Origin of the sequence: Nocardia sp. NPDC051900 (genome assembly GCF_044452545.1) — a bacterium.
GTDB classification, from domain to species: domain Bacteria; phylum Actinomycetota; class Actinomycetes; order Mycobacteriales; family Mycobacteriaceae; genus Nocardia; species Nocardia sichangensis.
Genome location: NZ_JBITBU010000016.1, coordinates 45,506 through 101,544 on the forward strand (window position 1 = coordinate 45,506; position 56,039 = coordinate 101,544).

The following is a 56,039-nucleotide window of genomic DNA, read 5'->3' on the forward strand; positions in this document are numbered from 1 at the left end:
GCCCCCCCCCCGCCGGGGGGGGGGGGGTTTTTTCCGGGGCGGGCCGCGGCGGGTGGCGCCTTGCCGGTGGGGCCCCCCCCCCCCGGGGGGGGGCCCCCCCCCCACGGGCGCGGGAATCATTCAGCGGGAGGGTACTGCTGGGCGCCGAGCACCCGGGCCAGGTGCGCGGCGTTCCTGGCCAGCGCCGCGGTCGCCGAAGCCACCGCCTTCGGCACCGAGTCGAGGTCCTGATAGTCGGTGCCGCCCATGGCCTGATCGTTCCAGTACGTGCACCCCTGTGCCGGGATGGTGAATCCGATGTCGTTGAGCCCTTGATACAGGTCGGCGACGATCTTGTGCGCGCCGTCCTCGTTGCCGACGACCGCGACCGTGGCCACTTTGCCGACCATGGCGGGACGACCTGCGTCGTCGGTTTCGGACAGTTCGGCGTCCAATCGCTCCAGCATCCGCTGCGCCACCGACGACATGTGCCCGACCCAGGTGGGGGTGGCCACCAGCAGGATGTCGGCCGCCGCGATCCGTTCGCGGATGGACGGCCACTGGTCGCCGGGGCCTTCGTCGGCGGTCACTCCGGGTAGCACGTCGTAGTCCACCAGCCGCAGCACCGTGCCCTGCACGTCGTGTTCGGTCAGCTCGTCGAGGACCTGCCGGGCGATGACATCACTGCTGGATTCGGCGGGGGACTTCTTCAGCGTGCACACCAGGGCGAGCGCGGTCGGTCCGGCCATGAAAGAAACCTCCTACGTTTCGGTTCGATCGCGGGCGACGACGCGGATCGTGCGCAGCCGGGAGTCGGCCGCGTCGGGGACGTTCATGCCCGCGTCGAGCCCGGTGCGCAGGTAGTCGACGACGGCGGCGTCGATGCGCTCGCCGGGTATGACCACCGGAATGCCCGGCGGATAGGGCGTGATCTGTTCGCCGGCGATCCGGCCGACGGCGTCGCGCGCGTCCACTGTCTCCACCGGGCCGAAGAACGCGTCGCGCGGCAGCATCACCGATTCCAGTTGCAGGTCGTCGGGCGAGGGCAACTGGATGCGTGGCGGCCGCGGATCGCTCAGTTGGTCGCGCCACGCGGCGATGCCGTCGACCAGGACATCGATGGTGTCCTTGTCGTCGGCGAGCGACAGCGTGGCGAGCAACCGGCGGTGATCGGTCAATCCCATGTCGATGCGGCGGTGCTCGCGCAGCCAGTCAGCGGCCTGATAACCGCTGGCCCCGGTGCCGGACACGTCCATGAGGACCTGCAACCGGTCGAGGTCGTGGGAGGCTTCGACACCGAGCAGTTCGTCTTCCAGCACCGTGATGCCGGGGATCTCGGCGAGTCGGCGCCTGGCCTGTTCGGCTACGCGCAGCGCGGAACCGAGCAGTTCCTGCCCCCGCTCGACCATCTGCCTGCGCCAGCCGTCGAGCGCGGCGTAGACCAGCACGTTCGGGCTGGTGGTCATCAGCAGGTCGGCGCATTCGCTGAGCCTGATCGTGTCGACCAGATCGCCTTGGACGTGGAAGACCGAGCCCTGCTCGAAACCGGCGCCCATCTTGTGCACGCTGACCACACACAGGTCCGCCCCTGCGTCCATCGCCCAGGTCGGCAGGTCGTCGTGGAACGGCAGATGCGCGCCCCACGCCTCGTCGACGATGAGCGGCTTGCCGCGCTCGTGACAGACCTCGGCGATGCGGGCGATGTCCGCGCAGGTGCCGTAGGGACTCGGGCTCACGATCAACGCGCCCGCGGCGTCGGGGTGTTCCTCCCACGCCTCGGACACCTGCCGCGGCGAGGGCGGGTGGGCGAAATGCTGCTCGGCGTCCCAGCGCGGGGAGATCCAGTGCGGTTGGACACCGGAGAAGATCAGCCCGGCGACCACGGACTTGTGGCTGTCGCGCGCCACCAGCAGGCCGCCCTCGTGGCCGCCCGCCACCGTCATCATGGCAGCCTTCACCGACAGCGAACTGCCGCAGGTGGAGAAGAACGCCGATTCCGCGCGCACCGCGTCGGCCATGAGCGCTTCGGCGCGCGACAGGTAGCCACCGCGCGAGAGCCGGTCGTCGAGTCCGGCGACGGCCAGGACATCGGAGCCGAAGGCGTCGCGGCCGATCACGTCCAGGACTCGTTCGTCGGTTCCGCGTCCTTGCCGATGCCCAGGGGGTGTGAAGCCGTACCGGCCCAGCCGGTGATAGTCGGCAAGGGCTTCCAGCAGGGGAGCTCGTGAATGGTCCACGGCTACCGCCTACCCCGAATCCGCGGCGGCACACATCCGGCGTACCCACCGCGCACCGAGCCCGTGGCCTGCGGTGTTGCCCACGGCAAACCCCGGCGCGGTCGTTTCGGGCACAGGTGTCCGGGTAGGACGGGGACAAGTACCGACCCCGACCGAGGAGCCGCGCGGATGAAAGCAGTGACCTGGCAAGGGCGACACAAAATCGCCGTGGAGACCGTGCCCGATCCTCGGATCGAGGCCCCGACGGACGCGATCATCGAGGTCAGCTCCACCGGCATCTGTGGATCCGACCTACACCTGTACGAGGTGCTCGGCGCCTACATGAGCAACGGCGACGTCCTCGGCCACGAACCCATGGGACGTGTGGTGGAGACCGGTTCGGCCGTCACCGGGCTGGAACGCGGTGACCGCGTGGTCATCCCGTTCCAGATCAGCTGCGGCGCCTGTTACATGTGCCGGACCGGGCTGCCCACCCAGTGCGAGACGACGCAGGTCCGCCGATACGGCTGCGGCGCCGCCCTGTTCGGCTATTCGAAGCTCTACGGGCAGGTGCCCGGCGGCCAAGCCGAGTATCTGCGGGTGCCGCACGCGGACGCCACCCACATCACCGTGCCCGACGGACCGGCCGACGACCGCTTCCTGTACCTGTCGGACGTGCTGCCCACCGCGTGGCAGGCCGTGGAATACGCCGGGGTGCCCGACGGCGGATCGGTGACCGTGCTGGGTCTGGGCCCGATCGGGGACATGGCCTGCCGGGTGGCCGCGCACCGCGGCTATCGCGTCATCGGTGTCGACCGGGTACCCGAGCGGCTGGCGCGGGTGGCCGAGCGCGGCATGGAAGTGATCGACCTCGACGCCGTCGACGAGCCGGTCGGCGACATCATCCGCGGCTGGACCGACGGCCGGGGCACCGACTCGGTGATCGACGCGGTGGGGATGGAAGCCCACGGGTCGCCGATCGCGTCGATGGCCCAGCGCTCGGCGGCGTTCCTGCCCGATTTCGTGGCCCAGAAGGTGATGGACACCGCGGGCGTCGACCGGCTCGCGGCACTGCACTCCGCCATCGACATCGTCCGTCGCGGCGGCACGATCTCGGTGATCGGCGTCTACGGCGGCATGCTCGACCCACTGCCGATGCGGGTGTTGTTCGACAAGCAGATCCAGCTGCGGATGGGCCAGGCGAACGTCAAACGGTGGGTCGACGACATCATGGCGCTGCTGCGCGACGGCGACCCGCTGGGCGTGGACACCTTCGCCACCCACCGCCTCCCACTGACCGATGCGGCGCAGGCCTACGCCACCTTCCAGCAGAAGACCGACGGCGCGGTGAAGATCGTGCTCGACCCGACCGCGAACTGACCGGCGGAGCGGGTCCGCACCGGACCCGGCCGCGGTGCCCGCACCGCGGCCGCGGACGGTTTGCTCTGTGCATGCCTGGGTAGCTGCCGTGTATGAGCTTCTTACTACGCGGAGTCGTCTCACCGTGGTGGCTCGAGGCGCCGACCTCCGTTGCGGCGGAGATGGCCCGTGCGAGCGTGGAGAAGGCCGTCGATGTGGGAATGAAGGCGGCGCAGGCGCCGGTGCAGGCGGTGGCAGCGGGTGCGCGGGCAGGCGTGTCGCTGCTGAATCTGGGCAGTAACGAGGAGTTGCGCGACGAGTTGGCCGCGCTGATCGACCCGCACGCGCTGCGCTCCCGGCGCCGGGTTGCGCTCAACGAGGACCGGGCCACCGTGGAGGTGCGCGGCCTGGACTCCGGCAGGAGCGGAGACATCACCGAGGCGCTGCACCGGACGCTGGACCGCCGCCGCGATGTGCGTTGGTGGCGGGTGAACGCGGTGACCGGCCGCGTCGTGGCCGCTCTCGAGCACGGTGCGGCCGACCTGCCCGCCCTGGTGTCGGCCATCGAATCCGTCGAGACCGATACCGCGGTCGGCGATCTGGACTGGAGTCGCGGCTGCGAGCACCCGGGGGACCGGGAACCGCTGCTGGCGGCCGGGATCCAGGTCGCGGGCGACGTGTGCGCGATCGGGTTGTCCGTTATGAGCGCCGTGCTGCCGTTGCGCGGACCCGCCCGGGTGTTGCGCGCCGCCGCCGCCTTCGTCGACACCCAGCCCCGCCTCCGCAAACGGCTCGAGGATCAGCTCGGCCGTCCACGGACCGACTTGGTGCTGACCACGGCGAACGCGATCGGCAACGCCCTGGGCAACAGTGCGGCGGCGGGCACGGCGAATCTGGTGATCGATGCGGTGCACCGCGGTTTCACGCTGACCGAATCGCTCACCCGCTACGTGCAATGGCAGGGCTGGGAGGCCGAGATCGACCGCCGCCCAGCGGAAGTGTGCGACCCGCTGACCCCGCCCGACCGTGTGGTCGAGATGCCGCAGGGCCCGATCGAACGGGTCGCCGACGAAACGGCCGCGGGTGCGCTGGCGGGCGCGGTCACCTCCGTCCTCGGCGGACGTGGCCTGTTCGGCGCGGCCGACGCGCTGGAACTCGGAGCGCCCAAGGCGGCGCGGGCCAGCCGCGAGGCCTACGGCGCGCTGGTCTCCACGATGCTGGGCCGCGCGGGTGTGCTGACGCTGCACCCGCGGGTGTGGCGGCGGCTGGACCGACTGTCGGCGCTGGTCATCGATGGAGAATCGCTGCTGACCACACGGCGTCTGGTCCTCGAGGCCGAAGCGAGCGACCCGAGATGGTCGGTCGCCGAGGTATGGAGCGCGAGCCAGCGACTGCTGTGGGAGCACGAGACCGGCGAAAGCCGCGACGACGCGCAGCCCGACCACACCGGCCGCTACCTGTCGGCCGGCGGCCACCGCAGACTGGTGCATCCCGCGACCGGAAAACCCGACGACGGTGTGACGCGCCGCCCAGTGTGGCGCGAACTCCACGACAACGGAACATCGGTCGGGCGGGTTCTGGTCGGCCGGGAACTCGACCGGCGGGCATACGCGCTGCTGGGCCGGGCGCGCAGCGCGGGCCTGCGCGTGACGCTCGCCGCGAGCGCCGACGCCGCCGAGTTGCGGTCCATGGCCGACGAATTCGTCTCCCCGTCCACGTCGATGAGCGGGCTGGTGCGCGCTCTGCAGCAGGACGGTCACGTCGTCGCCGTGTTGAGTCCCCGCGCGCACAAGGCGCTGGCCCACGCCGACGTCGCGATCGGTCTGGCCGTGCGGGAAGACAACGCGCTGCAGATGCCGTGGACCGCCGACGCGGTCTGCCGCGACCTCGCACAGGCCGACCGCGTCCTCGCCGCCGTCGCTCCGGCCCGTCAGGTGAGCGAACGCGGTCGCTCACTGGCCCTGTCCGGCGCGGCGCTGGGCGGTCTGCTGCTCGCGGTCGCCCCCGACAGCGTGGGCCGCTCGTCGCCCATGACCGCTGCCCACTACACCGGTCTGCTCACCGGCGCCTACACCGGATGGCGTTCGGCGCGCACCGCCCCACCGGCCACGCTCGCACCGTTGCTGCCCTGGCACGCCCTCGAACCCCAAGAGGTGCTGAGCCGGTTGCCGCGGCCGCTCGCGGTGCCCGAGCGCGCCCGGCCCGGCGCGGTCGCCCGCATCCCCGGCGTGAGCGTCATCGCGGCGGCGGCGTCGTTCGCCGGTCAGTTGCGCCGGGAACTCGCCGATCCGCTCACCCCGATCCTCGGCGTCGGCGCGGTCGCCACCGCGGTACTCGGCGCGCCGTCGGACGCGGTGCTGCTGTCGTCGGTGCTCGGCGTCAACGCGCTGGTCTCCGCCTGGCAGCGCCAGCGCGCGGAGAACGCGCTGTTCCGCCTGTTCGAAGGCGAGCAGCTCAGCGCCCGCGTGATCGACCGCGCCGACCTCGACACCGCCGAACCGTACGAGCACCTGGTGCCCGCCGACGTCCTCGCACTCGGCGACGTGATCGTGCTGCGGGCCGGGGAAGTGGTCCCCGCCGATGCCCGGCTGCTGCGCGCGGACGATCTGGAAGTGGACGAATCCGGCCTCACCGGCGAATCGATCACCGTCGAGAAACAGGTCGCGGCGACCCCGGGCCGGGCGCTGGCCGAGCGCGCCTGCATGGTCTTCGAAGGCAGCACCGTGGTCAACGGCACCGGGCGAGCGATCGTCGTGGCCGTCGGTCACGACACCCAGGCGGGCCGCGCCGCCGCTGGTGCCATCCCGCCGGAAAAGGCTGGTGTGCAGGCGCAATTGCGCCGCCTGACCGACCGAGCCCTGCCGTTGACGCTCAGCGGCGGCGGCATCGTCACCGGACTGGGCATGCTGCGCGGCAGGCCGCTGCGCACCGCTATCGCCGACGGCGTGGCGGTCGCGGTCGCCGCGGTCCCCGAAGGACTGCCGCTGGTGGCCACGGTCGCTCAGCTCGCCGCCGCCCGCAGGCTGTCGCGACACGGCGTGCTGGTGCGCGCCAGCCGCACCGTCGAGGCACTGGGTCGGGTGGACACCCTGTGCTTCGACAAGACCGGCACCCTCACCGAGGGGCGCCTGCGCCTGACCACACTCGCCGATCTCGACGAGCAGTGGCCCCCCGACGCCGACTGCGAGCACGCGCACCGCCTGCTGCGGGCCGCGACCCGCGCCTGTCCCGATCCCGTCGAGGGCCCGATCGTGCACGCCACCGACCGCGCGGTGGTCGAGGCCGCGGCCGAGGCGCTCGGCGACGACCCCCGCCGCTGGGACGCGATCGAGGAGATCCCGTTCGAATCCAACCGCGGCTACGCCGCCACCCTCGGTCACACCTCCCGCAAACTGCGGCTGATCGTGAAGGGCGCTCCCGAAGTGGTGCTCTCGCGCTGCACCGGCGTGCGGATCGACGAGACCGACCATCCCTTCGACGAACGCCTGCGTCAACGCGCCGAACAGGTGGTTCGCGATCTGGCCGAGCAGGGCTTGCGGGTGCTGGTGGTGGCCCGGCGCGACCTGCCGACCGAACCCGACGACGTCGAGGCGGCGGTCGCCGAACTGAGTCTGCTCGGCTTCATCGGTCTCGCCGACGCCCCGCGCCCGCAGACGGTGCCGCTGGTCACCGCGTTGCAGCGCAACGGAATCAGCGTCCGCATGATCACCGGCGACCACCCGGTGACCGCGGCGGCGGTGGCCCGCCAGCTCGGCATCGAGGCGGGGGAGGTGGTGACCGGCGCGGATCTCGATCGTCTGGACGAGACCGCGCGTGCGGAACTGATCGAACAGAGCACGGTTTTCGCTCGCGTCAGCCCGGAACACAAGGTGCGCATCGTGGCGGCGCTGCGCCGCGCGGGACACGTGGTCGGCATGACCGGCGACGGCAGCAACGACGCCGCCGCGATCCGCACCGCCGACGTCGGAATCGGTTTGGCCGCACAGGGTTCGGTCGCCGCCCGCAACGCCGCCGACATGGTGCTCACCCATCCCGACCCCCTGGTGCTGTTGCACGCCCTCGTCGAAGGCCGCGGCATGTGGCAGCGGGTCACCGACGCCGTCGGCGTGCTGGTCGGCGGCAACGCAGGCGAGGTCGCCTTCACGCTGTACGGCACCGCCGTCAGCGGCCAGGCGCCGCTGGGCACCCGGCAGTTCCTGCTGGTGAATATGCTCACCGACATGTTCCCCGCCATGGCGCTGGCGCTGTCGCGGGAACGGGACGCGGTCGATCCCGACGACACCGACGACCCGCAGGCCCAAGCGCAGCGCGCGGCGGAGCGGCTGGCCGAACTGCCGCCCGCGCGCCTGGGCCCCGACCTGCTGCACACGCTCGGGGTGCGCGGCGTCGCCACGGCCACCAGCGCCTCGGTCGCCTGGACCCTCGGCCGGATGACCGGCACGCAGCGCCGCGCCGCCACCATCGGCCTGGTCGCGCTCATCGGCACACAGTTGGGTCAGACGCTGGTCTCCGGTTACCGCAGCCCGTTGGTGTGGCTCACCACGGCCGCCAGCGGTGCGGTGCTCGGCGCGGTGGTGATGACACCGGGACTGTGCGGCTACTTCGGTTGCCGCCCGCTGGATCCGGTCGGCTGGGGGATCGCGACCACCTGCGCGACCACCGCCACCGTCGCCGCGGTGCTGGTTCCGCGGCTGCTGCCCCCACCGGAATCGGAGTAGCGGCGGCGCGCTGATTGGCGTCCGTCCGCCCGGGTACCCGCCGGGCGACGGACCTCGCCACGGGCACACGATCCCCGGTCCGCGCGGCGACCCCGGTCGCTCAGGGCGCGAAAACCTGAGCCCACGAACGCATTCCACAGCGACAGAAACGAGTGTTGCGATGACCGATCAGGATGTCGTCGACCTGCTCACCGCCCAGCACGAGGAGATCCGCACGCTGCTGGCGCGACTGAAGTCGGGTAACGACGGGAAACAGGACTTGTTCACCGAGTTGGTGCGGTTGCTGGCCGTGCACGAGAGCGCCGAGGAGGAGGTCGTGCATCCGGTCGCCGGACGGGCCCGGTTCGGCGCCGACGCCGACATCGTGCAACCGCGGCTGGAGGAGGAGAACGCGGCCAAACGCGCGCTGGCCGACCTCTACGACCTCGGGGTGGACCATCCCGAGTTCGATGCCCGGCTCGCCGAATTCGCCGACGCGGTGGACGAGCACGCCGCGCACGAGGAGGCCGAGGAATTCGCCCTGCTGCGCGCGCAGTTCTCCAGCAGCCAGCTCAAGCGGATGGCCGGGTCGCTGCGGGCCGCCGAGGCCGTGGCGCCCACCCGGCCGCACCCGCACGCGGGGGAGTCCGCGCTCGCCAATCTGGCGGCGGGCCCGCCGCTGGCGCTGTTCGACCGGGCCCGCGACGCGGTGCGCGACTGGCGCCGCCAGCACGACAGCTGAACCACCCACAGCCCCGAAACGCCAGAAGGAGGACCGACATGGGGTTTCCCGAGCAGCAGCAGAAAGTCCCCGGTATCCAGGCCAAGATGACTCCGGTGCCGGATTGCGGTGAGGACAGCTACCGCGGTTCCGGCAAACTGACCGGCAAGGCCGCCGTCGTCACCGGCGCAGACAGCGGCATCGGGCGGGCGGTGGCGATCGCCTACGCGCGTGAAGGCGCGGACGTACTGATCTCCTACCTCGACGAGGACGAGGACGCGAAGGAAGTCGCCGATCTGGTGACGCAGGCCGGACGCAAAGTCGTGCTCGTGCCCGGCGACCTGTCCGAAGCCGCCCACTGCCGCGCCGTCATCGACCGGGCAGTGCGGGAATTCGGCAAGATCGACGTCCTGGTGAGCAACGCGGCGTTCCAGATGACCCACGAGACCCTGGAAGAGATCAGCGACGAGGAGTTCGAGCACACCGTCAAGCTGAACATCAACGCCTACTTCTACCTGGTGAAGGCGGCGCTGCCGCACATGCCGCCGGGGTCGTCGATCATCGGCAGCTCTTCGGTGAATTCCGACATGCCCTCGCCCACCCTGGCTCCGTACGCGGCGACCAAAGCCGCCATCGCGAACTTCTCCGCCAGCCTCGCGCAGCTACTGGGTGAGCGCGGGATCCGGGTCAACAGCGTTGCGCCGGGACCGATCTGGACTCCGTTGATCCCGTCCACCATGCCGGTGGAGAAGGTCACCCACTTCGGGGACGACACCCCGCTGGGCCGCGCCGGTCAACCGGCCGAACTGGCGCCCACCTACGTCATGCTGGCCTCCGACGACGGCAGCTATGTCTCGGGCGCTCGGATCGCCGTCACCGGCGGCAGGCCCATCCTGTGACCCTCGGCGCACGATAGCCCCACGGTCGGCCGATCTCCCGGATCGGCCGACCGCCGGTGGCGGCGGGGTCACAGCATCGTCACCACGAGCCCGACCGCGACGGCGACGAACAGCAGGATCACCAGCGCCCCGATGAGCATCGCCAGCACGCCGGTGACCGGGAAGTGGTGTCGGGTGCTCGGCTCCGGCGCGGACAGACCGGACGTCTGCGGGGTGTCCGGCGGTGTGGCGCCGGGCGACACCCCGCCGCCGGGTTCCAGGTCGGGAGTTTTCGCGGGGTCGGGGTCCATCGCGTTCATAGCCGCTCCCTATTCGCCGTCGTTTCCGGGTGCCTCGGGTGCGTCGGGCCGTTTGCCGGACCTCTTGCGATACAGGATCACCGCGCCGACCAGCACTGCGAGTCCGAGAATCACCAACAGTTCCATGGCAGGGGCCTACCCGGTATCGGCGTGCCCAATCGAGAGGGGCTGCCGGTCACCTGCCGATGATCACGTAGTGACCGGCGGTCTCCTGGAACTCGACGGCGTCGGCGATCACCGCGTCGTCGAGCGCGGGGCTACCGTCCGCGACGACGAGCAGCTTGTCGTCATCGTCGTAGAACCGGTGGATGATCCCCACACAGCGTCCGCGGGCGAAGACCAGAGGTTCGGACGGTCCGAGGAAGTACCCGTCGAGTTCTTGTCCGTCGGGGGCGCGGGTGAGCGGAACGTATCCGTAGTTGACGAGATAGCGGAATCCGCATCGCGGATGGTGGCTGCCGTACGGGCGGTCGATGACCAGATCCACTGTGCGGCCGAGGAATAGACGCGCCAACCGCAGCGATTCGGAGTCCTCGAGTTTCACCGGATCGGTCACCCGCCCCAGGCTACGGCAGATCGATCATGCCGTGGCGCGCGAGCCACGACGGAGCATCACACCGGGCGGCGGCAGGCCGGTCGATCGGGCGCTCCGCTTCGCCCTTCCCGCCCGGCCGCGACACCTGTACGCTATGACCGACCGGTCGGTCATAGCGTGTTCAGTGAAGGAGTAGCAGGTGCGAACCTTGCTTCGATTTGCCGCATCGACGGCCACCGCCGCGGTGTGCCTCCTGGGAGCCGCGCCCGTCGCCGGGGCGCAGGAGCCCGCGAACGTTCCCTACAGCTATCTGGCGGGGTTGGCCGCGCAGCTGGCGGCGCCGGGGGCGCCCCCGCAGGGAGCCGACGATTGGACCTGCCACCCGGGCGCCGCACATCCGAATCCCGTGGTGTTGCTGCACGGCCTGGGCAACGAGACGGTGAGCTGGCAGACCCTGTCGCCGTTGCTGGCGGCCGCCGGTTACTGCGTGTACACCACCACCTACGGCACCGGTGCGTTCGGTCCGGCGCTGGGCGCGGTGGCGCCGGTCCCCGAGAGCGCCCGCCAGATCGGAGCGTTCATCGACCGCGTCCTGGCCGCCACCGGCGCGGCGAAGGTCGATGTCGTAGGGCATTCGATGGGCGGTGCGGTGCCGTTCTACTACTTCCACCACCTCGGCGGCGCCGGAAAGGTCGCACGCCACATCGGGCTGGGCGCTCCCTATCACGGGTCGACGCTCAGCGGCGCCGACACCGCGGCGAAGCCCCTGCGGGATCTGCCGGGCACCGCGGACGCCATCGCCGACTGCGGCCCCTGCCAGATGTCGCCGGACTCGCCGTTTCTGCGGGAGTTGAAAGCGGACGCCCGGCTGGTGCCCGATGTGCGGTTCGTCAGCATCGTCAGCCGCTACGACGAGATCGCCACGCCCTACACCACCGGCATGCTCGACGGGCCGAACGCCCGCAACATCGTGCTGCAGGACGTGTGCGCCACCGACTACTCCGAACACTACGGGCTCACCTCCGATCCGGTCGCGGTGCGCGAAGTGCTCAACGCGCTGGATCCCGAGCACGCCCGGCCGGTGGAATGCCCGGTGGTCGCGCCGATCGTCGGACCGCTCACCTCGGCGGCCGGGTCGTGAGGTCGGCCGAGCCCGGCCGCAAGGCACTGCTGCACGCGGGCCACACCCTGCTGGGGGAGGCGGATCTGGCCAAACTGTCGGTGAACGCGATCGTCGCGCAGGCGAACATGGCCAAAGGCAGCTTCTATCAGCACTGGTCCAGCCGCGGCGACTACATCCGAGCGCTGCACCACGCTTTCCACGAGGATTTGTTCGCCCAGGTGCTGGACACCGTCTCCGGCACGCCGCCGGGTATCGAGCGGCTGACCGCGGGTATGCACGCCTACCTCGACGGCTGCCTGGCCCAGCCGGCGACGAAGGCGCTGCTGATCCAGGCGCGCTCCGAGGCGGGCCTCGGTGAGCAGGTCGCGGCGCGCAATCGGCAAGCCGCGCTGGTCATCACGGACGATCTCGCCGCCGCCGGGTGGGCGGACCCGGAACCGGTCGCGCTGCTGATCGTGGCCGCGATCGCCGATATCGCGCTCGCGGAGCTGACCGCCTCGCGGACCCGCCCGGACCTGCGTGCGGCCTTGGTACGCCTGGCCACCGGACACCGCGGCAATGAGGTAGCCGAACGGTAGCCGAGGCATTGCGTGTGGGCGTGGGCTGGAGGAAGGTGAGTATGTCCGGTGGCGCCACCGGGGCGCCGCCATGAGCAGTCGGGAGGTGGCCCGTGTACGCACGTTCCAGCACAATCGCGGCCCAGCCGTCATCGATGGACGACGGGATCGCATACCTCCGCGATGAAGTGATGTCGAATCTGCCGGAGCTGCAGGGGTGGGTCGGCATGTCGTTGCTGGTGAACCGGTCGACGGGACGTTGCATCGCTACGACCTCGTGGGAATCGCAGGAGGCATTGCATGCCAGCAGAGGACGGGCCCAGCAACTGCGCGACGGCCTGGCCCGCCGACTCGGCGGCGAGGTGGAGCGCGTCGAGGAATGGGACATCGCGGCGATGCACCGCGACCATCCCGCCGGCGACGCCGCCTGCGCCAGGTGCAGTTGGGTGCAGGTCGACCCGGGGCAGGTCGAGCGCCTGATCGACACATTCCGGATGGAAGTGCTGCCGCAGATCGAGACGCTCGACGGATTCTGCAGCGCCAGCCTGTTCGTCGACCGGGACAGCGGTCGAGGGGTGGGCGCGATGGTGTGGGCGACTCGCGAGGCGATGGACGCCACCCGCGAGCACAGCACTCGGATCAGGAGCGCGGCGACTCAGCGGGTCGGCGCCAACGTGCTCGAGGTGGGGGAGTTCGAGCTGGCGTTCGCGCATCTGCGCGTCCCCGAAATGGCCTGACAGCGCCCGAGTTCCGGCCGGAGCACACGCTTCCGGCCGGACATTCGTGTTCCCGCGCGGGCACGGCGACCGGAACGGCCAGGACGCCGCGGGTATCGGCGGCCCTTACCCGAGAGGTAATGGCCGCGACGGCCGGCCGTTCGTAGGATCGGGGCGTGACTACCCCAACGGCAGGTGACCTGCTGCGACATTGGCGCCTGGAACGCAGGCTCAGCCAGCTGGAGCTGGCCGGACGGGCCGACACCTCGGCGCGGCACCTGAGCTTCATCGAAACCGGGCGCGCCACCCCGAGCCGCACCATGATCGTGCACCTGTCGGAGCATCTGGAGATCCCGTTGCGCGAACGCAACCGCGTCCTGCTGGCCGCGGGCTACGCGCCCGCCTACGCGCAGCCCGGTCTGGACACTCCGGCCATGAACGCCGTCCGCGGCGCCATGCGCCAGATCCTCGCGGGCCACGAGCCCTACCCCGCGCTGGCCATCGACCAGAACTGGACGATGATCGACGCCAACAGCGGCGTGGCCGTGCTCATCGCGGACATCGATCCGGCACTGACGAAACCGCCGGTGAACGCGCTGCGGCTGAGCCTGCACCCCGACGGCATGGCCGGCCGCATCCGCAACCTCGCCGAATGGCGTGGCCACATCCTCGCCCGTCTGACGCGCCAAGTAGAGGTCACCGGCGCCAGGGACCTGGCCGACCTGCTCGAGGAGCTGCGGTCCTACCCCGGTGGCGAAGTGGAGCTCACCGTGCCCGAACCCGACCAGGCGGTGGTGCCGCTGCGGATCGAGCACGACGGCAACGAGTTGTCGTTCCTCAGCGTCACGACGGTGTTCGGCACCCCGATGAACGTCACCGTCGCCGAACTGGCCATCGAGTCGTTCTTCCCCGCCGACGAGGACACTATGAAACGGCTCACTGCGGGCGCCCGGTGAGCCGCGCGGCCCAGCTGTCGGCCCTGCTGGACGCGCCCGTGCGCGCCGTCACCGATCTCGGCGCCCGCCACGCGTGGACGCTGCACCGCGCCGAAACAGCCGACGGCAGAACCGTTTTCGTGAAGGCTTCGGCCGAGCCGACATCCGTCTTCGCGGCCGAAGCTGCGGGCCTGTCCTGGCTGCGCGCCACCGCGCCCGACCCGGCCGGGGCCTTGCTGCCGCAGGTCCTGGCCGCCGACGACCGGACACTGGTGCTGCCCTGGCTGGAGGAGACCGGACCCACCCCCGCGGCCGCCGAGCGATTCGGCCGTGAACTGGCCGCGCTGCACGCCGCCCGCGCCGAGTTGTTCGGGGCCCCGTGGGAAGGCTGGATCGCGAGCCTGCCACTGCCCAACACCCCGACCGACGGCCCGTGGTCGCGGTGGTACGCCGAGCAGCGCCTCGCGCCCTACCTCGCTCGGGCGGCGGCGGCGCTCGGCGCCGACGGCACCCGCCTGATCGAACGCGTCATCGATCGCATCGATGAGCTGGCCGGCCCCGCCGAACCACCGACCCGCATCCACGGCGATCTCTGGTCGGGCAACATCGTGTGGACGCGGGAACGGGCGATGCTCGTCGACCCCGCCGCGCACGCGGGCCACCGCGAGACCGATCTGGCCATGCTCGCCCTCTTCGGCGCTCCACACCTGAACCGTATCCGCGCCGCCTACCACGAAACCCACCCGCCGGCCGACGGATGGCGCACCCGCACGCCGCTGCACCAGCTGCATCCGCTGCTGGTGCACGTCGCGCTGTTCGGCGCGGGCTACCGAGCGCGGACCCTCGCCGCGGCCGCCGCCGCGCTAGGGTCCTGACCCGCACCCGGCGTCACCCGTTGACCCGGGCGATGACCTTCTCCGCGAAGCGGGACAGGTTGGCGATCTTGGTCTCCAGCGGCTCGGTGTCCTGTTCGGTGGTGTAGGGGAGCCGGAAGCCGACGATCACATCGGTGACCCCTTTGTCCTCGAGACGTTTGATCCCGTCGACAGTGAAACCGTCCAGCGAGATGACGTGCACCTCGAAGTCCTTGCGGGTGCCGTACTCCGCGCGCAACGTGTCCAATTCGCCCAGCAGCCGGTCCAATTCGGCGCCGTCGCCACCGGCGTGCATCCACCCGTCGCCGCGCTGCGCGGCCCGGCGCAACGCGGGCCTGCTGTGGCCGCCGATCAGGATCGGTACCGGTTCGGTCGGCACCGGGCTGATCTTGATCGGCGGAATGTCGTAGAACTGCCCGTGGTATTCGAAGTACCCGCCTGCCGAAAGTCCGCGCACGATGTCGATGCATTCGTCCATCCGCGCGCCGCGCTTGTCGAACGGCACCCCCATGATCTCGAAATCGTCCGGCCACGGGCTGATGCCGACACCGAGCCCGAACCGGTTGCCGCTCAGCGCGGCCACCGACGCGGCCTGCTTGGCCACCAGCACGGGCGGGCGAATCGGCAGCTTCAGCACGAACGGCGTGAACCGCAGCGTGGTGGTCACCGCTGCCATCGCCGCGCTGAGCACGAATGCCTCGACGAACGGCTTGTCCTCCAGGAACTCCCGGTTCCCGTCGGGGGTGTAGGGATATTTCGCGTCGGACTCCTTCGGGTACGCCACGCTGTCGGCGACCGCCATGGAGGTGTAGCCCGCCTCCTCGGCGGCCTTGGCCAGAGCGAGGTAATACGACGGGTCGGTCATCGTCTCGGCGTAGGTGAAACGCATGGTGCCTGCCTTCCTGGCGCGTCGAGCGCGCCGCGCGGGTCCCGGGCGGTTGCCGAGACGTGAGGGGAACTGCCGCAGGCGCGACCGTGGCGCCGCGACGGCATCGCGGACTGCCGTGGGTCGCCGCCTACTGCCATGGGTTGGTGAATCCTTCCGGAATCAAATGGTCGAACAGCGCACGCATCTGCGGTGACAACCGCAGCAGTTCGATGTGCGAGCCGATCGGCCCGCCCTCGAGATAGGCGAACTCCATCCCGACGCCATCGAACCGGCCGCGCGCGGTGATCTCGATACCGGCCGCGGCGGCCTCGGCGAGCGCGGCGTCGTAGTCCTCGGGCACCCAGGCGGCGTGATGCAGTCCGGGGCCGGCCCGATCGAGATGCTCGGCGTACAGGCTCACCCCGCCACGCGGCTCGATCAGCTCCAACTGCTGGCCACCCGCATAGCCGAGCGCCACACCGATCGTGTAATCGGCCGGCGCCCCGCGCAATTCGGCCGCATCGGGCCCGAAGTGGACCTCCGGAATGGTGAACCATTCACCCACTCCGTACCGGGTGGTGAACGTCTCACGAGCCGAAGCCAGATCACCCACCACCCAGCACAATTGGAAGATCGGGCCGCCTGCGATCATCGGCGGCCTCCGAGACGGCTCAGCAGACCCGGACACCACCGGTGTGCGATGTAGGGCCGGTTCTTCCGCATGCCACGCAGGACGTGCCGCGCGGCCCGTTCGGAGCCGGTCATCCCGATCGGCATCCGGCGCAACGGTGCGCGATAGGAGTACCCGGGCAGGTCGATCCCGGAATCGACGATGTCGGTCGCGACCCCGCCGGGCACGGCCACGCTCACGCGGACACCGGCGGCGTCGATGTCGGCGGCCACCACCGCGACGCCCCGCGCGGCCAACAGGCGGCACAGCGCGGCGCCGGGGCCGGACGCGGCATCGGTGACCACCGCCACATTATCCACGCCGTTTAATTAATCATCTGTGTTTAACATCGTCAATACTGGTGTTTAGTAGAGTGCGTGCATGCCGAGCGACGAATCGCGCACCGCCTTGCTCGACGCCGGAGAACGCCTCATCGCCGAACGCGGCCTCGACGTGCCGCTGCGCGACATCGCCGCCGCCGCGGGCCAGCGCAACAACTCCGCCGTGCACTACTACTTCGATTCGCGCACCGGACTGATCGAGGCCATCGTCGAGCGCCGGATGAACTGGCTCGAACAGCGGCGCATGCAACTGCTGGCCGCCCACGAGGCCGACGGCCGCACCAACGACGTGCACACCCTCGTCGCCATGCTCGCGACCCCGATCCTCGAACTGCTCGGCCACGACCGGGTGACCCATCTGGGCCGGTTCCTGGAAGTGGTACGCACCCATCCCGTCGTGGCGGACGCGCACCGTCTCGCCGACGCCGACCGCGCCGCCGTCCGCATCATCGCCACCCGCCTCGACGCCGCGCTGACCGCTCTGCCGCGGCGGCTGCGCAGGCAGCGCCTGGAAACCATGGCCACCGTCATGTTCGCGTTGATCGCCGACTACGAACGCACCCTGGAAGCAGGGGTGCGCACCGCCCACCCCGGGGACGCCGCGGAGATCGTGGACATGATCGTCGCCATGCTCACCGTGCCCGTCCCCGAGCGCACGGCCGCCGCGCCGGGGCACTGAGACCGGCACCCCTCAACCCAGCACCGGCCGTGTACCCGGGGCGACGACCAGCTGCCGGCGCACTTGCGGCCCCGCGGTATCGGGGAACCGTCGGTGCAGCCGGTCGATATAGCGGCGCACCACGCACAATTCGCTGTACAGCTCGTGCCGCGCGGCGGGATCGTGGCGGTAAGTGGATTCGATTTCCCGCGCCAACGTCCGGGCTTGCCGGGTCAGCAACTCCAAGAAGACCCGAGCCTGGGCGAGGTCGGCGTCGTATTCCATTCGGTAGGCCGATCTGTCGTTCGATTCCTGTATCGGTCGCCCAGCGCTCCCCGTGCCGCGGTCCTCGGCCGATCGGAGCAGAACATGATGCTAACCGAGCCTCAGCCTCTCGGGCGCCGAAATGGAACCGTTCGACCGCTATCGCCTGGCGATCACGTCCGCACTCGTCGACCGAACGCCGTCGGCGGGGATGCGCCGTGCCGGACTCGGTCGGATCCCGCTCGCGCGTATGGTGATCGTATGGGCGTCATCGGGGAGCTGTTTCCTGGCAAGAAGCTGAACCATGAGGGCAGCGAGGACAGCGACGGGCAGACCCATACACCGCGGTTCGACATCGATCTCGACACCGGAGTGGTACGGGTGCCGCGCGCGGACCGGACCCCCGAGGACCACGGCGACGGGCGACAACAGGCCTAGGATCGGCCCCGGTGTACGAAGCCATGCCACATCACCTCTGTGGCACCGCCCCGCAAATTCCGCTCGGACAGAAAACATCTCGCTGATCGCAACCCGTTACGACAGCGGTGCGCACCGGTAGCGTCGCCGCAATGGGCAAAGTTGGTGGGCGACGACGGCCTCTGAAGACCGTCACGGGAGTCAGCGGTGCGGTCAGCGTGTACGCGGCGGCCATCGATCCGTCCGCCACGACGATCGCGTCATCGATCGAGATCGCGAAAATCGCCGAACAACACAAATTCGACGCCCTCTTCGCCGCCGACCTGCTCAGTTTCGGCGCACAAGGCGCCATCGGCGCCCAGGAACCGTTGATCTTCCTGTCCGCGCTGAGCGCCGTCACCTCGCACGTCGGCCTCATCGCCACGGTGACCACCACCTTCCACCACCCCTACAACCTCGCCCGGCTCTTCGGCACCCTCGACCACATCAGCAACGGCCGCGCGGCATGGAACGCGGTGACTTCCTCGGTGGGGGAGGAGAACTACGGCGACCAGGATCTGCCGAGCCCCGAAGACCGGTATGCCCGCGCCACCGAATCCCTCGAGGTGGTCAACGCCCTGTTCGACAGCTGGCAGTCCGGCGCGCTGACTCCCGACGGGCACGGCGGCGCGATCCTGGACGCCACCCGCGTGCGGCCCATCGATCACGCCGGGCGGTACTTCACCGTCCGTGGACCGCTGAACATCCCGCCCCTGCCGCAGCGCAGACCCGTGCAATTCCAGGCCGGGCAATCGGCGGGCGGCATCGAACTGGGCGCGCGATTCGCCGAGGTCGTGTTCACCTCACTGCCGACCCTCGAAGACGCGGTCACCTACACCAAACGCATTCGCGCCCGCGCGAGCGAACTCGGCCGCGCCGCAGGCCTGCCGCTGATCATGAGCTCGTTCCACGCCACCTACGGCGCCACCGAAGCCGAAGCGAAGCGCCTGGCGCGGGAACAGGCCGAGGCGACCGACTTCGAAGCGGGACGCGCCGCCCTCGCCGACATGCTCGGCGGCGGCGTCGACCTGTCCGGCCTGCCGCTGGACAAGCCCCTCCCGGACAACGTGCTCCCCGACGTGGCATCCGTGCACCGCCGACGCGGCCGGGTAGAGATCTTCAGCAACTTCGCACGGTCGGGAAAGACACTGCGAGAGCTGATCATCGCCGCCAAAGACACCGGCCACTGGGCCGTCGCGGGCACCCCCGAACAACTCGCCGACGCGATCGAAGAACGCTACGACGCAGGCGTTCTCGATGTGATCTCCCTCGGCGGACTCGCCGACGAACGCACCCGCGACTTCGTCGTCAACGGACTGCTGCCCGAACTACGCCGCCGCGGCATCACCGGTTCCGACTACGTCGGCGCGACCTTCCGCGAAAACCTCGAACTACCCCCGCTACCTGACTGACACATGCGGCACGCAGCCGCAGTCACATCAACTCGGCGAGATGGGCGCGCGACCACGCGCACATACCGTGCACCAGCCGCAGCAACTCGTCTCCCGCAGGGGTGAGGGAATACTCCACCCGAGGATTGGCCGTGTGGTGATCACGCCGCGCGACCAAACCCTCCCGTTCCAGCGAACGCAGTGTCTCGGTCAGCATCTTGTAGCTCACGCCCTCGATCGACCGATACAACTCGCCGAAACGGCGTTCGCCGTCCCCGATCTCCTCGAGCACCCGCAACGCCCACTTCGTCGACAGCGCCGCGAAAACACGCCGGGCGACCGCCCTGGCCTGCTGCTCCTCGGTCTCGGACATCCTCACCACTCACCTTCGAGTGCGTACTGCCGGTCGTGCCGATCCGCGCCTAGCGTCGGACCGGTGCGCATCCTGAAAACCTATGCCAGAGTCTTCGTCACCGACCTCGACACCGCCCTGCCGACCTACGAACGGCTGGCCGGAGCGAAGGCCGATCTCCGTTTCGGCTTCGAGCGCGCCGAACTCGCCGCCGTCGGCGACTTCCTGCTCATCGCGGGCCACCCGGACGATGTCGAGCGCTACCGGACCACCGTCGGCCCGGTCATCGTCGATGATCTCGACGCTCTGCTGCGGACGGTGACCGACTACGGCGCTGAACTCATCGCAGGACCACTCACCAGCGCCACCGGCACATTCGTCTATGTCCGGCATGCCGACGGAGCCGAGCTGGAATATGTACAGTGGTCGCCCGAGACACGGGCGCGCGTACTGGGACCGGACCACACCATCGCGCGCTAGCGGGTGAGGACCGGCGTCGAGCGATGCCCCGAGGCTTCCGGCCGCGGCGGGTTCGTGTTCCGCACCCACGTGACGTTGGCGACCAAGTCGTCATCGAAGACCAGTTCGTCCCACAGCAGCCGCTCGGCGGCGTCCGGCGTCGGCTGTACCGCCGGACGCGGCGCCGCCGCGACGGCCGCGGGCTGCTCGGGCTCGGCGGGCGGCGGCGTCACCAACCACGACAGGGCCCGCATCGGGCTGAGGCCGTAGCGGCGAGCGCCCTGCGCGATCGCGGCCACCGCGGCGGCGCAGCTCAGCACGCCGGCGACCAACGCCACGGGCGTGAGTCCGGCGCTGGCCATACGCCGTTCCCCGCTGCCTGACCCACCCTCGCCGAAGATACGGTGCAGCAACCCCGCGCCGAGACCTTCACCCGGATCGACCAGGATCCGCAATTCCGGCCCCCTGGCATCCAGGTACAGCAAGGCGCTCAGCACCACGATCGCCGCCAGCACACTGGAGCCGATCACCAGGTGCGCGAACCCGCGGGTCCGCAACCGCAGCTGCGCCACCACCGCGAACACGGTGACGACCATCGCTGCCGCGGCCAGCAGACCCCAGGCGCCGCTGATGTTCACGTCACGGAATTTCGACACCGACCACTCGTCGAAACCATTGGTCGCCCCGGTGACCCGGCCGAACGCGTCGGAGCGCGCCTCGCCACCCGAACCCGACGCCGAAAGCCACGGCTGGAACAGCAAAGCGAAGCCGACCGCGCTCGCGGTCGCGGCGAACAAGAAGCCCCAATCCACACCCCGTGGTGGCGTCGCCCCGCGTCCGGTGCCTCCGGAGCCACGGCTCCGACGGTTGCGCGTTTTGCTTGCCTGCCAAGGGGTTGGTTGTACCATTGCTCCAGTTTCGCCGGTGCCGCATGAATAACCTTGCCGCCCAGAGCAATAACAGCAGAATTGCTCCAGAAGCCGAATATCGCGGCACATCGATAAGATGTAATTCGATCGGGCATCATCGGCCATCGACGAAAATCACCGTAAGCAGCTGCGCGACAGCAGGCAAGCGTGATCGATCTCCCATGCATCGCCGCAGCTCCCACGGCCTACCGACGAAGAGCGACCCAACCGGCGAGTAACTTTTCGCGCACGGCGTTGAACTCGACATTCGCAGATTTCACCGCAACGATGCCCAACGCACCGCGCCCCGATTGCTGTGACACGCTTAACAAGACAGCACTAGGACGTCGGTCACAAAATTCACGCGGCACGAACTCGACACGGCCGGAAATTCGCGAATCCCCGCCGCCCGAACGCATTCCCAGCAGCACCGCCCGAAGCGGACATCCCGCCGCTAGTGCCCCTCCGCGGCCGCACGCGCATCCGCCACCGCCCGGGCGATCCGCGCCAGACGCTCCTCCGGCACCTCCACCGCGCCGTCGGCATCGACCAGCACCGCGGTCGGATAGATGTCGCGCAACAGATCCGGGCCACCCGTCGCGGTATCGTCATCGGCCGCGTCGAACAGCGCCTGCACCGCCAGACGCAACGCCGCCTCCGCATCGATCGCACGGTGATAGGTCTTCTTCAACGACGACTTCGCGAACACCGACCCCGAACCGACCGCCGTGTAACCGAAACGCTCCTCCTGCCGGCCACCCACCGCGTCATACGACACGATCCGCCCCGCCCGCTCCGGCTCCACAGCGTCCGGGTCGTAGCCGACCAGCACCGGGATCACCGCCATATCCTGCAGCGCCGCAGGCAGATTGGCCCGCACCATCGCCGACAACTTCGTGGCCTTGCCGTCGAACGTCAGCGGCGCTCCCTCGATCTTCTCGTAATGCTCGAGCTCCACCGCGAACAACCGGATCATCTCCACCGCCATCCCGACCGTGCCCGCGAAACCCGCCGCCGAATACGTGTCGGTGACGAACACCTTCTGCATATCGCGCGTCGACACCAGATGCGCCATCGTGCCCCGCCGATCACCCGCCACCAGCACACCACCGCGATAACCGATCGCGACGATCGTCGTCCCGTGCGGCGCGACACCACTCGCGCCACCGCCGAAATCCGGATCCGGCAACAACCGCGGCGCATACCGGCGCAGATACTCCGAGAAGGACGCCGCCGGGTACCGCAAGCCGAGCGGCAGGTGACTATCGGTCGTCATGAATCACCTCTCCGGGCGGAGCGTGCCCCACCCGCGAACGCGTGCACTTCCGCCCGACGTTACCGGAACCCCACCACCACCCGGCGACAACCGCGCTAGGCCGGATCCTCCCCGACACAGGTCTCCGCCGCATCGATGTGGACACAGGGAACCGGAGCCCGCGTCGGCCGATAATCCGGCGCCACACCACCCGCGCGGATCAGCCGGGCATACGCGTCGACCCCATCGGTCGGGCGGCGCGCCAACGTCGGATCGGTCAGCACATCGACCGTATAGAGCCCGAACCGCGGCGCATAGGAACCCCACTCATAGTTGTCCGTCAGACTCCAATAGTTGTAGCCGACCACATTCATCCCATCGGCCTTCGCCCGCTGCAACCAATACACCGTGTCCCGCAGATGATCGGCGCGGGTATACCCATCCGGGCGCACCTGCCCGTTCTCCGTCGGAAGCCCGTTCTCCACCACATACAGCGGCCGCCCCGGAAACTGGCGCGCGTAATGCCGCAACGCGTAGTAGATACCCTCCGGATGCACCGGCAGCTCCCACATCGGCGGACCCCCCTCCGCACCGCCCTGCGCCGCCTCCCCGGTCTGCGGCAACGGAGCGAAGTAATAGTCCAGACCGATGAAGTCCAACTTCGCCGAAATCCGATCCACGATCGGCTGATTCACCTCCGTCTCCGCACCCGCCACATACCCCAGATTGCTGGTCACCTGAGCGCCCGACCGATAACCGTGGATGACGTCGTAGATCTCGTTGTGCGCCTGCGCGATCCGATCCAGCATCACCGGCGCCTCATCGACACCGATCCCACCCGTGCGCAACTCGGTGCCGACATACGCCACAGGCTCGTTGAACGTCACCCACAGCGGATCACGCGAGGCATACCGCTGCACCACCTTGCGCATGTTCGCCAGCCAATCCTCCACCATGCCCGGATCGCGCCACCCGCCCCGATCCACCGCCCACCCCGGATACACCCAGTGATCCAACGTCAGCATCGGCCGCATCCCCGCCGCGACGATCCGGGCGATCACATCGTCGTAGAACCCGAACGCCGCCTCATCCCAGGCATGCGGCGCCGGCTGCAACCGCGCCCACTCGATACCCACCCGATACACCCGCACGCCCAGCCGCGCCGCCAGATCGATATCGGTGAGATAGCGGCGAGCGAAGTCCACCGAATCCAGATACGGATCCGCCGTCCCACCCGACGCGATGAAACGCGACCAGTTGCTGTCCGGTGCATGGCCCTCGGACTGAAACCCCGACGACGCCACGCCCCACAAGAAATCCCTACCGAACGCGGGCAACTCCCGGCCCGGCTGAGCAGCGGAAACCCCCGAAGCCATCAGCATCGCCGCAGCGGCCGACAACGCGGCGAACCCGCGCCGGTGAGTGCGTGTACGCATCGCCGTAGCGTAACTGTGAGATTGCTGGCGATCGGGGGAAGAACTCGCGTGTCGTAGATCCCACAACCGTCACAATCCGACCCCGACCCCGACCCCGACCGCCGCGCCAACTCCACGCCCACGGCGAACCATCCTCCGCCGCACTCGCCGACCTCGCGGTATTCGACCCGGCCGCAATAGTTCTCGCCACCTCGGCTGCCGAAGGGCCGCCGCCCGGATCACCATGATCGACAGTCATAGCCCCATCCTCCCAGCGCGTCCCCAGGAAACGCCGCACAACATCACACAAGCGAATCAATTGACCGAGCGCATCCGCCGCCGATCGACCAGACTTGCCCAGGTGACCAGATACGCATTCGATGCCGACCGCGCCGCCCTCGTCGCCACCTGGGCGACCGGACGAGGCGACCTCGCCCAGACGGTGGCCACCCTGCCCCCGCAGGTGACCACGGACCAGGCAACCGATCTGGCGTCGAACCTCACCACCCTCTCGCGGTTCCAATGGCGCACCTACACCCACCCCGCCAGCGCCGCGGGCGACCCCGACGTCCCCAACAGCGAAGCATGGCGCCGCGCCGAAGAACGCCGCAACTTCAAAGAAGTCGAAGCTGGACTGCGCAATCCCCACCTGCCCACCGACGAAGGACTACTCGTCTCCTACAGCGGCGTCGTCGAATCCGCCCACCGCATCGGCCGCACCCTGCACGACATCGACCACGCCGCCCTGCTCGAAACCGTCGCCGCCGAGGTACGCACCGAACAGGAAGCCATCGAATCCGCCGAACGCGGCGACCTCTCCGGCCGCGCCCGCCAAGCCGTCGAACTGTCCCGCCCCGACGTATCCCCGGCCCAGGTCCACGCCGCCGACGCACTCCTGCGCAACGACCCACTCGGCAGCATCGAGCTGTTCACCGAACTCGACCCCGCCTCCGCCTCCGTCGCCGCGGCACACTGGCTCTACGCCGCCGCCGAAGTCGCAGGCGAGGCCGCGAACGTAGCCACCACCGATGTCGTCGCCGAAGCCGACGACATCGAAGCACTCCAAGTCGAGACACCCACCCTCGTCCTCGAACGACTCGCCGCAGGCGACACCCCGACCGAAGTCGTCCTCGACCTGATCGCCGAAGCGATGGCCGTCCACGAAGGCCGCGTCCCGGCCCCCTGGAGCCTCGTGGCCCGCGTCGCCGACATCGAAGCCCAAGCCCACCGATTCGGCGTCGACGCCGACACCCGCGAAGCAATGCTCACCAGCTTCCGCATCAGCCGACTCGACCCCGCCCGCCCCGCTCTCGACCTCTTGGAAGACCTCCTCGACGGTATCCGCGGCTGCCTGCTGCTCTACGCCGCCCACACCGAGCACGACGACGCCGAAACCGAAACCCGCTTCGCCGAAGACGTGCGCCTCGAAGCCGACGCCGACCCCGAAGACCTTCTCTGAACGCCGAGGCGGGGCACGGCCACGCCCTGCCCCGCCGGGAGTTCAGCGAGAAACTTCCTCGGACCCAGCCGATTCCGAGGCCAACCACGTACGCAAGGCGCGGTAGACCGCCGCGTGATTGAGCAACGTGAAGTGATGCGCCGACGCGACATGCATACCTTTGTCGACATCGAACCCGATGCGCCGGCTCCGAGCCCGGCCCGAGCCACTCGGTGTCAGAACCAGACCGTCACCGATCACACGCCCCAGCGGATGCCGCGAATTCCTCGTGACCGTGGCGGTAACGAAATAATGCTCCGCGTCCCGCAGCAGCGGAACCTCCCGAACCACCCGGCGACGCAGCGCGTCGGCGTCCAGATCACGCCAATCCTCGTCCACCAGGGAGCCGTCCCGAAGGTCCCGGATACCCGCGCTGCGGCGACGCAACAGCCGCCCGAACGGACGAGTTTCCGGAAACCGCACCAGCGCCGCCGACGCGTAATGCACCAACTGCTCCAGCGGCGCGCCCATATGCGGTGAACCCAGGCACACCACGCGGCGCACCCGCCGCACCCACGGCACCCCGGCTTCACTCGCCACAAAGCACGCACCTCGGGCGACCAACCCACCCATCGAATGACCTACCAGCGACACCCGCTCGATCGGCACCGGCCACCCGTCGACCAAGCCCTGCATCAGCTCGCTGAACTGCGCCGCGTTCTCCGAGATGTGCAGACCGGTGTTGTACCGGACCTGCAACGACGTGCATCCCGTATCGGACTCCAGACGCTCGGCATAGGTCGGCCCGCCGCCCAAACCCCACGCGTGCTCGGTTTCCACCAAGCCGTGCAAGAACACCACGACGTGCGCGGTGGGCCGTTGAACGCGCGCACCGACGAGCTCCGCGGGCACGGGAGCGCCGTCGATCCGGAACGTCATCGGACCGGCCAGAATCGGCCGCGTCCGTTCGAGATCATCACCGATCAAACCCTGCAGCGCGGCCAGCAATCCCGAGCCGTACACCGTGCGTGACGGTGCGACGCCGGGCAGATCCGCTGCCCGTTCCGCGACCATGCCCACCGCCACCGCGGATCCACCGACCACGCGGTAGACGCTCTCCGCGATCGCATCGTGCATCAACTCGACCGGAGCCGCCGCAGGCCCCACGCCCCACCGCACCGCCGCGAACACGCGCTGCGCGATCGCCCGGTGCACGGCCGCGATCCCGTCGACCGCACCGCCGAGTTCGTCACCGGCCAGCCGGGCCAGCGCCCTGACCTCCGCTTGCCGCTGGGGCACACCCTCCGTCACAACCTCAGTGTACAAGTGTGCACTGAAAAGTGAACCCTACGGCACCCGCGACACGGCCACCGCCGCCTCGGTGAGACTGCCCAGATACAGCACGCCGTCCTGCTCGACCACGCCGGTCACCATCGAATAGTCGGTGCCCTCGACCTGAAGGTCGTGCACGACGTTGCCGTCGAAATCGACCGCCAGCACCCACACCGTCCGCGCAGGCTTCGGCTGCACCCACTTCGGCAGCGTCCACACGATGCGCCGCAGAATGCCAGGCAGCGGAAGCAGGCGATCCAGCAACGGATTACGCGGCGAAGGAAGCGTGATCCAGATCAGGCCGTCGCTGCCGAGGCCGAGGTTGTCGGGGAATCCGGGCAGATTCTCGATCAACGGTTCCTGCGTTCCCGCCTTCGGGCCGGTCAGCCAATAGCGCGTGAGACGGTAGCCGCCGGTCTCCGCGACGACGACGCTGGAGCGATCGGGTGCCAGGACGACGCCGTTGGCGAATTGCAGATCGTCGATGAGCGTCTCCACGTTGCCCGCGGGGTCCCGGCGGAACAGGCGACCCGTGCCGGAGTGCTCCAGGATGTCACCCATGTATTCGTCGAGCGAGTACCGGCGCGACGACGCCGAGAAGTAGATCGTGCCGTCGGCATCGCGCACCACATTGCTGGCGAACCGTAGTCGCTCGCCGTCGATTTCGTCGACCAGGACGTTCAGCCCGCCCTCGGCGTCCAGCTCCAGCAGTCCACGTTCGAAATCGCAGATCAGCACGCGCCCCTCGGCGTCGGCGTGCAGACCGAGCGGACGACCTCCGGTGTTCGCGAGTTCACGGACGTCGCCGGTCGCCGGATCGATGCTGAGGACCGCACCGCCTTCGACGCCCGCGATGATCCTGCCGTCGGGGGAGAGGACGACATCTTCCGGGCCTGCACCCGGCAGCTCGAGGCGCCGGATGTCGGGAAGAGGTGGAGCACTACGAGTTTGATGCGCTCGTGCGGGGGAGCGCGGTGGTGTCCAGCGTTGCGGCTGCATGGTCGAGGCGAGCATGGCATCAGGGTAGCCGGGGGAGTGCGGAGGCCTCGGGAGAAACGGTGCGCGGTCGGGGACCCCTTATGGGCGGAGGCGGAGGTACCCAGGACGGATGCGTTCGCAGTGCGAAAAACATGTCGCTACGTAGATATGCGCATCTACGAATGTTACCCCCATTATTCTAACCAAACTCACTCAACCCGAACGAACCAAAGCAGCATTGAAGGGAAGGGGAGCGTGCGAGATCGGCGACGACTACGCGGAACGGGCGGCCCCTCATGCTGCTGCCCAGGCCGCCTGTCGCGGCAATCGCGCCGCCGGGAGCGCGGTGGCCTGGGCAGCGGCCTCGAGACGTCAGGGCTGGTGGGTGATGGTGTACCAGAGAATTGCCAGGGTACCGATCGTGAAAAGTGGTGCGATGATGAAGGTTTCGACCTTGTTCCCGGTGCGCTCGATGACGGGAAGGCTGACTCGTAGGCCGAAGGGCCAGAACAGGCGGCAGCCGCGCTCGGTGAGGCAGTCGCCGAGCAGGTGGGCCAGTGCGCCGAGTCCGACCGCGAACGGCAGCCAGACCGGCTTGTCGGCGATCCAATGTTCCATGGCGAACGTGCCCGCGGAGGCGAGCACGACGATCGGTCCCCATGCCTTGAAGTTGTTGCCGGACGGGCACAGATGCAGTGCGCGCACAGCCAGGGCGAGGAGGAAGAAGACCAGGCTCAGGGTGAACCAGTGCCCGAGCCAGTGCTCGCCGGCCCACGTGCCGTAGGCGGCGGCCGCGACGAAGGCCAGGGAGTGCGTGGCGCCGCGATGGCCGCCGGAGGCCCAGGAGATGAGCTTGCATGCGGTGTGCGTGATCGGACCCAAAGTGTGCGAGATGGTCCCGTCGGGGTGGTCCGCGTCTGGCAGCAGTGCGGCCCCGGCCGTGAGAAAGACGCCGAGCAACAGGTCGACGGTACCGAGATGTCCCGTCGCATCCTGGAGAGCCGGAAACGTCAAGATCGTGACCGGTAGCGTCGCCGCTGCCGCCGACCAGGCCAACGCGCCACTGGTCGCATGTGAATGTCCAAGCACGATTCGAACGTTAGTTCAGCTTGCTATCGGTTCGCGAATGCCGCTGTGCGAGGTCGGAAGTCGGGCGGGAAGCGTGTCCTGCGTTCGGGCTTGCGCGGAAATGAGGTAGGGGAGTGCTGGTAAGAGTCGTGGCGAAGCGTAAAACATTCTGTAGGTGAACAATCCGGATCAGCGCGGGATGCGGGCGTGAGAACCTTTCATGCATACCTCGCGACATCATGAGCGTCGCTTGAAGCGATCCGCGGTGCGCGTGCATCAGCGCGTGAAGGAAAAAATTGCGATACGTTCCTTTGCGTATATATGCATGATTCCCGCCTACAACCGAAGTTTCGATCCAGCCGGACTCAAACCAAAGCAGCATCGAGGCCGGGGGACCAGGCGTGATGTGAATCCAGTGCTAGAGGACGTCGCCGATGGCAACAGTCGCTGCTGCCATGATCCGGCGCGCGAGGTCGGATCCGTCGACCGGGCCGGTGGTGTCGACGGCGACGACCGGCGTGAGCGCGAGCGGTTCCGCCAGGCGCGCCCAGTGGTCCCAGTCGTGCGCGAGGTGCGCGTCGTCGTGGTACAGGGCGGCACGTGTACGGCCGCGGTATCGGTCGCGGTATCGGTCGCGGGCGAGCTCGGGCGGAACCGAGCACCAGACCTCCACTGCTCGCGTCGCGCCCGATTTCGCGATGCCGTTGGCGGCGTAGCGCGCATCTCGGGGTTTGAACCACCACGAGTCGATCACCGCGACACCGGGAAGCGCGGCGGCCAGCGCCCAGGCGGCCTCTGTCGCGATCGCCCCGATATTCGGCAGTACCGCGGTGTGATCGAGCCCTGAGCCCAGCGCCTCTTTGATGGCGTCCCGCGTGATCAGGTGCGCACCGAGTTCGAGCGCCAGCGCCGGAGCCAAGGTGGACTTCCCGGAGCCGGGTAGTCCGTTGACGAGAACGAGTAGTTCGCAGATGGCGACGAACCTCCGGGGCGATCGAGAAGAACAAGTCGGCGAAGGGCCTGATTCTCGTTGCGCAGCGCCATGACCGGCAAGCCGGAAGGAGGGCGTGTTCGGCCAGTGAACCTATCGCCGATGGTTTCCCAGACCTGGGGATCTCACTTCGCACTCCGCGCATACGCTGCATCGCATAGCGCTAGATGATCGATAGCTATATCTCGATCCGGACGTCTGGACGAAGCGTGGCAAATGTCTGGTTTCGATCAGATCGGCTCAACCAGTGGTAGGCCCTGCGGAGGAGGTTGTGGTGGGTGAGGGGCGCGGAGTTCATCTGTGCGGCAGTGTGCCGTTGGCGGATGCGGAAACAGTCTTCACCGAGGCGTCGCGGCGAATCGGCAAGCACTTGAAGCGCATTCCGGATGGGGAGACCGGAGTTCGGGACAACTGGGTAGTGTGGCAGTTGCCCAAGATGCAGGCGCATCCGGACCTGGAAACCATTCCGCCGCCGAGCCCCGAGTACGGGCCGAGCGAGCGGGTGCGGCCCAAGCCCGGCGTGGACGCGGCGTCGATCGACTTCGGTCCCTTGGGTTACGCGGAGGCGGCGCTGGAATCCTGGCGAGTCTTCCACCGGCTGCGTGAGGACGGGACGATCCCCGCGGGCATTCGGTTCCAGGTGAGCTTGCCAACGCCTATCGCGGTGATCGGTGCGTTCGTCGCGGGTCCGCAGGGCGAGTTGGAGCGCAGGTACGAGGCGCGGCTGCTCGACGAACTCGCCGTCATCCTCGGCACGATCCCGGCGGAAGATCTTGCGGTGCAGTGGGATGCCGCGGTGGAGTTCGCCATCTTCGAGGGCGTCTTCCCGTCGTGGTTCGGCTCCGACTACCCGACGCAGCTCGAGGAAGTGGGGCGGCGGCTCGTTCGGTTGGGCGGTGCTGTGCCCGAGCCGGTAGATCTTGGTTATCACCTCTGCTATGGCGATTTCGGTCACCGGCACTTCGCCGAACCCGCCGATACCGGCAAGCTGGCTGCGGTCGCCGGCCGTATCCTGGGCGGGCTGGAGCGGCGGGTCGATTGGATTCACCTGCCGGTTCCGCGCTCGCGTACCGATGCCGACTATTTCAAGCCTCTCGCCGATCTTGTTTTGCCATCTGGAACGGACTTGCACCTCGGGCTGGTGCACGCCACCGACGGCCGTGCCGGCGCGCTGGCACGGATCGAAGCTGCCCGCTCGGTCGTCGGCGAGTTCGGCATCGCCACCGAGTGCGGTATGGGCCGCCGTCCAGCCGGTCAGATTTCCACGTTGCTGGATCTGCACGCGGAACTCGCGGACTTGCTCGCTTGAATCCGCCTCCTCGACGCCGGGTCATATTTCGGGGTTGGGCCCGGCGCCGAGCCGCGAACCGGCGCGGACACCGACCACGACCACATCGTCGTAACGCACGGCTACACGCTGTCCTTCGTCATCACCACGTGGATGATGCTGCCGGTGGAGGCCGGCGGTTTCGTGTCGTTCGCAACCGCGCGATCCTCAGCCTCGCCGATACGTCTCACTTGGATGCGCCGGGGGATGAGGCTTCTTCGAACCGGAGGGGCGGTTACCAGTCCTCTAGTTGACATAATGTTGATTATCGGCGCAATTTTGGGGCGGTTCGCAGCAGTGATTGTGCAGCGTATTCGTATGTCTGTCTGTCCGATCCGGTACGGCGAGAATGATCCGGTGAGTTCGAGGGCTGTCGGGCTTCTGCCGCGTTTCCGGGAGTGACCTGATTGCGTAACCTGCTGCATGCAAGATGATTGTGCATCGACATTTTGTCACTGTGACGTATTGCGTGGCCGGGTGTGCGCCGATACGAAGAACTTGGCAAACATGCCGTCGACGTATGAACGCTCTGCGGCAGTGGATGATTGGTCGGCGACGTCGTGGAACGAACGGTTGGGCGACGTCGACCGCATCGTTGCGGACCTGCCCCCTACCCAGGATGGCAGCTCTGCCCTCGGGCAAGGTGGTAGAGACGAACGAATCCGGTCTCGACAAACAAGAGGACACCCATGCATTGGGCTGTAGAACAGCTGAGCCGAATCATGCCGCCGCCCCCGGATGGCGGCGACCTGGTCGACTGGGACGCGCTGCGTGTCGAGACCGGATGGGAACTGCCAGCTGACTATCGCGACTTTGTCGCGGTGTATGGGATGGGGGCGATCAGTGACTCGATCGGCATCAGCACGCCCCACTTCGAGGGCTCTCCGTATGAGGACCACATGTTGTTCCGCGCCGAGCAGCGGGTCGCGGACGGGGAGCTGACCTGGGCGTCGAACGAGGCAGGTGACGACTTTCTGTGGCGATGCGTCGGCGAGCCAGAGCGGTGGGAGGTGATCTTCCGGCCCAGGAGCCGTGGCCAGGACCACGGATACGAGATGGGAATGGCCGAGTTCCTGCTGCGCCTGGTGCGGGGCGAGATCCATCCGCCGCTGGAGGCCGAACTCGCGATGCCGGCCACGTTCGAGTCGTGGCGGGAAGAAGAAAGGCGTCTACTCGACGTCGATGGCAACCTTGAAGGCTTCTGATCGCCCTGCAAGGCCTTTCGTACCGTGATGTCGAGCGTTCGGGTGCGGAGGTGCGACGACCGCTGTTGGAGTGGGGTGGTTGACGAGTCTTGGAATTTTCCTAGATCGGGCTCGTCGGGGCTAGCGGCGGGCGTCGATGGATCGGCATGGTGATGAGGTGCGGTGGGTGTGGCCGCCTGGCGGCTGTCGTGGCGCAGTCCAGTGATCGGTGATTGGCTCTGGTTGTGGGGGGCCAGTCGCGGGCACGCTGGGTCGGTGCTGGTTCGTCGGTTGGTCGCGTTGTATGTCGGATTGTGGTTGTACGGGTTCTCGATGGCGGTGATGGTGCGGGCGGGGCTCGGGCTGGATCCGTGGGATGTGTTTCATCAAGGTGTGGCGCGGCACGTTTCGATCAGTTTCGGTGCCGTCACAGCACTGACCGGTGTCGCGGTGCTGTTGGCTTGGATTCCGCTGCGACAGTTGCCGGGTCTGGGCACGGTGAGCAATGTCGTGGTGATCGCCGTGTCGGTCGATGCCGGGCTCGCCTGGCTGCCGTCGTGGGATGCACTGGCGGTGCGGGCCGGTGCCATGGGGGCCGCTGTCGTGTTGAACGCGGTGGCGAGTGTGTTGTACATCGGCGCGGGTATGGGTCCGGGCCCGCGGGATGGACTGATGACTGGACTGGTCCGGTGCACCGGACGATCGGTGTGGGTGGTGCGCACGGCGATCGAGGTGACGGTGTTGACGACGGGATTGGTTCTCGGCGGCAGCGTCGGTGTGGGGACCTTGGTCTACGCCTTCGGGATCGGACCGCTGATCCACCTGATGATCCCTGCTGTGAACCGATTCCTGCCGGGGTTTTCGCCGTCGAAGCCGGTGCTTGCCGTCGGCGGTGAAGTGGTGGAAGCTCCGGCCGGGTAGCTCGACTCCCCTACTCCTCTTCGCCGCGTCTTCGAATCGTCACAGTGACGACAGGGTGTGACTTCGATGTCGGTTCAGCGGTGTGGTCCGAAGCTCACCTCGGCGAGCCGGTCCAACTCGTGCAGCGCCGCATCGTGTGGCAGAACTGGAACGATGCCCAGCAACGTGCGGTGAATTCCCAACTCCGCCAGGTATTGCAGTTGGTGGCGCTGTGGTTGGAACAGTGTCGCGATCACCGGCACTGGCGCTCGACCGTGGCGGTCGGCCAGGGCCTGTAGTTCGCGGATCCCCCTCGCCAGCTCGTCGAGTGGAATGCCGACGGGGGCCAACCATCCGTCGGCGTGGTCGAGGATGCGTTCGTGTGTGGATGGTCCCCAGCCGCCGAGCCACACTGGAGGGCGCGGCTGCTGGACTGGCTTCGGCCACGAGTACAGCGGGTCGAAATCGACGAATTCGCCGTGGAATTCGGCTTGTCGGTGGCTCCAGATGTTTGTCATCGCAAGGAGTCGTTCGCGCTGTAGCGCAACTCGTGTTCTGGGATCGGTGCCGTGGTTGCGCATCTCTTCACGCAGCCAGCCGACGCCGACGCCGAGTTCGAACCGTCCTCCCGAGGCCAGGTCCAGGCTCGCCACCTCCTTGGCCAGAATGATCGGATCGCGTTGGACGACCAGCGTTACGGCCGTGCCGATCCGTAACCGTTGTGTCGCGGCGGCTGCGAACGACAGTGTGACGAACGGGTCGAGATTGCGGTGGTAGTCGGGTGGGATCTCGTCGCCACCGGGGTATGGCGTGGTGACCGTGACCGGTATGTGCGTGTGCTCGGCGACGAACAGCGACTCGAAGCCGCGGTCTTCCACTGCCCGGGCGAGGTCGGCCGGGCCGATGCTTTCGTCGGTCACGCCGGTGAAGATTCCGATCTGCATTGGGCTACGGTAAACATTGACGCCAGCGTCAAGGTCAAGGTCGAGGTGAGTGGAATGCGGATCGGTGAACTAGCGCAGCGCACTGGTTGCAGCACGAGGGCATTGCGCTATTACGAGCGGCAGGGTTTGCTGACGGCAGCGCGTGGCGGCAATGGCTACCGCAGATTCGACGACTCCACCGTCGAGACCGTTCTTCGTATCCGTGCTCTTCTGGCAGCCGGGTTGCCCACCGATGTCATCCGTCGGGTACTGCCATGCGCCCGCGACACCGTTCCGCGGTTCGAGCCGTGTGCCGAGGTGGTAGCGATCTTGAAGTCGGAGATCGACCGAATGGACGCGCTTGCCTCGGATCTGGCGCGCTCCCGTCACCTGCTCGCCTCGATTCTGCTCGACTCCGGTGTACCGGTAGCGAGCGACCGCGCCGCGCAGAGCACGACGTAGCAACCGCGCGGTGCTACGGATCCGGCACGACGTCCCGCGCCGTCTCACTGCGCGGGGCGCACCGAGTGGCCACGGCCGGACACGATGGGAAACGAGCCGCTGTCCGTCGAGGTGCTCGGGTCGATATGAGCACGTTTCGGGCGCAGGCGTGCGGCTGGCCGTACCTCGCCTGGTGACGGCGCATATCCTGCCGGTGGGTACTGTGGACGACCGCGCGGCGTCGTCACGTGCGAAACAGGTTGGTGCGAATGGTCTTCGGCGATTCGGTCGACGAAATGCGTGGCGGTGGATCGCGCGTGTGAGTGACAATCCGGATGTGTCCGCTCTGATACCCGATGTGGTCGCCGCCGAAGTGTTCGCAGCCGGGACGCAGCCCACGTTGCGAGGTGAGACCGTGTTGTTGCGGCCTTGGACGAACGCCGACGCGGCGGTGATCCAGGCCGTCTACCAGGATCCGGATATCCAACGCTGGCATGTTCGCGAGGTCGTTTCCGAGGCCGAGGCGCGGGAGTTGATCGCACGCTGGCAGGCGGGGTGGCGTAGTGGTGACGGTCCGCAGTGGGCTGTCGTCGTCGGTGACGTGGTGGCGGCGCGGGTCGGTTTGCGGGGCATGTCGGCGGCGGATGGAGTGTCGGGGATCGCGTACTGGACGGCTCCGGGATGGCGGGGCCGCGGCGTGACGCCCGCCGCGGTCGAGACGGTGACTCGGTGGGCGTTCGAGGTGGGTTTCCATCGGCTGGAGGTGTCGCACTCGGTGCTTAATACCGCGTCCTGCCGGGCGGCGGTGAAGGCGGGATTCGCGCCGGAGGGTGTCCGGCGCAGTGCTGGGTTGCACGCGGACGGTTGGCACGACATGCATTTGCATGCCCGCCTCCGCCCGGCATAGATCCCTGTACGGAAGCAGCTGTCCCAGATAGCCTGTGGGAAGCGATCCGGCAGAAGGTGAAAATTCATGAGTGCTACCACCATCGCCCGCCAGTGCACGTTGTGTGAGGCGCACTGCGGAATTCTCGTCACGGTCTCCGGTGACCAGGTGACGCGGATCGAGGGCAATCCGCAGGACGTGCTGTCGAAGGGGTACATCTGCCCGAAGGCGACGGCGATGGGCGGGTTGCACCACGACCCGGATCGGTTGCGGACGCCGGTGCGGCGGGTGGGTTCGTCGTTCGAGCCGATCGGCTGGGACGAGGCATTCGACGAGATCGGTCGGCGGTTGCGCGAGGTGCGGCGCGAGCACGGCAACAGCGCGATCGGCATGTATCTGGGGAATCCGGCCGCGCACAGCTCGTCGGTGCTGTACGCGGTGTTGCTGCGGTCGGTGCTGCTGACGCGGAACTTCTTCTCGGCGTCGTCGATCGATCAGTTCCCGCAGGAGTTCGTCGCGTGGCGGATGTTCGGCTCGAATGTGCTGATGCCGGTGACCGATATCGATCGGACCGACCGCCTGGTGATCCTGGGGGCGAATCCGGCGGTGTCGAACGGGTCGGTGACGACCATGCCGAATGCGAAGCAGCGGATCCGGGACGTGCGGCGGCGTGGTGGGAAGGTCGTGGTGATCGACCCGCGGCGGACCGAGACGGCGCGGCTGGCCGATCAGCATGTCGCGGTGGCTGCGGGCGGTGATGTGTATCTGCTGCTGGCGATGTTGCATGTGCTGGTCGCCGAGGATCTGTGTGACGAGAGGGCGATTCGCGCGTCGAGCACCGGTTGGGAGCGGTTGCGTGCGCTGGTGGCCGAGGCGTCGCCGGAGCAGATGGCGCAGTACGCGGGAGTGGACGCGCAGACGATTCGCGGGCTGGCTCGGGAGCACGCGGCGGCGCGCTCGGCGGTGCTGTACGCGCGGATCGGGGTGTGCCAGCAGGTGACCGGCACGTTGACGCATTGGCTGGTGAACACGATCAACGCGGTGACGGGCAACTTGGATCGGGCGGGTGGGCAGATGTTCGCGACGCCGCCGATCGATGCGCCGCGGTATGCGAAGTACCTGCCGATGGGGTATGGGGCGTGGACCGACAGCTCCGGGACCTACAAGTCGTTCCGCTCGGAGTTGCCGGTGGCGGCGCTGGCGCAGGAGATGTCGGCCGAGGGGCCGGGCCGGATCCGCGCGATGATCACGTATGCGGGCAATCCGGTGTTGTCCACGCCGCAGCGCGGCCGGTTGGGGGCGGCGCTGGACGGGCTGGATTTCTATGTGGCCGTTGACATGTACGTCACGGAGACGACGCGGCACGCGGACATCATCCTGCCGCCGATCTCGCCGTTGGAGCGCGAGGACGTCAACATCCTGTTCCCGGTGTTCAGTGTGCGCAACAATCTGCGTTTCGACGCGCGCGTGTTCGAGCCGCCCGCCGATGGGCTGGAGGATTGGCAGATCATGGCGCGGTTGGTCACCGAGATGGTGCCGTTGCCTGCGCGGCGGCTCACCGCGCGGGTGCTCAACGCGGTGTTCGATCGGGTCAGCCCCGTGCGGATCGCCACGCTGGGGGTGGCGGCGGGGCCGTATGGGGTGTTGCGGCGGGGTCGCAAGGGTTTGACGGTGGGTAAGGCGCGTGCGGCGTCGGGCGGTATCGATCTGGGTCCGTTGCGGCCGAGGCTGCGGTCGCTGCTGGGGACGAAGGATCGGAAGGTGCATGTGGCGCCGGAGGATTTCGTGGCGGCGGCGCGTGAGGTTCTCGCGGCCGCGCGGCGGGGTGAGGCGGTGACCGCGCCTGCCGACGGCTATGACTTGAAGTTGATCGGTCGCCGTCATCTGCGCAGCAACAATTCGTGGTTGCACAATGTGCCGTCGATGGTGAAGGGGCGCGATCGTTGCACGGCGCTGATGCATCCGCAGGATGCGGCGGCGCGCGGGTTGCGCGACGGTGAGCCGGTGACGGTGCGTTCTCGCACCGGGGCGATCGTGGTGCCGTTGGAGGTCAGCGACGACATCCGGGCCGGGACGGTGGCGATCCCGCACGGGTGGGGACATCAGGAGCCGGGTGTCGGGTGGACGGTGGCGGCGTCGCTGCCGGGCGCGAATGTGAACCTGCTGCACGATCCGGCGGTGACCGACATGTTCTCGGGGACGGCGGCGGTGAACAACACGTGGGTGACGGTGACGCGGGCGTCGGTCGATTCCGGGGAGCGTGTGGACCTCAGCGAGCGCGAACCCGCGCCGACCGCTTGACGAGTGTGGACCGTCTGCTCGGCAGCGTCATCGCCGTTGGCTGGCGCCAAACGGCTTGACCAGCGGTTATGGCGGTGGCGGTTCGGCTGTTCGGAATGTCCCTCCGCCGGATGGGCGGCCATCGAGAGGTCGCTGGTTCAGGTCTCCCCCGGTTACCGCATGCAAGGCGTGTTGCGGGCTACAGTCGTGACTGGGAACAGCTTCGGGCCGACACGCGCGAATGTTGGCATGATGGGTGCGCCTCCGCCCGCCGGCACTGAACACCGATGTCTCGCAACGGGCTGTTGGACTGTAAAGCCAGGGCGGGTCACGAGACTCGGCTGACCCGGACAATTGTATGAATCCGGCGAGTCCGGTTCCGACGGGTCCGACGGATTGGGGAGAACCGATGACAAGCGATGCGCTCGAACGTTTGCGGCGGATTCTGCCGCCGTCGCCGGCCAGCGCGGAGTGGGCGGCGCTGGACCTGCAGGGGGTGGCGGAGGCCGAGGCGGCGTTGGGGGTCCAACTGCCGCCGGACTACCTGGACTTCCTCGGGGTCTACGGCGCCGGGTTGCTTGATGACTCCCTGCTGATCGCGGCACCGGCGACGGCGCCCGGCCACCGGTACAGCACGAGTGTGGTGGAGATCACCGGGACGTTTCGGCGGGCTGCTGCCAAGCCGTACAGGGCCGAGATTCTGGGTGACGGTGACATGTATATCCACTGGGGTGTTGATGGCGGTGGCGACTTCTACTACCTGTGGCGCGTCGAGGGTGAGTCGAGCGCCGAGTGGCCGGTGTGCGTATACGACGACGAATTGACGGTGCTGCCGTACGGGATGGTGGAATTCCTGGCCAGAGCCTGTACCGGAGGCCTTCCCGGCGAGCTGCAGTGCAAGTTCCGCGGCAACGGCCACGAATTCCTGCACTGGCAGGACCAGTACCGCCGCGACGTCGAGCAGTACGGGTCCGGGTCATACATCCCCGGCTGAGCGACTCGCTTCCGCTCCGCCGACTTCACTGCACCTGACTATGAGGGTGGAACGCTGACGGCCCCCGTGGGTGTCGTCCCCCGCGAGGTGGGTCATTTGCTCACCTGGTCGACGCGGGTGCCGTCCAGCCAGGGTTGGGGGTCGGCCAGGAACGGGGTGTCGGCGAGGCGGTCGAGGTCTTCGAAGAAGGCTTTGGTGGTGCGGGCGGCCGCGGTGGTGGTGCCGACGGAGACGAATCCGGCTTGTTCGGCGTCGAGGCCGCGGGAGAGGGATTTGTCGGAGCCGAAGTAGACGGCGCGTTTGAGTTCGGCGACGACGACCGGGTTGCGGGCGGCCAGCCGGGCCGCGGTGGCCTGGGTTTCGGTGAGCAGGTCCTCGGCAGGCAGTACGCGGTTCACCAGGCCGAGACGCAGCGCTTGCTGGGCGGTGAACGGCGTGCCTTCGAGGGTGACCTCGATGGCTTTGGCGGCGCCGAGCAGACGGGTGAGGCGTTGGGTCGCGCCGCCGCCGGGAATGAGGTTGGCCAGCGTCTCGATCTGGCCCAAGCGCACGTGGTCGGCGTCGGCGGCGTAGCGCAGATCGCAGGCCAGCGCGATCTCGTGCCCGCCGCCGAGTGCGGGTCCGTTGATGGCGGCGAGGTAGGCGACGCCGGAGCGGTTCATCCGCAAGGTGGTGCGTTTCCAGCGGTAACCCCAGACCAGGCCCGCACCGAGACCGCCGCCGTGGCGTTCGACCAGATCGGTGGCGCCGGGAACGTGCAGGACGGCAGCGGCGGCGCGCAGGAACGGTGCGGCGGCGCGAGCGGGGACGAAGGGGCGTGGTTTCTCGATCATGCCGCCGAGGGCGGCGGGGTCGGCATGGGTGAGGAAGCGGCCGGGCAGTCCTCCGGTGAGCACGACCGCGCCCACGGTGTCGTCGATATCGACCGCGGCGGTGAGAAGGTCGAGGTCGCGGACGACCGCGGTGGTGACGAAGTTCCACGGGGGCGCGACCACACGCGCGGTGAGTACCCGCCCGGACTGGTCGAGTTGGATGGTTTCCAGGGGCAGGTCGGCGGCGGACATCGGCGGCTCCTTCGGTGCGCATGTCGGCGGTCGGGACGCGAGAACGGTTCCACGCGAACGCGTTTCGGAAGCGGTCCAGCGCGGTCGTGGACTACACCCTAATGTTGCGGATACACGGTGATGTTGCGGACCGGCGGGGCCGGTCCGCAACGTCGGTCAGGCCGTGGGCTTGTGGACGCGGGTGTCGTGGAATTCCAGGAATGCCGCGAGGGTCTGCTCGGGTGCCTCCAGTTGCGGGTAGTGGCCGATTCGCGACAGTTCCACGACATCGGGGTCGGTGATCAGTTCGCGGTAGCGGTGCACCATGTGGCCGCCGGAGACGGGATCGGACAGGCCGTCGACGAGCCGGACCGGGACCTGGGCCTGCTGCAGTGCGCCCACCCAGCGCTTGCGCTGCTTGCGGCGTTCGGCCATGTAGCGGATGAGTTTGTGGCCGTTGCTCTTGCCGTGCCTGCTGCACCACAGCAGCCAGAACTGGTGCAGTTCGATGTCGGTGGGTTTGGTGTCGGGCCCGAATACCGCGGCCAAGCTGTGGTGGAAGGTGCGTTCGCTGCCCAGGACGCCGATCAGCGGGCCGAGCGGGCTCGCCAGCAGCCGCTGCACCGGGCGGGGGCGGTGGGTTTCGGGGAACAAGCCGCCGTTGAGCAGGCACACCGATTCGATCACGAGGGATTCGTCGCCGGCGGCGCGGCGTTCGGCGTCGCGGGCCACAAGCTCTTGGGCGACGGTGTCGCCGTAGTCGTGGGCGAGGATGTGGTACCGGCTGATGCCCTGTTCCCGCAGCAGGTTCTCGTGGATGTCGGCTTGGTCGGTGATGCGGTAGTCGTAGTGGCGGGGTTTGGCCGACCAGCCGAAGCCGATCATGTCGGGGGCGATGACCCTGGCGAATCGTTCGCACAGGCCCGGCCAGATCCGATGCCAGTCCCAGGACGCGGTGGGAAATCCGTGGATGCACACCAGCGTCCCGTGGGTGCCTGCGCCTCCGTCGCGCCAGAAGATCTGGTGGCCGCGATGAGTGTGGCGTCGTCCGTTCGCCCGCCAGGACGCGAACTCCTCCATGTCTACCTCCTTGTCGTCGACAAGCATGGCGCGTGTGTGCGCCCGGGCACAGTAGTTCGGTCGGCCGTGCACGTGTCATCTACCGCGCGGGCCGATAGCCGATCGTGCGCTCTGCGAGAATTCCACCGTGCATGTCGCGATCGGCCTGGTTGTTCTCGTCGCGTCGGCGGCCGCGTTGGCGGCGCTGGCGCGACGGTTCGGGATCTCCGAACCGCTGGTATTGACGGTGGGCGGGGTGGCGGCGTCGTATCTGCCGTTCGTGCCGGAGATCCATTTGGAGCCGGAGATCATTCTGCTCGGTTTCCTGCCTCCTTTGCTGTATACCGCCGCGATCCGCACGTCGCTGGTGGATTTCCGGGCGAATGCGCGCACGATCGGGTTGTTGTCGGTGGGGTTGGTGTTGTTCACGACCTTCGCCGTGGCGGTGGTGGTGTGGTGGCTGCTGCCGGTGCCGTTCGCGGTCGCTGTCGCGCTGGGTGCGGTGGTGGCTCCGCCGGATGCGGTGGCCGCCACGGCGGTGGCGCGGCGGATCGGGATGCCGCGGCGGATCGTGACGATCCTGGAGGACGAGTCGCTGTTCAACGACGCGACCGCGCTGGTGGCGTTGCGGACGGCGCTGGCGGCGATGGTGGGCACGGTGTCGGTGTGGGCGGCCGGCGCCGATTTCGCGCTGGCGGCCGGTGGCGGCGCGGCGGTGGGAGTGGTGGTGGCCTATCTGCTGGCGATGCTGCGGCGGCGGATCACCGACCCGGTGATGGACACGACGTTGTCGTTCCTGGCGCCGTTCGCGGCGTATCTGCCCGCCGAGGGCATCCACGCCTCGGGGGTGATCGCGGTGGTCGTGTGCGGGATGATCCTCGGACACAACGCGCCGGTGTGGCAGAGCGCCGCGTCGCGGATCGCCGAGCGCATCAATTGGCGCACGATCCAGTTCATCCTGGAGAGCGCGGTGTTCGTGCTGATCGGGTTGCAGGTGCGCGGCATCGTGGAGGGTGCTTGGCACAGCGAGCTCGACCACGCGACCCTGCTGTGGTCGGCGGTGGCGGTGCTGGCCGCGACGATGCTGGCGCGTCCGGTCTGGGTGTTCGGGTCGTCGTTGTTGTCGCGCAGTCTCGGTGGTGGCGAGGCGGTGCCGGTGAGTCATCTGGTGGTGGTGTCGTGGGCGGGGATGCGCGGGGTGGTGACGTTGGCGGCGGTGCTGCTGCTGCCGCAGGACACTCCGTTGCTGGCTGTGCTGCGGCTGCTGGCGCTGGTGGTGGTGGCGGGAACGCTGCTGGTGCAAGGCACGTCGTTGCCGTGGCTGGTGCGGTGGCTGCGGTTGCGCGCGCCCAGTCGCGCCGAGGACGCGTTGCAGAAGGCCAACGTGTTGCAGCAGGCCACCGCGGCCGGTTTGGCCGCTCTCGAGCGGGAAGTCACGCCGGACACGCCGCCGGGGGTGGTGCAGACGTTGCGTGATCGCGTCCTGTGGAAGGCCAACGCCGCCTGGGAGCGGCTGGGGCGGGCGGAGTCGGAGCTGGTGACACCCACCGCGGAGTACCGGCGGCTGCGGTTGGCGATGTTGCAGGCCGAACGGGAAACCGTCTTGCGCGTACGGGATTCGGGCGCCGTCGACTACGAGATCCTGCAGCATGTGCTGGCGCAGTTGGATCTCGAGGAGTCGATCATCGATCGCTACGACGAGACCGAGGAAGAACGGGTCGAACCGCTGGCGGCGGCAGGGGCCGACGACGCTTGCGCGCATCTGCGGGACGCGCCGCTGGTGCGTGCGCACGGCGGGCCGGACGAATGCGGCGAATGTCTCGCGGAGGGACTGGCGTGGGTGCATCTGCGGATGTGCTTGTCGTGCGGGCACATCGCCTGCTGCGACTCTTCTCCGGGCAATCACGCGACCAAGCACTACGCCGCCAGCGGGCATCCGGTGATGCGTAGTGTGGAGCCGGGAGAGGCGTGGCGCTGGTGCTATGTCGACGAGCTGCTCGGTTAGCCGGAGCGGGTCAGCGCTGCGCGTGGGAGTAGATCAGGCGCGCGTATTCGGCCAGCAGCTGGTCCAGTGACAGGTTCTCCCCGCCCGCGGCGATCTGCTGGTAGCCGACGAGCATCGCCATGCCCAGTGAGGTGACCACGGCGGCGGTGTCGTCGTCGCCGACGACGCCCTTGATCGCTTTGTGCACGGTGCGCCTGCGGGATTCGTCGACGCGCTTGAGTGCGAGGTTGACCGATTCGTCGTTGGCCGCCCAGGCGCGGATGGCGGCTTCGGCGGAATGGTGCAGTCCGGCGGCGAGGTCGGACATGGCGCGGATGTCGTCATCGGGGTTGCCCTGGTTGAACGGCATGGTGCCCAGGATGCGCACTTGGCGGTTCTCCCAGTGTTCGAGCAGGGCGTCGACGAATCCTTGCCAACTGCCGAAGTGGTGGTAGAACGATCCGCTGGTGACGCCGAGCTGCCGGCACAGGACGCCGATGTTGAGACCTTTGAAGCCGAGTTCGGCGAGCACTTCCAAGCCGGTGTCGAAGTACTGCTCCTTGGTGACCACTCGTGACATACGCGCGCCGTTCTCTTCGTTCGGTCAGGGGGAGGGACCGAACAGTACCCCATCGTAGCGTCGGCTGGACCGACCTCGGGAAGTACCGATGCGTACGCCGAGAAGACGCTTCGGTACCTGTTACCTGCTGAAATATTTAGCGCGCGTGGGTGGATCGCGCGCGGAGCTGCTCAGCGAGGTGCCCGGCAGCGGCGTGCGGGCCGTACTCGCCGTCGGTCCCCCACCCCTTTGACTCCTGTTTTCACCCCTACCGGAAGGACCCCCGATGCCTACGCTCGACTACCACGACAAGATCGCCGTTCTCGACCTCGGCGGTGACGAGAACCGTTTCTCCCCCTCGAAATTGCTGCGTCGCAAGAATTTTCCTTCATTCCGTGGGTTGGTAATTCCTGATGGATTGCTGTGTCGCGCCTTTTACTCGACAACTCGTCGGCGTAATGCCGCACGGTGGGAGCGGGAATCTTTTCATCGGACCGGGTGATGGCCGAAGCCGGAAAGATGGCGATGAATCCCAGCTCGGCGAGTATCAGAGGTGGAAAACCGGCGGTCACCCCGTCCGGTGCCGGCCGGTTTCTGTTTATTCATTCCTCGTTCACGAGAAAGACGATCGCGTCATACACGCTGCTGACTTCGTGTTTTCTACCGAAAGGGAGCGATCGTGGAATTGCTGACAGTTCTCGCCGACCTCATGACCGCCGTGTTCCAAGCCGGTAGCGGTAGCGCGGCCTGACCCGCCCCGCCGCGGCGGTCGGTCCGCGACCCCATCGCCCGCCGCGGCGGGCAGCGCAATCCGCACGGCCGGAATCACCGATCCTGTTGCCGGAGAAGTGGTTCGGTCGTGCGCGGGCGAACCGGTCGTGGATCCGGAAACGGGCGAAAACGCCCCGCCGAGCACGGTCGGACACCTACGGTCTGGGAAAGCCGGGTGTACCGAACGGGGTTGTGCGATGACCGAACCGAACACGTCCTGCGCCGCGTTCCAGCACAGCGCCGCGATCGATCCGGACGCGGTGGCCGTCCGGTCCATCGGCGGCGAACAAACGCTCAGCTGGCGGGTGTACGCCGAAGAAGCGCGCGCGGTCGCGGCGGGCCTGGCCGCGCTGGGTGTCGGCCGCGGCGACACGGTGGCGTTGATGATGGGCAACCGGGTGGAGTTCTATCCCCTGGAAGTCGGCGCGCAGCACACCGGCGCGACCTCGTTCTCGGTGTACAACACCCTCTCGCCCGAACAACTGACCTACGTGTTCGCCAACGCGGGCAATCGGGTGGTGATCTGCGAGCAGCAGTACCTCGAGCGGATCCGTGCCTGCGGCACGCCGATCGAGACCATCGTCTGCATCGACGCCACGCCCGAGGGCACCGTGGGGCTCGATGAACTGAAAGCCATGGGCCGCCCCGATTTCGACTTCGAGGCGACCTGGCGGGCCGTGCGGCCCGACGACGTGCTCACCCTCGTCTACACCTCCGGCACCACCGGCGACCCCAAGGGCGTGGAGATCACCCACGCCAATCTGCTGGCCGAAGCGCGAGCGTTCCACGCGGTGCTGCCGGTGGAGTTCGGCGACCGGCAGACCTCCTACCTGCCCTCGGCGCACATGGCCGACCGGTTCTGCTCGCTGTATCTGCAGCAGGTGTACGGCACGCAGATCACCGTGGTGCCCGACCGGTCGCTGCTGCCGGCCGCGCTGGCCGACGTGCACCCCACCATCTGGGGCGCGGTGCCGCGGGTGTGGGAGAAACTGAAGGCCGCCATCGAGTTCTCCGTCGCCGCCGAACCCGACGACGCCCGCCGCGGTGCGCTGCGGTGGGCGCTGGACGTGGCGGCGCGCAAGGCCGACGCCCAGCTGCGCGGCGAACCGATCGATGACCAGCTGGCGGCCGAATGGGCGCGGGCCGACGAGCAGGTGCTGTCGGCGTTGCGCGCCGGAATCGGCCTGGACCGACTGAAGTGGGCGATGTCGGGCGCCGCGCCGATTCCACCGCAGACTCTCGGGTTCTTCTTCGGCATCGGCATCCCGATCTCGGAGATCTGGGGCATGTCCGAACTGACCTGCGTGGCCAGCGCCTGCTCGCCGGAGCAGACGCGGCTGGGTTCGGTGGGCCGGATGCTGCCGGGAATGCAGTGGCGGATCGCCGAGGACGGCGAATTCCTGGTGCGCGGGCCACTGGTGATGAAGGGCTACCGCAAACAGCCGCGGCAGACCGCCGAAGCGCTCGACCCGGACGGGTGGCTGCACACCGGCGACATCATGTCCGTCGACGCCGAGGGGTATCTGCGGGTGGTCGACCGCAAAAAAGAGCTGATCATCAACTCGGCGGGCAAGAACATGTCCCCGGCCAACATCGAGAACGCGATCAAGGCCGCGACGCCGCTGGTGGGCGCCATCGCCACCATCGGGGACGCGCGCCCATACAACACGGCGCTGATCGTCATCGACGCCGAGACCGCGGCACTGTATGCCGCCGAGCACGCGCTGCCGGATGCCTCGGCGGCGGCGTTGGCGGCCGAGGACGGGGTGATCTCCGCGATCGCGCGCGGCGTGGCGGCGGGCAACGCGACGTTGTCGCGGGTCGAGCAGATCAAACGGTTCACCGTGCTGCCGGTGTTCTGGGAGCCCGGCGGCGACGAGGTCACCTTGACGATGAAGTTGCGGCGCAAGCCGATCGCCGACAAGTACGCCGAGCAGATCGCACAGCTCTACGCCGAAGACCTCGCCGCGACCGTGCACGAACCCGACGGGCAGCGATCCCGCGCCGGCGGCGCGGACACGCTCACAGCTGGAAGGTGAGCCGCTGTGGGCGCACGTAGTCGGCCGGATCGTGCAGGGTGCGCAGTTCCGGTCGCCGTGGTGCGGAGATCCGTTCCAGTTCCGCGCGCAACGGTGCGTCGTAGGTCGCCGCGCTCGCGGTGAGTCCGGGCAGCCAGTTGTCGTGATGGCTCGGCACGAACAGCGCGGGGGTGAGGGCTTCGATGTAGGTGCGGGGATCGCGCAGCCCGTTGCTGATCTGGTTGTAGCCCTGCACCGCGCCGATCTGCACGTCGGTGGCCGGGAGCGCGGCGAGGGTGTCGAACACCTGCGGGGCGCGTTCGGTGAGCGGTCCGGTCGAGTCGTGCCACACCAGGCACAAGCCCGGCACCCGGAACTGGTACAGCAGCACCCCTCCTTCGGGGTCGCGCAGCCGCGGCACACCTTGCAGCAGACCGCTCAGTGTCGGCGGGTGGGTCAGCACGATGCCCGGTTGCGGGCGGGGAAAGAAGCGCGGTGATCCGCCGACGGGATCGGACGGGGTGCGTGCGGAATGCAGGTGCCGCACGACGCTCACCTCGACCGCGCCCACGGCGAAATCCTCCCGGGTGCCGATCGCGGTGCCCGCGTCACCGTGCACGGCGGTGGGGAACGCCGGATCGGCGACCTGTGCGGCGATGCTCGCGCAGTGCTCGGCGGTGCCGTGTACGACCGCGCCGCTGGCCTGGGCGATGCGTCCGGCGTCGGCGGCGTGGTCGAAGTGGCCGTGGCCGATGAAGATCGCCGCGGGCGCCAGGTCCACCAGGTCCTGCGGGGTGGCGGGGACGTAACCGGTGCTGGTGAGCCGGGGCACCCACGCGTCGAGCAGGAACACCGAACCGCCGATGGCCAGGGCGAAGGTGGTGCAGCCGACCCACGACAACACGACCCGGTCGGTGTGCAGGGCGCCGGTCTGCGGGTCGATGGTGTCGGCGCCGAAGAAGCGGGCGCGCGCGGCGATCGTGCGCGGGTCGGCGGGATCGGCCGCCGGCCGCAAGACGCCGGCGCTGAGGGAGGTCAGTTTGCCGCCGGGGCCGAACAGGCCGAGGCCGGGAAGCTTGCACACCCCCGTACCCCATCACGTGCGGGGGATGCGGGCAAGAGACCGGCTACAGGCGTACGCCCAGCAGGGCGTCGACGGCGGTGGCGATCAGCGCGGGCGCGTCGGTGTCCTGGCCGCCGTAGTCCAGTGCCTGGCGGGCCCAGTTGTCGAGCGCGTCGAGCGCCTTGGGGGTGTCCAGATCGTCGGCCAGGTGCTGGCGCAGGCGGGCGACGGTGTCGGTGGCCGACGGGCCGGCGGGCAGCGCGGTGGCTTCGCGCCACAGCTCCAAGCGCTGCTGCGCCCGCTCGAGCAGGGCGTCGGTCCACATCCGGTCTTGCCGGTAGTGGCCGGCCAGCAGGCCGAGGCGGATGGCGGACGGGTCGACGCCGCCGCGGCGCAGCGTGGACACCAGCACGAGGTTGCCGCGGGACTTCGACATCTTCTCCCCGTCCAGCCCGATCAGGCCGGCGTGCACGTAGTGGCGGGCGAAGCGGCGGCCGGCGATGAGCGACTCGGCGTGCGCGGCGGAGTATTCATGGTGGGGGTAGATCAGGTCACTGCCGCCGCCCTGGATGTCGAATTCCGGGCCGATGCGGTTCAACGCGATCGCCGAACACTCGATGTGCCAGCCGGGTCGGCCCGGGCCGAAGGGGGCGGGCCAGGACGGCTCGCCGGGCCGCGCCGAGCGCCACAGCAGCGCGTCGATGGTGTCGCGTTTACCGGGACGGTCCGGGTCGCCGCCGCGTTCGGCGAACAGCCGCTGCATGGTGGCGCGGTCGTAGCCGGATTCGTAACCGAACTGGTCGGTGGCGTCGGCGCGGAAGTAGATGTCGGGGTACTCGGCGTCGTCGACGACGTAGGCGGCGCCGGAAGCCAGCAGTTTCTGCACGAATTCGACGACCTCGTCGACGGATTCGACGGCGCCGACGTAGTCGCGGGGCGGCACGATCCGCAGCGCGGCCATGTCCTCACGGAACAGGTCGGTCTCCGCCGCGCCGAGGTCGCGCCAGTCCACGCCGTCGCGGGCGGCGCGTTCGAACAGCGGGTCGTCGACGTCGGTGACGTTCTGCACGTAGTGCACGTCGTGGCCCGCGTCGCGCCACAGCCGGTTGACCAGGTCGAAGGTCAGGTAGGTGGCGGCGTGCCCGAGGTGGGTGGCGTCGTAGGGGGTGATGCCGCAGACGTACATGGTGGCGGTGGGGCCGGGGGTGACCGGGCGCACCAGACGGTCGGCGGTGTCGTACAACCGCAACGGCGGTCCTGCTCCGGGGACGGTGGGGAGGGCGGTATCGGACCAGGACTGCATGCTTACGAGGGTAAAGGTGTGGTGGAGCTCATCGTTCCCCGGCCCGGTGGCCCTGGTCGTTCGTGTGGTCGGGCTGCCCGCCACGACCTGCGTCTTCCAGCAAATCGTGGGATGTCAATAATTACGGTTTCGCTGAATCAGCTGTCGGCGCCGCGGGTGGGATCGGTGACGGTGTTCGGGCCGATCGCGAACGTCCCGTCCAGTTCGGGGATGTCGGGATCGGTGTCGGCGAGCGCGAGCTGGGTGAATTCGCCGCGCGCGACGTCGAACTCGAGTTCGTGATAAGCGACCGTATCGCCCCAGTCCGCGGAAGGCAACGAGATGAACCGCATGGTGAACCGGCCGGAGTCCACCGAACCCTCGGTCATGACGTAGACGCCGAAGTGGTTCTCCCCCGCCGAGCTCAGCCAGTAGACGCCGTTGTCGTAGAGGTGCAGGTCGGTGTCGGGGTAGGGCTTCTTGTCGTAGAGGTGCACGTAGTGCAATGCGATGCGGTAGGTCGGCGCGCCGACGGCGACCCGCACGACCGGCGCCGCGCGATCGGGAGTGGAGTGGGGCATCGCGTCCTCCTCGTCGTCGCGCCGAGCGCTCGAAGCTTCAACTGTGCCAGGAAACCCCGCCCACGGCAGCGGTCGCGATCAGAACGCCGGCCACGGAATGGGCCGGGAGGTGCGCGGCAGCGGCATCACCGGGTCGTCGAGCACCTGTTGGGTGCGTTCGATCAACGCGTCGATCTCGGCGTCGGTGATGTGCTCGCCGAGGGTGTCGGCGAACGCGCCCGGCAACTGCTTGGCGAAGGCGGTGATGTCGGCGATCAGCCCGTCGTCGATGGGCTGCCCGGCCCAGCCCCACAGCACCGTGCGCAGTTTGTGGTCGGTGTGCAAGCAGATGCCGTGGTCGACGCCGTAGACCTGCCCGTCCACCCCTTCCAGCGCGTGCCCGCCCTTGCGGTCGGCGTTGTTGAGCAGGACGTCGAGCACCGCCATGCGCTGCAACCGCGGATCGTCGGCGTGGATCAGCGACACTTCGTTGCCGACGTCGTCCACCGCGCGCAGCACCTCGCGGAAGCCGTCGGGCACCGCGCCCGCCGGGCACAGGTCGATCAGGTCGAGGCGGTCGCCGCGGTCGGTGTGGTTGTCGGCGCCCACGACCCAGCGTTGCACCATGCCGGAACCGAAAGGGCCGTCGCGCAAGATGGTTTCGGGGATCACGCCCCAGCCGATCGCCTCGGAGATCAGATACGAGGCCACCTCGCGCCCGGCCAGGGTGCCGTCGGGGAAATCCCACAGCGGTCGTTCGCCGCGGATCGGTTTGTAGACCACCCGCAGGGGTGTCTCGCCGGTGGCGGTGTCGTTCACGTCGCAGACCAGGGTGACGTTGCTGGCGGTGCTCACCCGCCCGATCACGGTCAGTTCACCGTTGTGGAATCCGTCCCCGGCCTCGGCCACCGAATCACTCCTCCATTTCGGCCGCGCCGAAGATCTCACCGCGTTTGTAGCCGTTGGTGCGCACGCACATGTGCCCGCGCGCCGACAGCGGCTCACCGCACAGCGGGCACGGCGGGCGGCCCGCCGCGATCACCCGGGTGGAGCGCAGCGCGAATTCGCGGGCTTGGATCGGGGTGAGGAACACCCGCACCGCGTCGGGGCCCTCTTCGGTGTCGTCGAGGACCACCGACTCGTCGACCTCGGTCTCGGTGATCGCCAGCAGTTCCACCACCACCGCGCCCGCGTCGGCGTCCCAGCCCAGGCCCATGGTGCCGACACGGAACTCGGCGTCGATGGGGGTGACCAGCGGTGCGTTGTCGGCGACGTCCTCGGCCTGCGGGGGCACTTCGGCGCCGAAGCGGCGCGCGACCTCGTCCAGCAGCAGACCCATCCGGTCGGCGAGCACCTTGACCTGCTGCTTTTCCAGCAGCACGCTGACCACGCGCGGTTCCTGCACGGCCTGCAGATAGAACGCGCGATCGCCCGGCTCACCGACGGTCCCGGCGACGAAACGATCGGGGGTGCGGAATACATGGATTGCGCGTGACACATGCACCTCCTGATATGACCCTGATCGACTACCCGCGGCGCGGGGATCCCATACAACGACCGCTCGGTTGTTTACAAGGAATCTCGACGCTCCGCATTCCCATTATCCGCACTTGCGCTATTGCCGAGCTCGCCACCGGGGACTGGTCCGGAGACCTCGGGTCCCGGCGTCGACGACGACGCCGCCTGCTGTTGCCCGCCGGAGGCGGCGAGGGCCGACAGGTCGGCGCCGGTGTCGTTGAGCCGCCACACGTACGGTGCGGTCGGGGTGTAGCGCACGACGCTGAGCGAGGCCGGTTCGACGAGGATCCGCTGGAAGCCGTCGAGGTGGATGCCGAGGGCGTCGGCGAGCACCGACTTGATCACGTCGCCGTGCGTGCACGCCACCCACAGTGCGTCGCGGCCGTGCTGGGTGGTCAGGGCGTGGTCGTGTTCGCGGATCGCGGCGACCGCGCGGGCTTGTACTTGCGCCAGCCCTTCTCCGCCGGGGAACACCGCGCCGGAGGCGTGCCGTTGCACGACCTTCCACAGCGGTTCCTCCAGGAGTTCGGCGATGGGCCGCCCGGTCCACTCGCCGTAGTCCACCTCGACCAGCCGGTCGTCGAATACCGGTTCCAGCCCGAACTTTTCCGCCAGCGGCGCGACCGTGCGCTGGCAGCGCAGCAGCGGGGAGTGCACGATTCGTTCGATCGGCAGCCCGGCCAGTCGTTCGGCCACGGCCCTCGCCTGCTCCTCGCCGCGCTCGGTGAGCTCGACGCCGGTGCTGCGACCGGCCAGGGTGCGGGCGGTGTTCGAGGTCGACACACCGTGCCGCAACAGGATCACCGTCATGCGGTCAGCCTAGCGATCATGTCGCCGAGACCACCCCGCCCGCCAGCAGACCCAGGAGGATCGCGCCCAGCACGATGCGGTAGCCGACGAACCAGTACAGCGAGTGCCGTGCCACGAAACGCAGCAGCCACGCCACCGACGCGTAGCCGACCGCGAACGCCAGCACGGTGGCCACCAGCAGTTGCGGTCCGCTGGCGTTGAGGCCCTCACCAGCGGGTTCGAACGCGTCCGGCAGGCTGAACAGGCCCGAGGCGGTCACGGCCGGGATGGCCAGCAGGAACGAAAACCGTACGGCGGCTTCGCGCTCCAAGCCCAGGAACAGGCCCGCGGTGGAGGTGGCGCCCGAGCGCGAGACACCGGGGATCAGCGCCAGGCACTGCGCGAAACCCATGGCCAGCCCGTCACGGGTGGTCAGTTGCTCGATCGGGCGATCCTTGCGGCCGAAGTGTTCGCCGGCGGCGATGACCAGGGCGAAGAAGATCAGCATGAACGACACCAGCCACAGATTGCGGGCGCCGGTGCGGATCTCGTCTTTGAGCAAGAATCCCAGCACACCGATCGGGATGGTGGCGATGATCACATACCAGCCGATGCGGTAGTCGAGTTCGCGCTGGGCCTGTTCGTCGAAGACGCGTTTGTGGTCGGCGGTGATGACCGGAAGTCTCGTCGTGGGCTGATCGTGCAGCGGGATCTGCTGGCGACCGCGCGTGGTCAGTTGCTCGCGCAGACCCGCGAACCAGGCCAACAGGATCCGCCAGATGTCCTTGGCGAAGTACACCAGCACCGCGGCCTCGGTGCCCAGCTGGGTGACCGCGGTGAACGAGGCGCCCGCGTCGTCGCCGAAGAAGACCGACGAGACGATGCGCAGATGCGCCGAGGAGGAGATCGGCAGGAACTCCGTCAGTCCCTGCACCAGACCCAGCACCAAGGCCTGCACCCAGGTCATCGACTCGCCTACCACGAACCATCCTCCACTTCCGCGCGGAATACGCGTTGCTACCTGGGCATTGGTGCGGCGATCGGTCGCTTCTTCCTGACCACCGCGCCAATCACGCAGCGACAGTACAGTGTCGAGGCCACGGCGGCGTGCCCGGCCGTGGCGCTGCCGCCACCGCGCGGGTCACGGGGGTGCTCGCCGCACCCGAGCGCGACCCACTGTGCTGGTGGCCGCCCAGTCGCGTATCCACACTCTAGGCTTGGCGCCGTGACGAATGCGCGGACACGGTGATGGAACAGCGGACGGTGGGCCGCAGCGGCCTGCGGGTGTCGCGGATGGGCCTGGCGACCCATACCTGGGGTACGCACACCGACGCCGAGGACGCGGCGGGGCAACTGGTGGCGTTCGTCGAGGCGGGCGGCACTCTGGTGGACACCTCCCCCGCCTACGCGGGCGGGGCCGCGCAGCGGATCCTGGCCGAATTGCTCGGTGACCTGGTCTCCCGCGACGAGCTGGTGCTCAGCGGTTGCGCCGGGATCGCGCCGTGGGGATTCGCCGGGGCGGGGATTCCGGAGGCGGCGCAGGTCACGGTGGACACCTCGCGGCGGGCGCTGCTGCGGCAGCTGGACCGCACGCTGCTGGAGTTCGGCACCGACCATCTCGACATCTGGAATGTCGCGGTGTGGGATCCGCGGACGCCGTTGGAGGAGGTCGCCTCGACGTTGGAGCAGGTGGTGGGCTCGGGCCGGGTGCGTTACGCGGGGGTGCGCGGGTTCGGGGCCTGGCAGCTGGCCAGTCTGGCCGCGGTGGCGCCGCTGACCGCGGCGCAGACGCCGTATTCGCTGCTGGCGCGGGGGGCGGAGACCGATGTCGTGCCCGCCGCGCGGTTCCACGGTGTCGGGGTGATCGCCTCGGCGCCGTTGGCGGGCGGCATCCTCACCGGCAAGTATCGCGACGGTGTTCCCGCTGATTCGCGCGGCGCCGACGAGGCGACCGCGGCGGAGATCCGCAGTGGTCTCGACGACCGCGCCACCCGGGTGGTGGATGCGCTGGTGACCGCCGCGGACGGGTTGGGCACCTCGCCGCTGGCGGTGGCGCTGGCCTGGATCCGGGACCGGCCGGGTGTGGCGAGCATGATCGTCGGCGCCCGCGACATCGGGCAGCTCACCGGCGTGCTGGCCGCCGAGACCCTGGAGTTGCCGCGGGCGATCGCCGCGGCCTTGGACGACGTCAGTGCACGCGCGGAGTGACACAGATTAGCCTTGCCTGCATGAGCACTGCAGCGGCCAGGGGTGGGAGTCGGATCCGAACCGGATGGCGGCGCGCCCTGCCGATGTTGTTCGCGGTGAGCTTGCTGTCGGTGGTGGTCGCGTGTGGCAGCGACGCCGGGTCCTCGCACGGCGGGCACGGGCCGACGACGGCGACGCTGACCGATCTGGATCCGGTGCCGATCGGGCCGGAGCCCACGCCCACGCTGCCGGTGACGGTGCGTTCGTTCGACGGCGCCGAGGTGACCGTCACCGACGCCTCCCGCATCATCGCCGTGGATCGCTACGGCACCCTCGCCCAGATCGTGTACGCGCTCGGGCTGGGGCCCAAGCTGGTGGGCCGCAGCACCTCGGCGGCGTTTCCCGCGGTGCGGGATGTGCCGAACGTGGCCGGGGGCAACGGGTCGCTGAATGTGGAGTCGGTGCTGGCGATGCGGCCGTCGGTGTTCTTGACCGACACCACCAGCGCGGCGCCCGCGGTGCGTGAACAGTTGCGTGCGGCGGGGGTCACGGTCGTGTACTTCGATCCGGAGCGCACGATGGACGGGGTGGTGCCGCAGATCGAGGCGGTCGCGGGCGCGTTGGGGGTGCCGCAGCGGGGGCAGGCGCTGGCGCAGCGAACCCGCGACGAGATCGCCGCCGCGAGCGCCGCGGTGCCCGCGCAGGACCCGCAGCTGACCATCGCGTTCCTGTATCTGCGTTCCACCGCGATCACGATGCTCGCCGGCCCGGGGTCGGGTGCGGATGCGTTGATCGCGGCGCTGCGGGCGCGGGACGCGGGCGCGGTGGCCGGGGTGAAGGAGCCGTTCACGGCGATCACCAGTGAGGCCATGATCGGTGCGGCGCCGGATGTGCTGCTGGTGATGTCGGACGGGTTGAAGTCCGTCGGCGGTGTGGAGGGGCTGGAAAAGGTGCCGGGGATCGCGCAGACCCCGGCGGGCCGCGACCGGCGTGTGGTGGACATGTCGGATGCGGTGCTGCTGAGTTTCGGGCCGAACACCGGCCGGGTGATCGCGGCGTTGAGCGCGGCGGTGTACGGCACCGGGCACGCATGAGCGTCTCGGAGACGGATACCGCGCGGCCGCCGGTGCCGCCGCTGCCGAAGTCGCGGGGCCGTTCGCGGGTGCTGCTGGTGTTCGCGGTGGCGGTGGCCGGGCTGGTCGCGCTGGCGGTGGCGTCGGCGGCGATCGGTCAGGTGCCGACGACGCCCGCCGAGGTCGCGGGCAGCGTGTTGCACCGGATCGGGCTGGATGTCGGGCCGATGCCCGCGCATCCTGCTGGTGAGGTGACGTTGTGGCAGGTGCGGTTCCCGCGGGTGGTGCTGGCGATGCTGGTCGGTGCGGCGCTGGCGACAGCGGGTGCGTTGTTGCAGGGTGTGTTCGCCAATCCGCTGGCCGAGCCGGGCGTGATCGGGGTGTCGGCGGGGGCCGCGGTCGGTGCGGGCACGGTCATCGTGGTGGGTGGGGCGTTCGTGGCGGCGTGGTCGGTGGCCGCGGCGGCGTTCGTGGCGGGGCTGGCGACCACGTTGCTGGTGTATCTGCTGGCGCGCTCGGGTGGCCGCACCGAGGTCGTCACGCTGGTGTTGACCGGGGTCGCGATCAACGCGTTCGCGGGCGGATTGATCGCGCTGCTGCTGTTCGTGGCCTCCCCCGCCGCGCGCGATCAGATCGTGTTCTGGCAACTGGGGTCGCTCAACGGGGCCACCTGGGAGTCGGTGGGTGTGGTCGCGCCGCTGGCTGCGGTCGGGGTGGCGGCGGCGGTGCTGCTGGCGCCGCGGCTGGATCTGTTGGCGCTCGGAGAGTCGGCGGCCCGCCATCTGGGTGTCGACGTGGAGCGGTTGCGGCGCAACGTGATCGTGGTGGTGGCGATCCTGGCCACCGCCGGTGTCGCGTTCACCGGCATCATCTTGTTCGTCGGTCTGATCGTGCCGCATCTGGTGCGGATGCTGGTCGGTCCTGCCCACCGGATCCTGATCCCGCTCAGCGCCGTCGTCGGCGCGGTGGTGTTGCTGGCCGCCGACGTCGCCGCCCGCTCCCTCGTCGACAACGCCGACCTCCCCCTGGGCATGCTGACCTCCCTCATCGGCGGCCCGGTCTTCTTCTACCTGCTGCGCCGCACCCGCGCCCGGGCCGGAGGCTGGGCATGAGCGGGCCGCGCCGAGTGGCACATGGCCGCGGCGAACGCCGAGAAGACCTCTCGATGGTGTGCCACTCGACGGGAGATGCGGGGTGAAGGTGCGGGTTGTGCACGAGGTGCCGGGGTGGCCGCGGCGGGGGGATGTGACGGTGCGGGCGGCGGGGGTGAGCGTGGAGCGGCGCGGGGGCGGGCAGGCGCGGCAGGTGCTCGACGGTGTGGATTTCGAGGCGGTGGCGGGGCAGGTCGTCGCTCTCGTCGGGCCCAACGGGGCCGGTAAGTCGACGTTGCTGGCCGCGTTGGCCGGGGAGTTGGCGCCGAGTGCGGGGACGGTGGAGCTCGAC

Annotated in this window: 56 protein-coding genes (1 of these 56 cut by a window edge); 28 read left to right on the forward strand and 28 right to left on the reverse strand. The window is 68.8% G+C overall.

Translation table 11 applies throughout. The annotated features are described in order from the left end of the window. Nucleotides 1-116: 116 nt before the first annotated feature. The gene (locus ACIA5H_RS25685) at nt 117-728 is read right to left on the reverse strand and encodes a flavodoxin family protein (RefSeq protein WP_397077809.1); all 612 of its coding nucleotides are present in this window, start codon (nt 726-728) and stop codon (nt 117-119) included. 12 nt (nt 729-740) lie between these two features. After that, nucleotides 741-2,216, reverse strand: coding sequence for an aminotransferase class I/II-fold pyridoxal phosphate-dependent enzyme (locus ACIA5H_RS25690; RefSeq protein ID WP_397077811.1), 1,476 nt, complete (start codon nt 2,214-2,216; stop codon nt 741-743). Between the two features lie 168 nt (nt 2,217-2,384). Here ACIA5H_RS25690 and ACIA5H_RS25695 point away from each other — a divergent pair, with 168 nt between their 5' ends. From ACIA5H_RS25695 to ACIA5H_RS25710, 4 genes are all read left to right on the forward strand, one after another. Then, nucleotides 2,385-3,575, forward strand: a complete 1,191-nt coding sequence (locus tag ACIA5H_RS25695; RefSeq protein ID WP_397077813.1) for an alcohol dehydrogenase catalytic domain-containing protein — start codon at nt 2,385-2,387, stop codon at nt 3,573-3,575. A 92-nt stretch (nt 3,576-3,667) separates the two neighbouring features. Further along, a complete protein-coding gene (locus ACIA5H_RS25700; protein WP_397077815.1) occupies nt 3,668-8,272 on the forward strand; it encodes a cation-translocating P-type ATPase in 4,605 nt (1,534 codons plus the stop codon). A 160-nt stretch (nt 8,273-8,432) separates the two neighbouring features. After that, a complete protein-coding gene (locus ACIA5H_RS25705) occupies nt 8,433-8,993 on the forward strand; it encodes a hemerythrin domain-containing protein (RefSeq protein ID WP_379252524.1) in 561 nt (186 codons plus the stop codon). Nucleotides 8,994-9,031: 38 nt separating this feature from the next. Then, a complete protein-coding gene (locus ACIA5H_RS25710) occupies nt 9,032-9,871 on the forward strand; it encodes an SDR family oxidoreductase (protein ID WP_397077818.1) in 840 nt (279 codons plus the stop codon). Nucleotides 9,872-9,939: 68 nt separating this feature from the next. Here ACIA5H_RS25710 and ACIA5H_RS25715 read toward each other — a convergent pair whose 3' ends face one another. From ACIA5H_RS25715 to ACIA5H_RS25725, 3 genes are read right to left on the reverse strand one after another with little or no spacing between them, the layout of a single operon-like run. Continuing rightward, nucleotides 9,940-10,170 (reverse strand): DUF6480 family protein, encoded by a 231-nt coding sequence (locus ACIA5H_RS25715; protein ID WP_355078046.1) that lies wholly within the window; start codon nt 10,168-10,170, stop codon nt 9,940-9,942. Nucleotides 10,171-10,179: 9 nt separating this feature from the next. After that, complete coding sequence (locus ACIA5H_RS25720; protein WP_355078045.1) at nt 10,180-10,296, reverse strand: LPXTG cell wall anchor domain-containing protein; 117 nt, start codon at nt 10,294-10,296, stop codon at nt 10,180-10,182. A 49-nt stretch (nt 10,297-10,345) separates the two neighbouring features. After that, a complete protein-coding gene (locus tag ACIA5H_RS25725; protein ID WP_364434960.1) occupies nt 10,346-10,726 on the reverse strand; it encodes an inorganic diphosphatase in 381 nt (126 codons plus the stop codon). Between the two features lie 178 nt (nt 10,727-10,904). On the opposite strand from ACIA5H_RS25725, the gene ACIA5H_RS25730 reads away from it, so the two are divergent. The 5 genes from ACIA5H_RS25730 (at nt 10,905) to ACIA5H_RS25750 (ending at nt 14,911) form a co-directional block, all read left to right on the forward strand. Further along, complete coding sequence (locus ACIA5H_RS25730; RefSeq protein WP_397077821.1) at nt 10,905-11,846, forward strand: esterase/lipase family protein; 942 nt, start codon at nt 10,905-10,907, stop codon at nt 11,844-11,846. After that, the gene (locus ACIA5H_RS25735; RefSeq protein ID WP_397077823.1) at nt 11,843-12,406 is read left to right on the forward strand and encodes a TetR/AcrR family transcriptional regulator; all 564 of its coding nucleotides are present in this window, start codon (nt 11,843-11,845) and stop codon (nt 12,404-12,406) included. The genes ACIA5H_RS25730 and ACIA5H_RS25735 overlap by 4 nt, the downstream gene beginning before the upstream one ends. 92 nt (nt 12,407-12,498) lie before the next feature. Then, entirely contained in the window at nt 12,499-13,122 is a 624-nt protein-coding gene (locus ACIA5H_RS25740; RefSeq protein WP_364434969.1) for a hypothetical protein, read from the forward strand. A 155-nt stretch (nt 13,123-13,277) separates the two neighbouring features. Further along, complete coding sequence (locus ACIA5H_RS25745) at nt 13,278-14,057, forward strand: helix-turn-helix transcriptional regulator (protein WP_355078040.1); 780 nt, start codon at nt 13,278-13,280, stop codon at nt 14,055-14,057. Then, nucleotides 14,054-14,911 carry a fructosamine kinase family protein gene (locus ACIA5H_RS25750; RefSeq protein WP_379252518.1) on the forward strand — a complete coding sequence of 286 codons (858 nt, stop codon included), beginning with the start codon at nt 14,054-14,056 and terminating at the stop codon, nt 14,909-14,911. The genes ACIA5H_RS25745 and ACIA5H_RS25750 overlap by 4 nt, the downstream gene beginning before the upstream one ends. Before the next feature lie 13 nt (nt 14,912-14,924). Here ACIA5H_RS25750 and ACIA5H_RS25755 read toward each other — a convergent pair whose 3' ends face one another. From ACIA5H_RS25755 to ACIA5H_RS25765, 3 genes are all read right to left on the reverse strand, one after another. Then, complete coding sequence (locus ACIA5H_RS25755; RefSeq protein WP_397077827.1) at nt 14,925-15,800, reverse strand: TIGR03619 family F420-dependent LLM class oxidoreductase; 876 nt, start codon at nt 15,798-15,800, stop codon at nt 14,925-14,927. A 127-nt stretch (nt 15,801-15,927) separates the two neighbouring features. Continuing rightward, nucleotides 15,928-16,431: a VOC family protein gene (locus tag ACIA5H_RS25760; RefSeq protein WP_397077829.1), complete on the reverse strand. Its 504-nt coding sequence runs from the start codon at nt 16,429-16,431 to the stop codon at nt 15,928-15,930. Then, nucleotides 16,428-16,769 carry a hypothetical protein gene (locus ACIA5H_RS25765; RefSeq protein WP_397077831.1) on the reverse strand — a complete coding sequence of 114 codons (342 nt, stop codon included), beginning with the start codon at nt 16,767-16,769 and terminating at the stop codon, nt 16,428-16,430. The genes ACIA5H_RS25760 and ACIA5H_RS25765 overlap by 4 nt, the downstream gene beginning before the upstream one ends. Before the next feature lie 61 nt (nt 16,770-16,830). Between ACIA5H_RS25765 and ACIA5H_RS25770 the strand changes: the two genes are divergently transcribed. Further along, on the forward strand, nt 16,831-17,469 hold the full coding sequence (locus tag ACIA5H_RS25770; protein WP_379252512.1) for a TetR family transcriptional regulator: 639 nt from the start codon (nt 16,831-16,833) through the stop codon (nt 17,467-17,469). Between the two features lie 12 nt (nt 17,470-17,481). Here the strand turns inward: ACIA5H_RS25770 and ACIA5H_RS25775 are convergent, their stop codons facing one another. Beyond that, nucleotides 17,482-17,733: a hypothetical protein gene (locus tag ACIA5H_RS25775; protein ID WP_397077834.1), complete on the reverse strand. Its 252-nt coding sequence runs from the start codon at nt 17,731-17,733 to the stop codon at nt 17,482-17,484. A gap of 240 nt (nt 17,734-17,973) precedes the next feature. Between ACIA5H_RS25775 and ACIA5H_RS25780 the strand changes: the two genes are divergently transcribed. Together ACIA5H_RS25780 and ACIA5H_RS25785 are read left to right on the forward strand one after the other, a co-directional pair. Continuing rightward, on the forward strand, nt 17,974-18,150 hold the full coding sequence (locus tag ACIA5H_RS25780) for a hypothetical protein (RefSeq protein ID WP_397077836.1): 177 nt from the start codon (nt 17,974-17,976) through the stop codon (nt 18,148-18,150). Nucleotides 18,151-18,281: 131 nt separating this feature from the next. Continuing rightward, entirely contained in the window at nt 18,282-19,580 is a 1,299-nt protein-coding gene (locus ACIA5H_RS25785; RefSeq protein ID WP_397077838.1) for an NtaA/DmoA family FMN-dependent monooxygenase, read from the forward strand. 22 nt (nt 19,581-19,602) lie between these two features. On the opposite strand, the gene ACIA5H_RS25790 is transcribed toward ACIA5H_RS25785, so the two are convergent. Beyond that, a complete protein-coding gene (locus ACIA5H_RS25790) occupies nt 19,603-19,932 on the reverse strand; it encodes a winged helix-turn-helix transcriptional regulator (RefSeq protein ID WP_397077840.1) in 330 nt (109 codons plus the stop codon). 63 nt (nt 19,933-19,995) lie between these two features. Between ACIA5H_RS25790 and ACIA5H_RS25795 the strand changes: the two genes are divergently transcribed. After that, nucleotides 19,996-20,391 carry a VOC family protein gene (locus tag ACIA5H_RS25795; protein WP_397077842.1) on the forward strand — a complete coding sequence of 132 codons (396 nt, stop codon included), beginning with the start codon at nt 19,996-19,998 and terminating at the stop codon, nt 20,389-20,391. Here the strand turns inward: ACIA5H_RS25795 and ACIA5H_RS25800 are convergent. The 3 genes from ACIA5H_RS25800 to ACIA5H_RS25810 form a co-directional block, all read right to left on the reverse strand. Beyond that, nucleotides 20,388-21,167: a hypothetical protein gene (locus tag ACIA5H_RS25800; RefSeq protein WP_379252506.1), complete on the reverse strand. Its 780-nt coding sequence runs from the start codon at nt 21,165-21,167 to the stop codon at nt 20,388-20,390. The genes ACIA5H_RS25795 and ACIA5H_RS25800 overlap by 4 nt on opposite strands. 565 nt (nt 21,168-21,732) lie before the next feature. Beyond that, nucleotides 21,733-22,554 carry a proteasome subunit beta gene (gene prcB, locus ACIA5H_RS25805; protein WP_379252505.1) on the reverse strand — a complete coding sequence of 274 codons (822 nt, stop codon included), beginning with the start codon at nt 22,552-22,554 and terminating at the stop codon, nt 21,733-21,735. A 95-nt stretch (nt 22,555-22,649) separates the two neighbouring features. Beyond that, nucleotides 22,650-23,969: a family 1 glycosylhydrolase gene (locus ACIA5H_RS25810; protein WP_379252504.1), complete on the reverse strand. Its 1,320-nt coding sequence runs from the start codon at nt 23,967-23,969 to the stop codon at nt 22,650-22,652. A 340-nt stretch (nt 23,970-24,309) separates the two neighbouring features. Between ACIA5H_RS25810 and ACIA5H_RS25815 the strand changes: the two genes are divergently transcribed. Beyond that, nucleotides 24,310-25,407 (forward strand): hypothetical protein, encoded by a 1,098-nt coding sequence (locus ACIA5H_RS25815; protein ID WP_356966065.1) that lies wholly within the window; start codon nt 24,310-24,312, stop codon nt 25,405-25,407. A gap of 42 nt (nt 25,408-25,449) precedes the next feature. Here ACIA5H_RS25815 and ACIA5H_RS25820 read toward each other — a convergent pair whose 3' ends face one another. The 4 genes from ACIA5H_RS25820 to ACIA5H_RS25835 form a co-directional block, all read right to left on the reverse strand. Next, the gene (locus ACIA5H_RS25820; RefSeq protein WP_397077847.1) at nt 25,450-26,697 is read right to left on the reverse strand and encodes a lipase family alpha/beta hydrolase; all 1,248 of its coding nucleotides are present in this window, start codon (nt 26,695-26,697) and stop codon (nt 25,450-25,452) included. A gap of 36 nt (nt 26,698-26,733) precedes the next feature. After that, complete coding sequence (locus tag ACIA5H_RS25825) at nt 26,734-27,732, reverse strand: SMP-30/gluconolactonase/LRE family protein (RefSeq protein ID WP_397077849.1); 999 nt, start codon at nt 27,730-27,732, stop codon at nt 26,734-26,736. Between the two features lie 336 nt (nt 27,733-28,068). Then, complete coding sequence (locus ACIA5H_RS25830) at nt 28,069-28,785, reverse strand: metal-dependent hydrolase (RefSeq protein WP_397077851.1); 717 nt, start codon at nt 28,783-28,785, stop codon at nt 28,069-28,071. Nucleotides 28,786-29,182: 397 nt separating this feature from the next. Further along, nucleotides 29,183-29,737 (reverse strand): AAA family ATPase, encoded by a 555-nt coding sequence (locus tag ACIA5H_RS25835; RefSeq protein ID WP_397077972.1) that lies wholly within the window; start codon nt 29,735-29,737, stop codon nt 29,183-29,185. 292 nt (nt 29,738-30,029) lie between these two features. On the opposite strand from ACIA5H_RS25835, the gene ACIA5H_RS25840 reads away from it, so the two are divergent. The 3 genes from ACIA5H_RS25840 to ACIA5H_RS25850 all read left to right on the forward strand — a co-directional run bounded on the left by ACIA5H_RS25840 (nt 30,030) and on the right by ACIA5H_RS25850 (nt 33,187). Next, entirely contained in the window at nt 30,030-31,064 is a 1,035-nt protein-coding gene (locus ACIA5H_RS25840) for a hypothetical protein (protein ID WP_379252500.1), read from the forward strand. Between the two features lie 740 nt (nt 31,065-31,804). Then, nucleotides 31,805-32,287, forward strand: a complete 483-nt coding sequence (locus tag ACIA5H_RS25845; RefSeq protein WP_397077854.1) for a hypothetical protein — start codon at nt 31,805-31,807, stop codon at nt 32,285-32,287. A gap of 312 nt (nt 32,288-32,599) precedes the next feature. Then, complete coding sequence (locus ACIA5H_RS25850) at nt 32,600-33,187, forward strand: YitT family protein (RefSeq protein WP_397077974.1); 588 nt, start codon at nt 32,600-32,602, stop codon at nt 33,185-33,187. 74 nt (nt 33,188-33,261) lie between these two features. Here ACIA5H_RS25850 and ACIA5H_RS25855 read toward each other — a convergent pair whose 3' ends face one another. After that, nucleotides 33,262-34,110 (reverse strand): LLM class F420-dependent oxidoreductase, encoded by an 849-nt coding sequence (locus ACIA5H_RS25855; protein ID WP_397077856.1) that lies wholly within the window; start codon nt 34,108-34,110, stop codon nt 33,262-33,264. A 54-nt stretch (nt 34,111-34,164) separates the two neighbouring features. Here ACIA5H_RS25855 and ACIA5H_RS25860 point away from each other — a divergent pair, with 54 nt between their 5' ends. From ACIA5H_RS25860 to ACIA5H_RS25875, 4 genes are all read left to right on the forward strand, one after another. Beyond that, entirely contained in the window at nt 34,165-34,551 is a 387-nt protein-coding gene (locus ACIA5H_RS25860) for a MerR family transcriptional regulator (protein WP_355078020.1), read from the forward strand. Nucleotides 34,552-34,867: 316 nt separating this feature from the next. Then, entirely contained in the window at nt 34,868-35,437 is a 570-nt protein-coding gene (locus tag ACIA5H_RS25865) for a GNAT family N-acetyltransferase (RefSeq protein ID WP_397077859.1), read from the forward strand. 66 nt (nt 35,438-35,503) lie between these two features. Continuing rightward, nucleotides 35,504-37,717, forward strand: coding sequence for a molybdopterin oxidoreductase family protein (locus tag ACIA5H_RS25870; protein WP_397077861.1), 2,214 nt, complete (start codon nt 35,504-35,506; stop codon nt 37,715-37,717). Between the two features lie 388 nt (nt 37,718-38,105). Continuing rightward, nucleotides 38,106-38,690 (forward strand): SMI1/KNR4 family protein, encoded by a 585-nt coding sequence (locus ACIA5H_RS25875; protein ID WP_397077863.1) that lies wholly within the window; start codon nt 38,106-38,108, stop codon nt 38,688-38,690. 92 nt (nt 38,691-38,782) lie between these two features. Here ACIA5H_RS25875 and ACIA5H_RS25880 read toward each other — a convergent pair whose 3' ends face one another. Both ACIA5H_RS25880 and ACIA5H_RS25885 read right to left on the reverse strand, forming a co-directional pair. Further along, nucleotides 38,783-39,754 (reverse strand): enoyl-CoA hydratase/isomerase family protein, encoded by a 972-nt coding sequence (locus ACIA5H_RS25880; RefSeq protein ID WP_379252493.1) that lies wholly within the window; start codon nt 39,752-39,754, stop codon nt 38,783-38,785. 156 nt (nt 39,755-39,910) lie between these two features. Beyond that, nucleotides 39,911-40,813, reverse strand: coding sequence for an alpha/beta fold hydrolase (locus ACIA5H_RS25885; protein WP_379252492.1), 903 nt, complete (start codon nt 40,811-40,813; stop codon nt 39,911-39,913). 127 nt (nt 40,814-40,940) lie between these two features. Between ACIA5H_RS25885 and ACIA5H_RS25890 the strand changes: the two genes are divergently transcribed. Next, on the forward strand, nt 40,941-42,797 hold the full coding sequence (locus ACIA5H_RS25890) for a Na+/H+ antiporter (protein WP_379252491.1): 1,857 nt from the start codon (nt 40,941-40,943) through the stop codon (nt 42,795-42,797). Between the two features lie 10 nt (nt 42,798-42,807). On the opposite strand, the gene ACIA5H_RS25895 is transcribed toward ACIA5H_RS25890, so the two are convergent. Next, nucleotides 42,808-43,356, reverse strand: coding sequence for a TetR/AcrR family transcriptional regulator (locus ACIA5H_RS25895; RefSeq protein ID WP_355078013.1), 549 nt, complete (start codon nt 43,354-43,356; stop codon nt 42,808-42,810). Between the two features lie 265 nt (nt 43,357-43,621). On the opposite strand from ACIA5H_RS25895, the gene ACIA5H_RS25900 reads away from it, so the two are divergent. Together ACIA5H_RS25900 and fadD11 are read left to right on the forward strand one after the other, a co-directional pair. After that, nucleotides 43,622-43,837, forward strand: a complete 216-nt coding sequence (locus tag ACIA5H_RS25900; RefSeq protein WP_397077867.1) for a hypothetical protein — start codon at nt 43,622-43,624, stop codon at nt 43,835-43,837. A gap of 466 nt (nt 43,838-44,303) precedes the next feature. Further along, on the forward strand, nt 44,304-46,145 hold the full coding sequence (gene fadD11, locus ACIA5H_RS25905) for a fatty acid--CoA ligase FadD11 (protein WP_397077869.1): 1,842 nt from the start codon (nt 44,304-44,306) through the stop codon (nt 46,143-46,145). Here the strand turns inward: fadD11 and ACIA5H_RS25910 are convergent. The 7 genes from ACIA5H_RS25910 to ACIA5H_RS25940 all read right to left on the reverse strand — a co-directional run bounded on the left by ACIA5H_RS25910 (nt 46,129) and on the right by ACIA5H_RS25940 (nt 52,303). Then, nucleotides 46,129-47,208 carry an MBL fold metallo-hydrolase gene (locus ACIA5H_RS25910; protein WP_397077871.1) on the reverse strand — a complete coding sequence of 360 codons (1,080 nt, stop codon included), beginning with the start codon at nt 47,206-47,208 and terminating at the stop codon, nt 46,129-46,131. The two genes, fadD11 and ACIA5H_RS25910, sit on opposite strands and share 17 nt — an antisense overlap. A gap of 43 nt (nt 47,209-47,251) precedes the next feature. Beyond that, nucleotides 47,252-48,490 (reverse strand): cysteine--1-D-myo-inosityl 2-amino-2-deoxy-alpha-D-glucopyranoside ligase, encoded by a 1,239-nt coding sequence (gene mshC / locus ACIA5H_RS25915; RefSeq protein ID WP_379252487.1) that lies wholly within the window; start codon nt 48,488-48,490, stop codon nt 47,252-47,254. 137 nt (nt 48,491-48,627) lie between these two features. Continuing rightward, on the reverse strand, nt 48,628-49,050 hold the full coding sequence (locus ACIA5H_RS25920; protein WP_379252486.1) for a hypothetical protein: 423 nt from the start codon (nt 49,048-49,050) through the stop codon (nt 48,628-48,630). A gap of 78 nt (nt 49,051-49,128) precedes the next feature. Further along, entirely contained in the window at nt 49,129-49,938 is an 810-nt protein-coding gene (locus ACIA5H_RS25925) for an SCO1664 family protein (RefSeq protein ID WP_379252485.1), read from the reverse strand. A 4-nt stretch (nt 49,939-49,942) separates the two neighbouring features. Continuing rightward, nucleotides 49,943-50,527: a DUF3090 domain-containing protein gene (locus ACIA5H_RS25930; protein ID WP_355078007.1), complete on the reverse strand. Its 585-nt coding sequence runs from the start codon at nt 50,525-50,527 to the stop codon at nt 49,943-49,945. Between the two features lie 71 nt (nt 50,528-50,598). Next, complete coding sequence (locus tag ACIA5H_RS25935; protein WP_397077875.1) at nt 50,599-51,357, reverse strand: histidine phosphatase family protein; 759 nt, start codon at nt 51,355-51,357, stop codon at nt 50,599-50,601. 16 nt (nt 51,358-51,373) lie between these two features. After that, the gene (locus ACIA5H_RS25940) at nt 51,374-52,303 is read right to left on the reverse strand and encodes an undecaprenyl-diphosphate phosphatase (protein WP_379252483.1); all 930 of its coding nucleotides are present in this window, start codon (nt 52,301-52,303) and stop codon (nt 51,374-51,376) included. A gap of 281 nt (nt 52,304-52,584) precedes the next feature. On the opposite strand from ACIA5H_RS25940, the gene ACIA5H_RS25945 reads away from it, so the two are divergent. The 4 genes from ACIA5H_RS25945 to ACIA5H_RS25960 all read left to right on the forward strand — a co-directional run. Further along, nucleotides 52,585-53,544: an aldo/keto reductase gene (locus ACIA5H_RS25945; protein WP_397077878.1), complete on the forward strand. Its 960-nt coding sequence runs from the start codon at nt 52,585-52,587 to the stop codon at nt 53,542-53,544. A gap of 83 nt (nt 53,545-53,627) precedes the next feature. After that, nucleotides 53,628-54,617, forward strand: a complete 990-nt coding sequence (locus tag ACIA5H_RS25950) for a hemin ABC transporter substrate-binding protein (protein ID WP_379252542.1) — start codon at nt 53,628-53,630, stop codon at nt 54,615-54,617. After that, nucleotides 54,614-55,708 carry a FecCD family ABC transporter permease gene (locus tag ACIA5H_RS25955; RefSeq protein ID WP_379252481.1) on the forward strand — a complete coding sequence of 365 codons (1,095 nt, stop codon included), beginning with the start codon at nt 54,614-54,616 and terminating at the stop codon, nt 55,706-55,708. Before ACIA5H_RS25950 ends, ACIA5H_RS25955 begins: the two co-directional genes overlap by 4 nt. Nucleotides 55,709-55,790: 82 nt before the next feature. Beyond that, nucleotides 55,791-56,039, forward strand: the 5' end (the start) of a protein-coding gene (locus ACIA5H_RS25960) for a heme ABC transporter ATP-binding protein (protein ID WP_379252480.1). It continues 582 nt past the right edge of the window; only the first 249 of its 831 coding nucleotides appear in the window; the start codon lies at nt 55,791-55,793; the stop codon falls past the right edge of the window.

What these genes read in the sequence shown, in the direction of transcription:
- ACIA5H_RS25860 (WP_355078020.1), top strand. Translation starts at nt 34,165, where the DNA reads ATGCGGATCGGTGAACTAGCGCAGCGCACTGGTTGCAGCACGAGGGCA.
- mshC (WP_379252487.1), bottom strand. Translation starts at nt 48,490, where the DNA reads ATGCAGTCCTGGTCCGATACCGCCCTCCCCACCGTCCCCGGAGCAGGA.
- ACIA5H_RS25870 (WP_397077861.1), top strand. Translation starts at nt 35,504, where the DNA reads ATGAGTGCTACCACCATCGCCCGCCAGTGCACGTTGTGTGAGGCGCAC.
- fadD11 (WP_397077869.1), top strand. Translation starts at nt 44,304, where the DNA reads ATGACCGAACCGAACACGTCCTGCGCCGCGTTCCAGCACAGCGCCGCG.
- ACIA5H_RS25895 (WP_355078013.1), bottom strand. Translation starts at nt 43,356, where the DNA reads ATGTCACGAGTGGTCACCAAGGAGCAGTACTTCGACACCGGCTTGGAA.
- ACIA5H_RS25710 (WP_397077818.1), top strand. Translation starts at nt 9,032, where the DNA reads ATGGGGTTTCCCGAGCAGCAGCAGAAAGTCCCCGGTATCCAGGCCAAG.
- ACIA5H_RS25700 (WP_397077815.1), top strand. Translation starts at nt 3,668, where the DNA reads ATGAGCTTCTTACTACGCGGAGTCGTCTCACCGTGGTGGCTCGAGGCG.
- ACIA5H_RS25785 (WP_397077838.1), top strand. Translation starts at nt 18,282, where the DNA reads ATGGGCAAAGTTGGTGGGCGACGACGGCCTCTGAAGACCGTCACGGGA.
- ACIA5H_RS25715 (WP_355078046.1), bottom strand. Translation starts at nt 10,170, where the DNA reads ATGAACGCGATGGACCCCGACCCCGCGAAAACTCCCGACCTGGAACCC.
- ACIA5H_RS25780 (WP_397077836.1), top strand. Translation starts at nt 17,974, where the DNA reads ATGGGCGTCATCGGGGAGCTGTTTCCTGGCAAGAAGCTGAACCATGAG.
- ACIA5H_RS25695 (WP_397077813.1), top strand. Translation starts at nt 2,385, where the DNA reads ATGAAAGCAGTGACCTGGCAAGGGCGACACAAAATCGCCGTGGAGACC.
- ACIA5H_RS25790 (WP_397077840.1), bottom strand. Translation starts at nt 19,932, where the DNA reads ATGTCCGAGACCGAGGAGCAGCAGGCCAGGGCGGTCGCCCGGCGTGTT.
- ACIA5H_RS25940 (WP_379252483.1), bottom strand. Translation starts at nt 52,303, where the DNA reads ATGACCTGGGTGCAGGCCTTGGTGCTGGGTCTGGTGCAGGGACTGACG.
- ACIA5H_RS25850 (WP_397077974.1), top strand. Translation starts at nt 32,600, where the DNA reads ATGGCGGTGATGGTGCGGGCGGGGCTCGGGCTGGATCCGTGGGATGTG.
- ACIA5H_RS25875 (WP_397077863.1), top strand. Translation starts at nt 38,106, where the DNA reads ATGACAAGCGATGCGCTCGAACGTTTGCGGCGGATTCTGCCGCCGTCG.
- ACIA5H_RS25760 (WP_397077829.1), bottom strand. Translation starts at nt 16,431, where the DNA reads ATGATCGCAGGCGGCCCGATCTTCCAATTGTGCTGGGTGGTGGGTGAT.
- ACIA5H_RS25770 (WP_379252512.1), top strand. Translation starts at nt 16,831, where the DNA reads ATGCCGAGCGACGAATCGCGCACCGCCTTGCTCGACGCCGGAGAACGC.
- ACIA5H_RS25755 (WP_397077827.1), bottom strand. Translation starts at nt 15,800, where the DNA reads ATGCGTTTCACCTACGCCGAGACGATGACCGACCCGTCGTATTACCTC.
- ACIA5H_RS25945 (WP_397077878.1), top strand. Translation starts at nt 52,585, where the DNA reads ATGGAACAGCGGACGGTGGGCCGCAGCGGCCTGCGGGTGTCGCGGATG.
- prcB (WP_379252505.1), bottom strand. Translation starts at nt 22,554, where the DNA reads ATGACGACCGATAGTCACCTGCCGCTCGGCTTGCGGTACCCGGCGGCG.
- ACIA5H_RS25955 (WP_379252481.1), top strand. Translation starts at nt 54,614, where the DNA reads ATGAGCGTCTCGGAGACGGATACCGCGCGGCCGCCGGTGCCGCCGCTG.
- ACIA5H_RS25810 (WP_379252504.1), bottom strand. Translation starts at nt 23,969, where the DNA reads ATGCGTACACGCACTCACCGGCGCGGGTTCGCCGCGTTGTCGGCCGCT.
- ACIA5H_RS25720 (WP_355078045.1), bottom strand. Translation starts at nt 10,296, where the DNA reads ATGGAACTGTTGGTGATTCTCGGACTCGCAGTGCTGGTCGGCGCGGTG.
- ACIA5H_RS25775 (WP_397077834.1), bottom strand. Translation starts at nt 17,733, where the DNA reads ATGGAATACGACGCCGACCTCGCCCAGGCTCGGGTCTTCTTGGAGTTG.
- ACIA5H_RS25685 (WP_397077809.1), bottom strand. Translation starts at nt 728, where the DNA reads ATGGCCGGACCGACCGCGCTCGCCCTGGTGTGCACGCTGAAGAAGTCC.
- ACIA5H_RS25880 (WP_379252493.1), bottom strand. Translation starts at nt 39,754, where the DNA reads ATGTCCGCCGCCGACCTGCCCCTGGAAACCATCCAACTCGACCAGTCC.
- ACIA5H_RS25950 (WP_379252542.1), top strand. Translation starts at nt 53,628, where the DNA reads ATGTTGTTCGCGGTGAGCTTGCTGTCGGTGGTGGTCGCGTGTGGCAGC.
- ACIA5H_RS25845 (WP_397077854.1), top strand. Translation starts at nt 31,805, where the DNA reads ATGCCGCCGCCCCCGGATGGCGGCGACCTGGTCGACTGGGACGCGCTG.
- ACIA5H_RS25900 (WP_397077867.1), top strand. Translation starts at nt 43,622, where the DNA reads ATGCCTACGCTCGACTACCACGACAAGATCGCCGTTCTCGACCTCGGC.
- ACIA5H_RS25855 (WP_397077856.1), bottom strand. Translation starts at nt 34,110, where the DNA reads ATGCAGATCGGAATCTTCACCGGCGTGACCGACGAAAGCATCGGCCCG.
- ACIA5H_RS25885 (WP_379252492.1), bottom strand. Translation starts at nt 40,813, where the DNA reads ATGGAGGAGTTCGCGTCCTGGCGGGCGAACGGACGACGCCACACTCAT.
- ACIA5H_RS25705 (WP_379252524.1), top strand. Translation starts at nt 8,433, where the DNA reads ATGACCGATCAGGATGTCGTCGACCTGCTCACCGCCCAGCACGAGGAG.
- ACIA5H_RS25920 (WP_379252486.1), bottom strand. Translation starts at nt 49,050, where the DNA reads ATGCCCCACTCCACTCCCGATCGCGCGGCGCCGGTCGTGCGGGTCGCC.
- ACIA5H_RS25935 (WP_397077875.1), bottom strand. Translation starts at nt 51,357, where the DNA reads ATGACGGTGATCCTGTTGCGGCACGGTGTGTCGACCTCGAACACCGCC.
- ACIA5H_RS25825 (WP_397077849.1), bottom strand. Translation starts at nt 27,732, where the DNA reads ATGCTCGCCTCGACCATGCAGCCGCAACGCTGGACACCACCGCGCTCC.